Genomic DNA, 56386 nt, shown 5'->3' on the forward strand with positions numbered 1-56386 from the left:
GGCGGTGAGCGCATCCCCCACCATACGCCTGACTGACTGATAACTGATAACTGATAACTGATAACTGTTTTAAGAGCTTCTATTTCCGTAGTATGCAGAATTCTCGACTCAATGCCCTTGAGACACATGAGAAACAGGAGCTAGGAGCATCTCCCTTAGCTTTCAACCACACTCAGCTTTTTGATGACAACTATTTTTTACGACGGTACTAATCTGTCACTGTAGATCAATGTTCCTGATCTTTTTTTGGGAACGTGTATAAATGTATATACTTTACTTCTAAATCGGGAAGATATTTATCCCCTTGTTTTCATTTCCATTTTTAAGCCTGGAGAGAAAATTACTGAGACGAGTTTTTTGTACTTTCTGTAATGTTTAGAACAAGAATCTATGAAGCTCCAGGAATGAGGTAGCCACTAGGCGTTTCTATTTCTGAGATTCTTAATCAGTTGAATGAGCAGGGTAATCAATTATGAAGAAATTAGAGATAAACAACACAGCTTTTTTACTAATTCAAACAGATGCTTTATGCACATGGGTAATTCTTGTTTAGCCGACTGTAGGAACTCAGTTAGTATTACCTAATTTAAAAAAATTGTCTAGTGTCCATTAAGCTAAAACCAAAATAATAAGATAGTGAGCTTCCCACTCCCAAGTAATGAAGCAGCCAGAATTAAGGCGCTACATCAGTATAAGATTCTCGATACCTCTGCGGAAGAAGCATATGATGATCTTACCCGCTTAGCTGCACATATTTGCAGCACGCCAACGGCGCTCATCAGCTTGATTGATACTAACCGACAATGGTTCAAATCAAAAGTCGGTTTAAACGCATCAGAAACCCCTCGGGATGTAGCCTTTTGTGCCTACACAATTCTAGAGCCTCACCTGTTTATCGTTGGGGATGCTTGCCAGGATGCTCGCTTCTGTGACAACCCTCTGGTAACTTCAGAGCCTAAGATTCGGTTTTATGCTGGTATTCCGTTGATTACCCCAGAAAACCTAGCATTAGGCAGCTTATGCGTCATTGATTATGTACCACGAAATTTGAGTGCAGCACAACAAGAAGCTTTACGGATTCTAGGGCGACAGGTAATCACACAATTGGAGTTACGGCGGAATCTGACAGCTTTAGAAGAGACGATGATACAGCGCCAGCAATCAGAAGCAGCGCTTAGAGAAAGTGAAGAACGCTATCGCCGCCTGATAGAGCTTTCTCCAGAATCTATTGCTGTTTATAGTAGAGGGAAATTAGCCTACATAAATACGACTGGTGTTAAACTATTTGGTGCAGCAAATCCAGAAGAACTGATCGGTCAATCAATAGAGAATTTTATCTATTTAAATGAGCAGCAAAACCCAGAGGTGCAACTGGAACTTCTTCAGGTGAAGGCAAATCAACCTGCTGTCAACGAGGGAAAGTTGGTTCGGCTTGACGGTGAGGTTATTGATGTAGAGATCACAGGAATACCCGTCACTTATCTGAGCCAAGGGGCAACGCAAGTAATCATTCGGGACATCACTGAGCGTAAACAAGCAGAGAAGGCTCTGCTACGAGCGAAGGTGGCTGAGGTTGCCAAACTTGAGCTAGAAAAAGAAATTGCCGTTCGTCAGCAGGTAGAAGAGCAATTACTGCACGCTGCCCTTCACGATACCTTGACGGGCTTACCCAACCGAGCATTTTTTATGAACCGTCTCAAGCAGGCACTTGATGAGGCGAAATGTCAGGAGAATCATGAGCTGTTCGCAGTCCTGTTTTTGGACTTGGATCGCTTTAAAGTGATCAATGACAGCCTTGGACATCTGGTGGGCGATGAATTGTTATGTGCGATCGCCAACCAAATTAAAACCTGTCTACGTCACTCAGACACAGCGGCTCGACTTGGAGGAGACGAGTTTACAATTTTGCTAGAGAAGCTTCAGGATGTCAGTGATGTCCTTTACGTTGCTAACAGGATTCAACAGGTTCTCTCATTGCCCTTTATTCTTCAAGGGCAAGAGGTTTTTACGAGCGTAAGTATTGGCATCGCCCTAAGTACAACTGGGTATGAGCGACCAGAAGATTTGCTGCGCGACGCTGACACAGCGATGTACCATGCTAAGTCCTCGGGTAAGGCACGTTGCGAGATATTCAATCCCAAGATGTATACTCAAGCCGTAGCTAGATTGCAGTTGGACACAGATCTGCGCCACGCCCTTGACCGCCAAGAGTTTCGCGTGTATTACCAACCAATTGTGGCACTTAATAGTGGTCGGATAGCTGGGTTTGAGGCTTTAGTGCGCTGGCAGCATCCAGAACGGGGTATTATCAATCCAGCCGAGTTCATACCCATAGCAGAAGAAACAGGACTGATTGTTGCACTTGGCTATTGGGTGCTACACGAGGCTTGCCGCCAACTACAAGCTTGGCAGATGCGATTTGGTGATAACGTACCTGGGAAAATCAGTGTTAATCTCTCTGTCAAGCAGTTTTTGCAACCTAATTTGGTGCTGCAAATTGTAGACATTTTGAGGAAAACAGGTCTGAGTGCCGATCGCTTAATGCTAGAGATTACTGAAAGCGTCATCATGGAAAATGGAAATGAGGCGGCTACTGTACTCTCACAACTACAGGAACTTGGAATTGGGCTATCAATTGATGATTTTGGAACAGGCTATTCCTCATTAGGTCGTCTCCACCAGTTTCCCATTAGTGTGTTGAAGATTGACCGTTCCTTTATCAGTGGCATGGGTGCTTTGTCAGTAGATTCAGAAATTACTGAGGCGATCGTCACTCTAGCACACAAACTTGGTATAAGCGTGACAGCAGAAGGAGTTGAAACAGTAGAGCAACTGGCATTCCTTCAAGAGTTGAAATGTGAATATGCTCAGGGATATTTTTTCTCTCCACCTTTGGATAGTGAAGCTGCAGAATTGTTAATTATGGCTAACCGTCAGTGGTAAATAAGTTACCACTCTTTTGCCGTGAATATATCCTAAATAATTTCAATACTGGATACTCAAAATCTTTAGGATTGGGAATGAAACGCTGATTCCAGAAAATCTGCAACGCTTAAATGAAGTCAGATAGAGCTTGGATTCCCCCACGACTTTTTGCAAAATGACGTGATTCGCGAGCATCTTTACAGTGGTACATCCAGTGCCATAAACAACCATCACGTCTGAAGCGGAAGCAACAACAAATTGATTAATAAAAATTATAATTCTTTAAGTAAAAACTCCATCTGTCGGTAGAGGGTTTCCAAGCGCATAGGAGTATTTGTAGACTGGTCTTGTCACGCCGATCACAGAGACAGAACTATGAGCGACAATAACCTATCAACACGTTTGTACCCCACCCGCATTGACATTCCAGCCGAGGCGCGCAAGCAGATTGCTGGCATTCTCAACCAAACTCTAGCCGCAACATCGGATCTGAAAAGCCAAGCCAAGCAAGCGCACTGGAACGTTAAAGGCACCGACTTCTACCAGTTGCACGAATTGTTTGATGAAATTGCAGGTGAGTTAGAAGAGTACATTGATATGTTTGCTGAGCGCATCACCGCCTTGGGTGGTTATGCTTGTGGCACAGTTCGTATGGCTGCTGCAAATTCATTCCTGCCAGAATATCCTACTGATATTTTAATGGGTATGGAGCATGTCACAGCTTTAGCAGAGCGCTTTGCACCCTATGCTAAGCAGTTGCGGGAAGCTATTGACAAAACGACCGACCTAGGCGATGCTGACACCGCTGACCTTTACACCGAAGTGTCTCGTACCATTGACAAGCGGCTCTGGTTCCTAGAAGCCCATCTGCAAGCAGCTGTCACCCAAAATGGAAATGGTAATGCAGCCAATATTAAAACTGAAGAGCAAGCTGTTGTTAAACAAGCTGCTGTCAGATAAGTCTCTTGTTGCTAATAGCTAATAGCTATTAGTCATGTATTGTAGGCTGGGTTTCGTTCTTCAACCCAGCTTATCTGTCAAAGTCGTTTGCATTTAAATTTTTAGATTCCCGACTTCGCCGAAGTTGTCGGGAATCTGAATGTAATTTAGCAGTATCCTTTTGGTAAGTACGGCACTTTCAAGTGCGTACTTTTCATTTTATATGTACATATTTTAAGATTGAGATAGTTGAAAAGCAGGTGCAATTAGATAAATCTAAAGAAAAAGTTTGTTTAGTGATTTTGTAAACATAGCCGTTGTAACCTGGTATTCAACCATACCTAAATTGAGTATTCATTCACGAAATTTCTTAGCTTTCAAGCAACTCCAAAATTATCATTCCTGCACTATTGCTACCAAAGAGAAAGTTTGTTCTGGCTGCTGTAACCAGAATCGATGACGGGTAGCCAATAAAGGTGTTTAATGTTTTTGCTGCAAGAAACCATCAAAATGGAGGGAAAATCTATGGCTGCTAATACCAAAACTCACCTCATTCATGATAGAAATTCACGCGGTCGTACCAAGATAGGCTGGCTCGATAGTTACCACACATTTTCCTTTGGTGGTTTTCACGATCCAGACCGCATGGGATTTCGCGCTCTACGAGTGATTAACGATGACCGTGTTGTTCCCGGCGCTGGTTTTGGGACACATGGACACCGTGATATGGAAATTTTCACCTATGTATTGGAAGGAGCAATAGAACATAAAGACAGCTTGGGAACTGGTTCAGTCATACGTCCTGGTGAAGCGCAAATCATGAGCGCTGGTACTGGCATCACGCACAGCGAATACAATCATTCTGATACTGAGCCAGTCCACTTTCTGCAAATTTGGATTCTTCCTAACAAACAAGGATTGCAACCAAGGTATGACCAAAAAGCTTTTTCCCTTGAAGAAAGGCGTGGGAAACTGCGTTTAATTGGTGCCAAAGATGGGCGTGATGGTGCTATAACCATTCATCAAGATGTGGATTTATACACATCTGTTTTACAACCAGGTGACGTTATAAATTATCAGGTCCAACCTAATCGTTATGCTTGGTTGCAAATAGCTCAAGGTATCGTAACGTTGAATGGTGAAGAACTTAGAGCAGGTGATGGGGTGCAAATCAGTGGCGAAGAGCAACTTGAAATCACCACCAACATTGGTGGAGAAATCTTGCTTTTTGATTTGGCGTAAGAAACACCTGAAGAAACGAAAATCCTGCATCAATTGCTCATTCTTAATAACTTTCTAGGGACGTAGAAAATCCCAGCTTTGCTTCTAGGTTCAACCTAGAAGCAAAATTAATGTTTAGTAAAGGAAAGACATTTATGGCACCTCTTGCAGAAAAAGTTGCGATAGTCACCGGGGCATCACGGGGAATTGGACGAGCGATCGCCCTCAAATTAGCTAGTAACGGTGCGTCAGTTGTCGTTAACTATGCGGGTAATGCAGACAAGGCACAAGAAGTTGTTACAGAAATCGAAAAGCTTGGAGTACAAGCAATTGCACTCCAAGCCGATGTGAGCAAAGTTGCTGATATTCAGCGACTTTTTGAGCAGACAATTGAACGTTTTGGCAAAATCGATATTTTGGTCAATAATGCTGGTGTTACCTTCTATAAACCAATTACTGAAGTAACAGAAGAAGATTTCGACAAGATTTTTGCCATCAATGTCAAAGGGACTTATTTTGCTTGTCAACAAGCTGCACACCACTTGGCAGACGGCGGACGCATTATCAATTTTTCTTCATCAACGACAGCTATGATGCTACCTACGTATAGTGCTTATGTGGGAACTAAAGGTGCTGTCGAACAAATCACAAGGGTTCTGGCGAAAGAGTTGGGAGGACGGGGTATCACAGTCAACGTCATCTCTCCTGGTCCTACCGATACAGAACTGTTCAGACAAGGCAAAACCGAAGAACAAATAAATCGTTTCGCCCAAATGGCAGCGTTAGGACGACTGGGACAAGTGCAAGATATTGCTGACGTGGTGGCGTTTCTTGCCAGTGACGAAGCGCGTTGGATCACTGGGCAAAACATCCGCGTTAACGGCGGAACAGCTTGAGATAGCAGGGGCAATTAAATCAGTTATCAGTTATCAGTTATCAAACGGGCGCTTTGGGGGATGCGCTCACCGCCCTCCGGGTATGCCTTCGGAGACGCTGAGCGCAAAGCGCACGCTCCGCGAACGCGAACGCCACTTGCTCTACTTGGGGAAACCCCAAGACCGCAGTGGCTCACCACCAACGCATAAAGGTGCTCTTGGTGGGGGACGCGCGACCACTCGTATTTAACTGATAACTGCGGCTGGTACTGTTAATAGGCGCTTGTGAATCTGCCTGTGAGGGGAAGCTATAGTGCTTCAAAAGCCGCTAGTCTATCAATAGAAGCGTTGACAGCGACTTCAGCAACGATGACGACAAATCGAAGACAAATTCGGCTGAAGTTGCAACGGTGGCATTACAAGCGGTGATTGATCAAGTTGAAGATGTCTATTGCGCTAAGGAAGCACAACATACAATTGCTCAACTGAACACGAACCGCAAGCCAAGAGAAAAGCAAGTTGCTCTAATCCTACCCACTTCCGCTAAGTGATAGCATCCTTCCGATGATAGCAGTGCCTCAAACCCTCCGCCTCTCAAATCGCAAACTCAACAGGCTCAATGAAAAGGAGAATAACAGTTATGTCTCAAGCAGGTGTCACTGAATTTTTAGCAGATGCCAAAAAAGACCAAGAATTAAAACAAAAACTCAAAGCCGCAACCGATACCCATGAGTGGGTCAAAATTGCTCAAGACAGTGGTTATAACTTCACTGCCGAAGAATTGCAAACTGAACTCAACAGTCTGCCGGAAGAAGAGGTGGCACAAATCGTTAATCCCGGTGTTGCTCCTCGTCAGCACATTGAGCCGCAATAATCTTTTGCTTTTTGCTGTCAAAGCACTATTGAAATGATGCAAATGGCGATAGTTGCAGCCAGACGGTAAATGCTAATTGGTCATTGGTGATGGAAACACAGCGTAGTCGCCTATAGCAATCCTAAATCATAAACCCTACGGGCTGCCTTCGGCTACATGAACAACAAGATTCCCGACTTCGCCAAAGTTCTCGGGAATCTAAGCCTTTATGGGCGGTTGGGCAAGGAACAGGAACAGAGGCGATCGCGCTTTTCTCCCGCTGAGTCCTGCGGACACGCACTCGCGTTCGCGATCGCCTAACTTCTTTCCTTTTTTGGTGATTGATATTCTCCCCTGTCTGAAGACTAGGGGATTCTTAAAAGGTTGTTCCGAAGCGAGCTTTAGCTACGCTTCTCCATCCTAATTCCTGCTTCTTAGATTCTTGACTAGGCTTTGAATTTTGCAACAAACTGTACAGACATGGCGGAGCAAAAATGAAGTCGAATGACCTCGAATAGAGATTAGGAATAGGGGACTGGGGAAGAATCTTCTTAATCCCCAATCCCCAATGACCAATGACCAACCACCAATCCCTACCCACCAACCCGTTTCTTGGTTATGAATCATTGGTAATGACTCAATGGCATATTCGTTCGCGTAAATCATCAATTTTCAAGGTTTTGAAGCTTTTAGGGAATAGGAAGCCGGAAACTAGAATTTTTGATTCTTCCTCTGTTCCCGATACACGTCCTCCCCTTCCCTAGCCTTCAGATTTCTATATGCCTTGAATTCCGACAAGGGTGGGCTGCTGCTACCCACCCTAGAGCATTGCTTATTTGGTAGTACTTTACACTGCTGCTTGAGCAGATGACTTGCCAATCAGCTTTTCAGCATTTTCTTCGCTTTCGAGGATACCGAATTCAATCAACAACTCTTCTAGCTCCTCCATCTCAATGGGTGTGGGGATTGTGAGATTCTTGTTGTTGATGATCTTGTTAGCCAATGTCCGATATTCGTTACTTTGATTGCTGTCAGGTGCGTACTCGTTCACGGTCATCCGGCGTAATTCTGCGTGCTGCACAATGTTATCACGAGGCACGTAGTGAATCATTTGGGTGTTCAAGCGTTTTGCCAGGGTTTCGATCAGTTCGATTTCCCGGTCAACGTTACGGCTGTTACAAATCAAACCACCTAAGCGCACACCGCCAGTGTGAGCATATTTGAGAACACCGCGAGCAATATTGTTAGCTGCATACATCGCCATCATTTCACCGGAAGTCACGATGTAGATTTCTTGTGCTTTGCCTTCACGGATAGGCATAGCAAAACCACCGCAGACAACGTCACCCAACACGTCGTAGCTCACAAAGTCAACGTCTTGGTAAGCACCGTTTTCTTCCAAGAAGTTGATGGCAGTGATGATACCGCGACCGGCGCAACCGACACCAGGTTCAGGACCGCCAGACTCCACACAACGTACGTCCCGAAAGCCGGTGAGCATGACTTCATGGAGTTCTATATCTTCCACAGCGCCTCGTTCAGCAGCCAATTGGAGAACGCTTGTTTGAGCTTTACTATGTAGCATCAAACGGGTAGAGTCAGCTTTGGGGTCGCATCCTACAATCAAAATGCGCTGACCTATTTCTGCCATAGCAGCAAGGGTGTTTTGAGAGGTGGTAGATTTACCAATACCGCCTTTACCGTAGAAAGCTATCTGTCTGATTTTTTCGTCAGTAGTCATGGTTAGTGTTTTCCTACAATGATTTTGTTGGTGGATCTGAAGGTTTATGTGAGACGTTCACGCTTAGTGGCGTTGGCATATAGCGCCATAGGGAGGCGAACGAACCACCCCAAAAACAGTTAAAATCCAGAACATATGCAAGTGTTGGTAAGTTTGTGTTGAGCATTAGTCATTAGTCCTTTTTCCTGAACAATGACTAATAACCAATGGCTCAATTGCTTCGATTATCTGGTTCTAGAGTCAACAGCGATCGCTCCGGGCTGCGGGCACTCCGGGCGATCGCGCAGTCTGACTTTGATGTCAATTTTGAGGGTTGCCAAAAGAATCCACACTGAGGCAGATATATTTCCACTCTCGTTTGACTTCGACACAACTGACGCCAAAATTGCCAAAAAGCTCAATTTATTGAACCGCAAAGCGGCTGCTAACGCAGATAAAAAGATGAGAATGCGTAAGTCCTATTCGATTTAGATCTCGTCAAACCGCTACGAGTCGTTCGGAGATGTCTGATGAATTCTGGCGTTTTGGCGGATAGTGCAAATGTCACCAGACGCACAGTCATACGGAATTGCGTTCAAAGATATCAGCCAGTTGTTGGGACAAGGGACACAAAGGAGAGAGGGTAAGATGTATGAACGCAACTTGCTATCAGATAGATGATTTCTCCAAACGAAGTGACGCTATCTGTAGCTTGCTTCCCATAGGGTAGAGTAAGCGTGCTTGGAGTTGATGTAGGGAAACTCTATATCTATCGATAACGAAGCTTTGAAAACTTGTATCTGATCATCGCCAGTTTTTACAACAAAACCGTAATCGTAGCTCAAATCTTTAGAATGGTTGCAGCAGGAGTTCTGAATTTACGTAGAGTTTTTGCCACACAACCAACCAAAATAGCAATCCACTCTAAATTGTTGCTACCACGTTCCCAGTTTTGCTGGTATCATAACCGCCGAGAACCTCTAACTGTGAGTGAACCTGCGAATGTCCCAAGGTAGTGAGCAAATACCGCCCTTGATTATAAGCCAGCTAAGTTAGCCAACTGTTGCGGCCTCATAACCAGACGAGTTCTGATTAACTTGAAATTGTTACAAAGGTCACTATCCTGCTTCATCTGGCTTTATCCCTTAATTAAAAGCTGTAGCGAATTGAAGTGGATTGACCAAAGCAAATAAAGTATATTGAAGTTACCTCAATTTTTTCTTGAAGTCTTTTTGTGCTTTTGCTTTTTTTGATTCCTATACAAACCATAACATATATATTGATAATTGATTTACTAATAAATAATAAAGTTTCATTGAAAGCCTATTTTTATTTTTCTTTGTGAGCTTTTGCTCATAGAGTTTCTTACAAAAGCCAATTTTATAGAGATTTGATAGATATGTATATACGCGTGCTAAATAGAAATTCTCCAACAACTGTACTGCTTCGCGCCAACAATCGCGAAGCAGATAAAGGAGAATTTGTCTGACACTGTCAGCAAAGGAAGTGATTAATCACGATACCAGGTTACCTGTAAGCCTTGGTTTTGCGCCAAGTTCATATCTCTGTATGAGTTGTAGCCTGTCATTGTCATCTGTTTTCCCTCAATTTTCAAAGAAAGAAATTTTTGAAAAAAGTTTATTTTTCCAGAACTAGTGATTTGAATTTCAAAGTAAGTTCCATCAGTAGCTCTAGTTACATTTTTGTAACTAACCTTTTTATCGTTTCCGAACTTTATGGTATTTGGATTAATTAACAGAGTTTCTCCTCGACCATTAGACCACGTACCAAGGTAATCTTGGGAATATTTTGCTACTAGAAGTGTACTGGGTTGCGTGTCGTTAATTGTTAAAGGTATAGTCCTGGTGGTATCCTCAGTAGTAGGGATATTTATTAAAGCTAGATCCTGAATATTTTTTTCTAGGTTGCTAGCACTTACTGGAGTTTGGAAAAGAGTATATCCACCAACTGAACTAGCCATTAAAAGTCCTAAAGCAGTCAATCGTTTGTTGAACAATCTATACATTATTTTCTCCTTTGTCTAGTTGTCTTTTAAGAAAAATATGCTATTTTTTAGCTTGACTACTAATTTAAAAAAATAAATTTACTATTTTTCTAAATCAATATAAGGTTCAGCTTGTTTATCAAAAATGCTGATTTTTAAGAATTATCAGTGCGTTCACCCTTAACGGATGACCTGCATTTTCGTAATTAAAGTTTCTAATCGAGATTTACCGCAAGGCTCAGCGCTTTGGCAATCGTTTACCGAAACTCGACTATAAAATAGCCGTACTTTCTTGTTTAAAAAAGTTTTTTCATTCGCACACAAATCAAACGATGCACCGAGACTGTTATACTGTTTTCCTTTGTTATCTACTAAGTTGACATAGCACATGATGTCACCATTTACTATGCTTTTGACTGTGGCAATTGTAGGTCTTTGAACTGCCTTATTCTGTGCTTGTACAGTAGTGGTGCTAGCCAACAACCCAATAGTAGAGGCGGCAAAGATAGACAGAGACAAGCTGATAGTTTTGAATGACATTTTTTTACATTGCATTTTTTTGTATTCCTTTGTTGTCTTGAGTTAAGACTATTTAATTTCAATTTGTGATTCAAACTTCATCATTCGTCTTTGACTAAGTGATTAAGAATGTATTACTTGTTTATTCCTACATCACATTCATCTAAGATTCCTGAAAAGAGGTTGAACTACTTTTGCTATTAACAAGCACTCTAGTTCAAAGCCACTCACTTGAGGATTGCCTATGCTGGAAATAGTCGGGTCTAAACTGATTTGAAAAATTTCAGAAAGTTAGAGCTTACGCACTTTACAAAACAATTTATATCTTCAACTAGCGCGTGACTTCATGACTGCAGCATCTCAGACACAAGATAGGCTTAAATCTACAAAACCTACTTTCTGTCAACTCCTAAGCCCTACTGTCAATGCATATGTGGATACATTTGTACAGTACGTAAGTCCTAAACCTTTTCCTGAGCGCCGAGTACTCTGGAGAAAGTAAAGCAATGGCACGCCTCAGCACTCAGAACTATTTTGGTCAGTAATAGCAAGATTCAAACATTTTTGGCAAGAACTGAAAAGACAATAGGGGAAAATTACTTGTAAGCTTATTTTTAGCATTCCCCTTTCGATAGATTTGACTAGTGGACGGAAAAAGTATATTTAGATGGACTACTAAGTGGATCACAGGTGAGCCTTATGCTACTTAAGCAATTTCTCTATCAACGGCTCCAGTTTTGATTCGGTTGTTTGTTAATTTCTTCACAGGTGCCTGTAAGTCATGAAATCTCCTGAGCCTCAAACTCATTTTGAAGACAATCGTCCAGAAAGCCGATTAGAAGAGCCACCCCGCAGATCGCGAAGGTGGCTTTGGCTATTGTTAGCCCTAGTAGTAGCAGGCGGAGGCTATGGACTTTGGCGTTGGCTTGCTCCTCAAAAAAGCGCACCCACAGCTACTAACGCTCAACCGCCAGCACCAAGAGTCAAGATATCTACAGTACAAGCTGGTATTATTGAGGAGAGTGATCAGTACATTGCTAACTTGGAATCCCGGCGCTCAGTGACTCTTCAGCCGAGAGTTCAGGGTCAAGTAGCCCAAATATTTGTCAGGTCGGGAGATACAGTGGCTGCGGGAAATCCCATTATGCAACTCGACCCTAGAGAGCAACAAGCAGCTGTCAGTAGTGTGAACGCTGCTGCTGAGGTGTCTCAGTCAGAAGTGGAGAATGCCCGTGCTACCCTCAGATCCCTGGAAGCTCAACGGCTATCTAGTCTAGCTAATTTGAAATTGAACCAGCAGGACTACCAAAGATATACCGATTTAGCATCTCAAGGAGCTGTCTCTCGACAGACGAGTGAGCAGTATGCTAACAGGCTGGCAACATCACAAGCTGCTGTCCGTGAAGTAGAAGCCCGGATTAAAGCACAGCAAGCTAGCATTAACCAAGCTGAAAAATCCTTAAAGCAAGCACAAGCTAATACCAGTGAACGACAAGTCCAGCTTCAGTATTACAAAATTACCGCTCCCTTTGCTGGCACAGTTGGGGACATACCAATAAAAGTCGGTGATTTTGTCAATACGTCTACACAATTAGTCACCATCACTCAAAACCAACCTTTAGAAGTTAATATATTCGTGCCCATTGAGCGTGGACCTCAACTGCGTAAGGGAACACCAGTAGAGATCATGGACGCACAAGGTAAGAGCCTAGGTATGAGCCGAGTATTTTTTATTTCTCCTAATTCTAGTAATAATAATCAAGGATCTGTACTTATTAAGTCGCTCTTTGATAACTCAAAAAATCAACTACGAGCAGGTCAGTTTGCTAGTGCAAGAGTGATCTGGAGTCAACGTCCTGGAGTATTAGTGCCAACAACAGCAGTAACCCCAATAGCTGGAGAAACCTTCGTCTATGTAGCTCAAACATCACAATCTCCTAAAGGAGAATCCCAACTCGTAGCTCGGCAAAAACGCGTGAAGGTAGGCAATATCAAAGGTAATAACTACCAAGTTCTAGAAGGATTAGAGCCAGGAGACAGAATTATCGTCTCCGGACTACTCAATCTTAGGGATGGCGTTCCCATTATTCCTGAGTCTTAGTGGTTAGTGGTTAGTAGTTAGCAGTTAGTCGTTAGTAGATGTCAAAAACAACCAACAACTAACAATTAACATCCAACAACTAACAACTAACAATTCCTAATCCCAATTCCTCATTACTCCATGACTTATGTTCGTTGACTTCTTTATCAAGCGACCTGTCTTCACCAGTGTTTGCGCCATCATCATTTTGCTTGTTGGGGCAATTAGCATCCCCACACTACCCACGGCGCAGTATCCAGAAATCAGCCCAATTCAAGTTAACGTCACTGCAAACTACGTTGGTGCCAATGCTGAAGTTGTAGAAAACACTGTTACAACCGTCCTAGAGCGGCAAATTAACGGGGTCGAGGGCTTGAAGTACATGACCTCGAGCAGCAGTAACAATGGCTCCAGTACGATTACGGTCACATTTGACGCATCCCGTAACAAAGATATTGCAGCAGTCGATGTGCAAAATCGGGTGTCGCTGGCTGAACCACAGTTGCCAGAACCAGTACAGCGAACTGGGGTCACTGTAAGTAAGCAATCCTCTAACATCCTATTAGCAATTGGGTTGTACAGCGAAAAAAACGAGTATGACAACGTATTTTTAAGCAACTACGCTGACCTTTATCTAGTAGATGCCCTTAAAAGAATCGGCGGTGTGAGTGAAGCGCGCATTTTTGGTGAACGCCGCTATGCCATGCGTCTGTGGCTCGACCCCAACCGCCTCGCCAGTCGCAACCTCACCGCTCAAGATGTCATTGATGCTCTCAACGAGCAAAACATACAGGTGGGTGCTGGGCAAATCGGTCAGCAGCCATCTCCAAATGAGCAAATGTATCAAATAGACCTGCAAGCCATCAGCAGACTTACGGAACCATCCGAATTTAACGAAATGGTTATTCAAACAGGTCAGGATGGTAGGCTCGTCAAGCTCAAAGACGTGGGGCGGGCGGAACTGGGAGCAGAAAATTATAATTCCTTCCTGCGGTTCAGAGGTAAGGAAGGGGTAGGTATCGGTATATTTGCAACTCCGGGAAGTAATGCTTTGGATGTTGCCAAGGCGGTCAAAGCCGAAATGGTGCAACTCGCACAAGATTTTCCGCCAGGGTTAAAATTTCAGGTAGCGTTTGATACTACATCATTTGTGGAAGCATCCCTAAAAGAAGTGGTTAAGACGCTGTTTGAGGCACTTGTCCTGGTAGTTGTGGTAATTTTTATCTTTTTGCAGGACTGGCGTACCACCCTCATTCCGGTAATTGTCATTCCTTTGACATTAATTGGTACTTTTGCCTTTATTAAAGTTTTCGGTTTTTCAATCAACACCCTGACCTTGTTTGGTCTGACTTTAGCTACTGGGTTGGTAGTGGATGACGCAATCATCGTCGTTGAGAACATTTCTCGCCTGATCGAGGAAGAAGAAATGTCGCCTGGTCAAGCAGCCTCCGAAGCAATGCGCGAACTGTTTGGGGCGGTGATTGCCACTTCTCTAGTACTAATGGCAGTATTTGTGCCTGTTGCCTTCTTCCCAGGTTCTACTGGACAGATATATCGCCAATTTGCGCTGACAATTGCCTTTTCGATGGCAATTTCGACTTTTCTTGCCATTACCTTGACTCCTTCACTCTCAGCTTTACTACTGCGTCGGGGGCAAAAACCAAGCGGTTGGCTGGGTTGGGTGTTTGCACGGTTTAATAATTTTATTGATTGGACTCGCAAACGGTACGAGCGATCGCTTATCTTCTTAAATCGTTTCCGAGCAGTCGTGGTACTGCTGTTTATCCTGTCATTAGGGCTAACTGGCTGGCTTTACACGCAAGTCCCCACAGCATTTATCCCTGAAGAAGACCAAGGCTATTTCATCACCATCATCCAGGGACCAGAAGGTGTTTCCCTCAACTACACCAGCAAAGTTATGCGTCAGGTAGAAGAAGAAATCCTCAAATTGCCTGAAGTTGTGGGAACTTTCGCCATCGGTGGCTTTGGTTTTAGTGGCTCTACTGCCAACAACGGTGTAATTTTTACGACGCTCAAGCCTTGGGAAGAGCGTCATGAGCTAGGTCAGTCAGTACAAGGAATTCTCAAGAATTTGGGAGGAAAGCTATCAACAATTACAGAAGCGAGAGTTTTGCCAGTTAACCCGCCCGCAATTCAAGGTTTAGGCAATTTTGGCGGCTTCCAATTTCAGCTACAAGACAGACGAGGTAACAGTGGCTTGAATACCATGCTGCAAGTCATGGGTCAATTACTGGGGCGGGGAAATCAGACACCAGGATTGCAAGCTGTATTTAGTACTTTTTCAGCAAATACGCCTCAGCTTTTAATTGAAGTTGACCGTAATAAAGCCAAGGCTCTGCAAGTCGATATAGACGATATCTTTAATACCCTACAAAGTTACTTGGGTTCACGGTACGTCAACGACTTTAACTATCTCCAGCGGACTTACCGCGTTTATGTCCAAGCAGACACTCAGTTTCGTTCTAATCCTCAGGATATTGGTCGTTTGTATGTTCGTTCTCAAAACAATCAAGCCAATAATCAAGCCAATAATCAAGCCAATAATCAAATGGTTCCCCTGAGCAATTTGGTGAAAATTATCCCAACCACCGGGGCGCAAACAATTAACCACTACAACTTGTTCCGGTCAATTGAAATTAACGGTTCACCTGCTCCTGGTACTAGCTCAGGACAAGCCCTTCAAGCGATGGAGCAAGTGGCAAAGCAGGTTTTACCAGGTGGTTATGGTTATGAATGGTCGGGAATTTCAGCCGAAGAGCAAGCGTCTGGAGGTCAAGCACCACTGATTTTTGCCTTGGGACTTGTCTTTGTGTTCCTCGTGCTAGCTGCCCAGTACGAAAATTATATTGACCCGTTGATTATTATGCTGTCAGTTCCCTTAGCTATCCTAGGGGCGCTATCGGCGCAGTCGCTGCGAGGTCTAGCTAACGATGTATACTGCCAAGTAGGTCTAGTGATGCTAATTGGTTTGGCAAGTAAGAACGCCATTTTGATTGTGGAATTTGCCAACCAACTACGTGAGCAGGGGCGCTCAATTACCAAAGCAGCGATAGAAGCATCAGAACAGCGCTTGCGACCAATTCTCATGACAACATTTGCTTTTGTTTTGGGTGTTTGGCCATTGCTATTTCCCGAAGGAGCAGGCGCAGCTAGCAGAAAATCTCTCGGTACAGCTATTGTTGGCGGGACTTTAGTCTCTACTTTCTTAAGCTTGTTTGTAGTGCCAATTCTTTATATTGTGATTGCAAAAATTCGCGATCGCCTACAACGACGCCGTAAACCTCCACAGCTACAGCCAGTTGAGGATGGTAGAGTTCCTACTGAGATCCATAAGTAAATTCACTGACTAGGGTGGGTATTGCCCACCCTATTCTTTGTCCGCTATTGAAGAATGGACAGGCGAAGACACTTGTCCCAACAATCTGCCTGCTTAAATATTAGAGAAAACATCATGACACTAGTAGATACTATTACCAGAGTCACTTCTCTCAATTTCTGCGAAATTATCCCTCTGCTTGCAACAGCCACAGAAGCAGAAAATGCACCGATGGTACTGTCAGGGGTACTGGCGAGTTTGGTTGTCATTTACCTTGCCAGCACCATCGGTGCAGAAATTTGTGTCCGTATCAATTTACCTCCTGTATTAGGACAACTGCTAGGTGGTTTAGTGGTAGGTATCTCTGCCTTTCATTTGCTGGTCTTTCCTGAAGGTGGTAATATTAGTGACTCATTGATGATGAATTTTTTAGAAGTCACCACTGGATTGAGTTCAAACGACGCAGCAGCAATTTTTCAAGTAGACAGCGAAGTGATTTCGACCTTGGCAGAAATTGGTGTAGTCATTCTGCTGTTTGAAATTGGTTTAGAATCAGACTTACAAGAACTACTCAAAGTAGGTCCCCAAGCAGCAATAGTAGCAGTGCTAGGAGTCGTCACACCATTTGTTGCGGGTACTTTAGGGTTAATATTCTTGTTCGGTGTCCCTACTATTGCTGCTATTTTCGCAGGTGCAGCCTTAACTGCAACAAGTATCGGCATTACGGCGAAAGTGCTGTCAGAACTCCAATATCTCAATAGTAAAGAAGGTCAGATTATTATTGGCGCAGCAGTGCTAGACGATATTTTAGGTATTATCGTCCTTGCAGTGGTGGCTAGTCTGGCAAAGACCGGAGAGGTAGAACTGACCAATGTGCTGTATCTCATTGTTAGTGCAGTAGTTTTCTTGGTAGGAGCAGTTTTTCTCGGTCGCTTGTTCAATCCTTACTTTGTCAAAATAGTTAGTGAACTCAAAACACGCGGTCAACTTCTCATTCCAGCCCTGATTTTTGCTTTTGTTCTTGCCTATATCGCGACTATTATCAAGTTAGAAGCGATTCTGGGAGCTTTTACCGCTGGCTTAATTTTAGCCGAAACTCAAAAATGCCGAGAGCTAAAAGATCAGGTGATACCAATTGCAGATATACTGGTACCCGTTTTCTTTGTCGTTGTCAGTGCGAAAACGAACATCGGTGTTTTAAATCCATTGATCCCTGAGAATCGCGAAGGGCTGATTATGGCAAGCTTTCTGATTGTAGTCGCAATTTTGGGTAAACTGGTCAGCGGCTTTGCAGTGTTCGGTCAACCAGATACGAATCGGCTAGCAATTGGTGTCGGTATGATTCCACGAGGTGAGGTGGGACTTGTATTTGCTGGTATTGGTTCAGCAAGTGGTATTCTCTCAAGTGCCTTGGATGCTGCCATTATTGTGATGGTGATTGTCACTACCTTTTTAGCACCGCCTTTATTATCGGTTGTGTTTGGATCCAATCAGGTTGCTGCTGAAGCAAAAGTTCGAGAATCAGCCAAGGTTTCTGCTGAGGTTAAAGAGGCGAACTGAGAGGAAGACACAAAAATTTCTGTTTATCTTAATAAATAGAATCATTACAATCGCTTATTGCTGACAACAATGGTTGTGCTTCCAATTCAAGCTGCTGTGCCGCTTAGCGTAACTTTTGTAACTGACAACCTAGAAAAATGGCTAGTAGCGGTAGTACATAACACAAGGTAGGATGCTTCCAGGTTCCGATTTTCCGTAATTCAAAATAATTGCTTATCAAGTCATCAGGAGATTAAGGGATGCCTGCGATCGCCAAAAACAACGATGTGATTACGGTGATCATTATCTTCGCCGTAGAACCGGAACGCCAGCAAGAACTCATTGATACCATCATCGAATTTCTCGAAACCACGGTGAAGCACCAGCCTGGTTTTGTCTCATCCAGCATCCATAAAAGTATAGATGGGGTGCGGGTGATGAACTATGCCCAGTGGAAAACTCAGCAAGACTACCAAGCCTTTATCAACAATTCCGAGGTGCAAGCCCAGGGAGCAAAACTTTCTCAGTTCCAGATCCATGAAGCACACGTCTACGAAGTCGTTGTTTCCCTACCAGATGACGCCGAACTCAAAATTACTAAAGGCGGTAAAATTCACCTTGCCGAATTCCGAGTCAAGCCAGAAAACCAGATGCGCCTAGTGGAATTGGAAAGGGAATATCTACCTCTGGGTTTGCAAAATCCTGGGCTTTTATCTGGTAATTTCCACCGTTCCCTTGATGGTGTCCACAATGTAAATTATGGGCAATGGCGCAGCTTTGAAGATTTTGAGGAACTTCTCAAAGACCCAAAGTACAAGCCTTTGAGTGAGTATTGGCAAGGTTTGGCTGAAAACCAGTTTCATCTTTACGAGGTAGTTTACACGCAGCCTGCGGATTAATGAGCTGAGCAACGGATGATGTGGCAGATGTAGCGCATGAATTATCTGTAAGTTCCACATTCAATCTATGAGTTAGATCCGTTAAATCATCTGTTGCCTACCAATGTGCCACTTTAATGAATTGGTGTTTGCTTTTTGTGACGGAGATTTAACCTATGACTTCCAATATCAATCTTTTCACGCCTGTTCAACTTGGTCCCTACACCCTGCCGAACCGGATGGTGATGGCACCAATGACTCGTTTGCGAGCAATTGACAATGTCCCCAACTCATTGATGGCGACATACTACGCGCAACGCGCAACAGCAGGGCTAATCGTCACTGAATGCACGATGGTTTCACCCTTAAGTTTAGGCTACGTTAACTGTCCGGGTATTTACTCAGAAGAACAAGTTGCTGGATGGCGACAAGTGACCGATGCTGTACATGAGAAAGGGGGAAGAATTTTCTTGCAACTGTGGCACTCTGGGAGGGTTTCCCATCCTTCTTTATTAGATGGGGAGTTACCAGTAGCACCTTCTGCCATTGCCGCTTCTGGCACACTGCATACTCCTATAGGTAAAGTAGCAATGGAAACTCCCCGCGCCTTAGAAACCAACGAAATTCCTGAAATTGTTGAGCAGTTTCGCAAAGGTGCAGAAAATGCTCTTGCTGCGGGATTTGATGGCGTGGAACTGCATGGGGCATTTGGTTACTTAATCGACCAGTTTGTGCAAGATTGCACAAACCAGCGTACTGATAAATACGGTGGTTCGATAGAAAACCGGGCACGATTTATGCTGGAAGTTGTTCAAGCAGTCGCCAGTGTGTGGGGTGCAAATCGTGTTGGTATCAAACTTTCGCCCAGTAACACATATTACGGAATGGGCGACTCGAATCCGCAAGAGACTTTTGGTTATGCAATAAATGCTCTCAACCCCTTTGGATTGGCATATCTCCACCTGATGGAACCGGATAAAGTTGATTTAGCATCCGGTGATGTGATGAACCCGGTAACACCTTACTACCGTAAAATTTACAGGGGAAATTTGATTAGCAATGGCGGCTACGACCATCTCAAGGGTGATAGCATACTGAAAAACAGTGGTGCCGATTTAGTTTCCTTTGGCAAGTTATTTATCGCTAATCCTGACTTACCAAAACGCTTTGAATTGAATGCATCTTTGAACGCGCCAAATCCAAAAACGTTTTACGCGCCAGACGAGAAGGGATACACAGATTACCCTTTTCTTGCAGTTCAACCAACAAAATCATAGGAAGTTGCAAATGATATTTCGGTCATATACTGGATGGTTTGTTTCAGTAGCTGTCACTTTACTTGGTGTTGCGGTAAGTGCCGCGAAAGCAACTGCCCAAACCACATATCCATTTGACGTATTTTATGATACAAATGTTCTTTTGACACCCATCACGCCAGAGGTGTCAGAGGCATCTGTTTCAGGATTTAATGCTGATGCGCCATACGGTCTGACTAACTTTACAAGCATTAATAACTACAGTCAGTTTAACCCAGCTACTGGTGTGTTCACATTTGTTCCTAACGCAGCACAGTTTGGTTTACAAGGCTTACCAGTAGGCGTTGATAGATTTTTTGGCAGCGGCGATGATCAGCTGTTTGGCAGCAGTAACGCCACAGCTGTCATTAACAACGCAACCGGTACATTAGATGGTACTGGCACTATAACTATCACTGGTGGCTCGGGTAGATTCGTTGGTGCTACTGGCATACTGAATTTTTCTGAGACTGAACCACTTGATCAAGATCCAACTGCTCCCCTAAGAGGTAAAGCTTTCTTAACTGGTTCGTTCCAAACTCCTCAAAAAGTTCCAGAACCGAAAATGAACTTGGTGCTCATTGGCCTAGAAGTAACAGCTGCTGGTTTCCTACTGCGTCAACGCCGCCTTCGTTCTGCTGCTTAATCATAACGTTCAGTTAGGCATGGTTGTTTGCCGACTCATGCCTACAATTCAATCCATAAGTCATTAAATAAAAAAATAAATTTCATGCAACCAGCAAGCATCGATAACCAGCAAAAACCTCCAAAAAAACTATATTTAGACACAAATTTTCAAATTATTTGTGCAGTTTCTTTAATGGCAGTTTTGGGAGTAGCTAGCGTGTCTCCAACTTTTCCCAGGCTAGCTCATGAATTAGGCGTTAACCCGAAAAATATTGGTTTATTGATCACATTTTTTACGTTTCCGTCTCTGGTTTTAGGTCCTGTTATTGGTGTTCTAGCTGATAGATTGGGCAGAAAGAAAATTATCATTCCTTCACTGTTTTTATTTGGGATTGCTGGCACTGCTTGCGCCTTTGCCCGTGACTTTAATTTTTTGCTGTTGTTGCGTTTTCTGCAAGGAATTGGTGCTGCTTCTTTGCTGTCTCTTAGTATCACTTTAATCGGCGATTTGTACACGGGAGATAAACGTACTACCGCAATGGGTTACAATGCCAGTATCACCAGTATTGGCACAGCAAGTTATCCTCTAATTGGCGGCGCACTGGCAACGCTCGGCTGGTATTACCCTTTTATGTTACCTATCATCGCAATTCCTATCGGCTTGCTGGTATTATTTGGATTAAAAAATCCTGAGCCTCAAGGCGAACGTAATCTCAAAGAGTATTTGCTCAATGCTAGACAAGTTCTGAAAAATCGTCAGCTTTTGGGACTTTATATTGCGAGTGCTGCTAACTTCTTTCTCCTTTACGGAGCTCATGTCACTTATTTACCACACTTAATTAAAGATACATTCAAAGCACCACCATACACAATAGGGCTGTTACTTTCTAGCGTGTCTATAGCAATTATGCTATCAGCATCTCAGTTGGGAAGACTATCTAGAAAATTTCAGACTACAACTTTAATTAGAGCATCTTTTATTTTGTATGCTTTAGCTCTGTTCACTGTTCCCTTAATACAAAATATTTGGTTACTATTAATTCCAACTACAATTTTTGGTTTTGGTCTAGGAATTGGTTTTCCTAGTATCCAAACTCTTTTAACAGAGATATCACCCAAGCAATATCTCGCTACGATTCTATCTGTCAACGGAACATTTTACGGTTTAGGGCAAACGATTGGTCCGCTATTTATGGGTATAGTCTTTGGTTTTGCAGGAATCAATGGCGTGTTTTATGCAGGTGTGGTGTTTGCAATTCTGACGCTTGTGGTGTTTAGATACTGTACTTGCTTGTGATTGAGGATGCAACTGTATGGACGAATGGGACTTGATTGACGTTTTCGCAAGATGAGAACATTTTCCGCAAGAATGTAAAACCTACATTCCGCACTTCAAGTCCCCCTTCTGCCTTTACTTGATACTGACTGAGAAAAACTGACATTTTAGTCAAAATTATATTCTTAAAAATTGACATTGTTAGATATATAAGCTAAGTTCATCATATAAAGGGTTCCAGCATTGGAGGTCGAACCATGCCTGATGGGGATATATTTCACGGGCTTTCAGGACTTTATCAGAAGCCATACCGAATACTGTGCGAAGGAAAGCTTGAGCGCAACGAATGTGCCTGGATGACGATGCAACCCTTTCTGAAGGATCTCAAGAAAAAAGGTGATGCTGCTATTCTGATAGCCAAGGCTATGGGGGAACTTCTAGCCCGAGGAATTAAAGATTCTGACAAGAATCAATCTATAGATTGGGCTGATTTAAGTAAAAAACTTGATAGATTAGCACAACAAGCCAACATACCAAATCGAACTAAGTCACTTGCCCTTGAGGCTGGAAAGATTATTCTCAATCGTTTGCGTAATGGTGAGCAATTTGACACCAGCACTATTCCAGAAGTAGTGATAGAAGGATATATGCAGAAAGTGTATGTATCAGAATTTGAGGCACGAATTCCACCCATTTCTAATGACCACGCCCAAGTTGACAATTTAACTTTTACAGAGCGTAGGGAGGCACTAAGGAAAGATATCTTTGACCAGATTAACAAATGGGCAAAAAAGGCCAATGTAGATGAGGGTGTAGGCAACCTGAGACGAAATCGGCGATCGCAAGTCAAAGAGATTGACCTTGAGGAGGATTTGGTAATATGAACTACAGACCTTCGCTTCAGCAAAAACTTAACGAAAGTGATTACAGCGATTATACTTTGCACTTTCAACCTGTGTTGAATAGCAATGGATCTGTATTGTTTATTGATCACTCTCAAGATAAAAAGCTAACTATTGGTATTAATGTAGACGATACAGAATTCAAATATCGTGTTCAGGCAGAGTTTCCGGCTATTGTTGCCGATCTCATTGATCTTGCTGTTGCCATCTATACTTCAGACCGTCTTGCGCCTCAAAGTCTTACAGAGAAGCAGCGCCGCTTTCATGTGAGACTCCCAGTACGTCATCCAGAATTACTAAGTGCCGAACCATTTCTCACAAAACTAGATGACCTACTTAAATGGACAACTGATAGCGAATGGGTTTTCGACTTCCAAAAACGGATTGCACCGCAACGCCTTGTTGAACAACACCAATCTCTTCAGATATTACCCCAAGGATGTGAAGTGACGTTGTGGAGTGGTGGACTGGATGCGCTTGCAGGTTTGTACACTCGCCTTATGATGTATCCAGAAAAACAGTTCATCTTGTTTGGATCTGGCAGTAACAATAGTGTATATGCACGCCAGAAAAAAGTATATAAAGAAATTGAATCTATCTTCCCTGGTCGTTGCAATCTTTTCCGCGTCCCAATCCGATTTGATGATAGTAGTGAGCAGCAAAAAAACAAGCTTTCTCGTGTGCGGGGTGTTGTCTTCACTCTTCTAGGTTCTGCTTGTGCGTACCTTATGGGGCAACAGATTCTTTATCTGTATGAAAATGGAATGGGTGCAATCAACCTTCCATATCGTGAATCGGCTGTGGGGTTGGATCACTCTCGTTCTGTTCATCCTCTGACTTTGCTGATGGTAAGTGATGTTGTTTCTGAGCTTTTAGGAAAGGAGTTCCAGGTAAAAAACCCCTTTCTGTTTTGGACTAAAGCCGAAATGTGCAAAGCATTGGCTAAAACTGGAAGAGAGGACTTGCCACCGTTAACTATGTCTTGTGACAGTCCACATCGCCAAAAGCCAGTTCAATGTGGTTACTGCTCTTCTTGTCTTTTAAGGCGACAATCACTTGCAGCTACTAACATAAAAGATAGAACTCGCTATGTAGTGTTGCATGGAAAGCCTCCAGTTAAAGATCCGAGTTTATGCTTCCTGAATATGCAGGCACAGGTTCGCACCCTCGACTCTTTGTTTGCTGTCTCAGATGAACCCTGGAAAACTCTGACTAAAAAGTTTCCAATACTTGATGACGTAGTTGATCGAACGGCTACGGCAGAAAATTTATTACCTGCTGATATGCGAAGTCGTTTAATTCAACTTTATCAAAATTATGTTTCTGAATGGAATGCGGTGGAATCACAGATTGTAAACGGATTATTAAATAAAGGCAGCTATCAGAAAGCATTTAGTAAATACGTAGTCTCATCTCAACAAGGTTGAGGCAAAACATCATGGCTACCAACATCCTGGATAACATCGACCTGCGGACATTAGGTGAACTCCTACAACAAGCCCGTAAAAAATGCGGTATGACTCAAGCTGATGCAGCCAAGGTTATTGATGCTGCACGTACTACTATGATTGCTATAGAAAAAGGAGAACGCCGTCTCAAAGCCAATGAACTGATTAAACTTGCTCGTGCTTATGGGCGCTCTGTGAGTGAATTTGTGCGTTCGCGCCCAGCTGTGCAACCTTTTGAAGTGCAGTTCCGAGCAGTTTATCAACGCAGTCAGGAACAACAGGCAGAAATTGAACCATTCATTCTTCATTTGGAGGAATTATGTCAGAATTACCTAGAACTTGAGAAGATTATGGACGCACCACTACCGCAAAACTATCCTTTTGAGTATCAAGTAACCGATATGCCGATCAAATCGGCTGCGGAGAGTATAGCAGTTGCAGAGCGTCAACGGCTGGGTTTAGGTGATGCTCCTATTCCTCAGCTGCGGGACATCTTAGAACAAGATGTGGGGTTACGTATCTTCTATTTGCACATGCCACAAAAATACTCAGAAGTGTATAGCTATAACGAGCAAGTCGGTGGTTGTATGGCCATCAATGCTAATCATCCAGAGGAGCGAAGACGCTGGTCAATGGCGCATGGATACCTTCATTTTTTGGCACATCGGCAAAAACCTGAGTTCCACTTTGATGGTCAATATCAGCGATTTCCTGAAAGTGAGCAATTAGCGGAAACTTTCCCCAAATATTTCCTCATGCCTACCAGTGGATTGCTAAAGCGGTTTAATGATATGTACCGTACACACGGCAAATTCACCCCGACTAATTTATTTACACTAGCCCATTACTATGGAGTGTCCGTAGAAGCACTAGTTTATCGGTTAGAGGAAATGGGACTTTTACCTTCAGGAACTTGGGATAAATTGCGAGATCGAGGTTTAAAAGTCAGAAAGGTACAGGAGGAACTTGGCTTAGAACAAATCCCCCAAAGGATTGATCTAATGCCACTTCATTATCAGCATCTCGCAATTGAGGCATTAGATCAAGGTTTGATTACTGAAGGGCGTTTTGCTGAATTTCTCCATGTTGATCGCTTAGAAGCCCGTCGCATTGCTGAGGCATTAAGAGAGTATTCAAGCGGAATGACGGAGGAAGATACGGATTTTGATTTGCGTCAAATTCAAACTGCTGGGAAGTGAGGTCAATTCATGCAAATTACTCACTCTCATATTCTTCTTGATGCTTGTTGTGTTATCAACTTTTGTGCGTCGGGTCAATTTCTGGCAATTTTGAAATCTCTTCCTGCTGAAATTGTCGTTACTACAGTTGTACAAGAACGCGAATTAGAAACACTCCAACGACTTCAGGAAGAAGAAAATCATGCTGTGTTAGAGTTTGAAGAAGCTATTAAACAAGGTTTACTAAAAGTTGTGGATTTTGAGTCAGAAGAGGAGGAGGAATCTTTTGTAAATTACGCTGTTGATCTTGATGATGGCGAATCTGCAACTTGTGCGATCGCTGTTCACCGAAAATGGGCGATCGCTACTGATGACGACAAGGCGATCAAGTTTCTTCAAAAGAAATTTCCCCATCTTCAGATTTTATCAACTCCAGAAATAATTAAACACTGGTCAGAAAAACAAAGCATTGATTCTTTAGTATTAAGTAACGTCCTCAATGCAATTAGGATTAAAGGACGTTATGTACCACCAAAAAATGATCCTCTGCAAACTTGGTGGCAAAAATCCTCTAAATAAGCATAACTAATTTGCATTGAGCCGAGCTCCACGCTCAAATGGAAATAGAGTTTAGAAAAGCTTGCTATATCAATACCTTCGCCAATTTACGAGGCTTGATATAGAAAAAACCTAAGATTTTACAGGCTTCTTTTTACCTGATGGCAAAAAACTGAGTCAATAAAATCCTGTATAGTTTTTGTGGAAGTAATTTTGACTGTCCTGTACGTCTGCTTCAGGATTCTAGGTTTTGCCTAATAATTAAGCACAAGCTTGTCTTGAGCTGTTTCGGCAAAAATTATACTACGTCTTGTTTTGGCAAAGGTATTATTATATTGGTTAGCATTGGTAATCTTAATTGAAACATCAATGTATTGCATTTTGAAGTGCGGAATGTGGGGTAAAACACAATACCTCAGGATATTTGCCAATCTTTTAGACAATTCTCTAGTTACAGAGATGATCAATAATGAACCGCAGATGAACGGAGATGGACGCAGATGAAAAAAATGATGTAAGCATGAGCAAAGCTCGTCGTCTTGCAAGTGGCTGACTGAGAAATCAAGCTCTAGAGCAAGTCAATATCGTCAGCAAAAGCCTGAGTCATTAGAAAAAGCTCGTTTGTGCTTCTATATAAAATCATGGCTAACCTCAAATGGTGGAAACAACTGCACTGGCCTGAATACGGAGCAGAACTGCTCGGAACCGCAATTCTTGTTTTTGTGGGGCTGAGCGCTGTTGTATTCAATTTTGCTCAAGGCTTGCCCATGCAACAACTCATACCTGATAAGAGCATACGCTTGCTGCTTACGGGATTGATGTTTTCTGGAACTGGTTCGCTCGTTGCAATTTCGCCGCTGGGAAAACTGAGTGGCGCTCACGTTAATCCTGCTGTTTCTTTGGGGTTTTGGCTACAAGGCAAAATGCACCATCATGATATATGCGGCTACATTATTGCCCAATTTCTCGGCGCAATGAGTGGTGCAGTGTTGTTAGTATTTGTTTGGGGAAAATATGCTGCCAATGTGAATAATGGGATGGCTTTACCTGGGACAGGTTATCCATTGTGGTATGTATTTTTGGCGGAAGTGACCATGACGGCAATACTTGTGCTGGCTATTTTTATTTTTGTCAGCAGTCGTCGCTTGATGCGTTGGACACCACTGATGACGTGGCTGTTGGTAGCAACAATGGTTTGGCTGGAATCGCCGATTTCTGGCACGAGTTTAAATCCAGCACGTAGCATTGGTCCTGCTTTAGTTTCGTGGTTCTGGCAACACCAATGGCTCTACTGCATTGCACCACCGTTTGGTGCAATCCTGGCGGTGGGAGTTTTTCGCTTGGTGAGTTTCGGGGATAGCGAAATTTTGACCGCAAAACTTTTTCACGTGTCCCACTACCGTTGTATATTTAAAAACGTCAAAGTTCCCCATCGAACCGCAAGCTAACTGCATGATTGCATCTCTTTCATAGCGAGAACTTAAACGAAAACTCTGCGTCCCTTTGCGCTTACTTAGCGGTCCTCTGCGTTTAAAAACATTACGAATTAATGAAATGCCGTACTAAGGAGATCAGCAATTATGAGCAATTATGAGTTCCACGACCAACTCAGCTTGGAAGCAAAAGCCGAACAACTAGGGAAACAGGCAATGGCACTGGGTTTGATACCTAGTTTTGTTGTCCATTATTTCCCTGATAACTGGATATTCTACATTCCTAACGACAAGCAGTCTGAACCTCTGACACCAGAAGAAGCATACCTGTATTTGAAAAAATTGATTGAACAGTAGACTCGTCAAGGCTAAGTACATGATTCCATAAGTTCACGCGCGAAAACTTGAACGAAGACTCTGTACTCTGTGTACCTTTGCGTTTACCGAGCGCGCCCCTCTGCGTTTAAAAACGTTACGAATTAATCAAATGCTGTACTAAGAATAAATATGACTATACAATCTCAACAACCAAAAGTCTCCTTGCTACTTGCTGATGTGGATGGCACTCTAGTCACCCGCGAGAAAGTGTTGACAGATCGCGCCCGTGATGCTGTTCGCAAGCTTAACGAAGCAGGCATTGGCTTTGCCATCACCAGCGGTCGCCCACCTTTAGGGATGAAGATGGTCGTCGAAGCCCTCCACCTAACCACACCAATTGCTGCCTTTAATGGTGGAGTCTTCCTCAATCCGGACTTTTCCATCATCGACCAGAATGTCCTGAGCGGGGCGATCGCCAAGCAAGTCATTGAAATCATCACCGCACATAAACTCGATGTCTGGATTTATCGCGGCAATGACTGGTTTGTGCATGAACGGCATGGTTCCCACGTTGATCGCGAAGAGAAGACAGTCAAGTTTCCGCCGACTGTCGTTCCCAGCTTTGATGACCTCCTAGACAACGTCGCAAAAATCGTCGGAGTCAGCGATGACTTAGAAGCTGTCGCCAAGTGCGAAAAAGACGTGCAACAACAGTTTAGTGAACAAGTTTTGTGCAAAGCTGGTGCCAGTTCCTCTGGTGCTGAGTACGTCTCCGCAGCTCGTAGCCAACCCTACTACTTGGATGTCACCCATCCCCGCGCCAATAAAGGGACAGTGGTTGACCGGCTTTCAGAACTACTTGGGATTAAGAGTTCGGAGATTGCCACAATTGGCGATATGCCCAACGATGTGCCGATGTTTCAGCGCAGCGGCTTGAGTATTGCGATGGGTAACGCCAGCGCTGATGTGCAGCACTCCGCCAACTACGTCACAACTTCTAACGAAGACGAGGGCTTTGCTCAAGCAGTTGAGCGCTTCATTTTAAGCATTGAAAATCAAAACACAAGTCGAAAATGAAACCACTGACAAATAAAGTTGCCATTGTGACTGGAGCATCCCGGAGCATTGGACGGGCGATAGCCGAACGATTAGCTCAAGATGGCGCAACAGTTGCTATCAACTACAGAAGTGGCGCTGATGAAGCTAAAGAGGTGATTGAAAGTATCAAATCTCAAGGTGGACAAGCGATCGCTATTCAAGCAGATGTCAGCCAAGTTTCAGATATTCGTCGCTTGTTTCAAACAGTTATAGACCAATCCGGGCAGTTGGATATTTTGGTCAACAATGCCGGAATTGCACGGAGAGGATTAGTAGCAGAAGTGACAGAAGAAGATTATGAGGCAGTTTTTGGCATCAATGTCCGGGGTGTCCTCTTCTGTCTCCAAGAAGCTGCTCGGCAAATGTTGGATAACGGACGCATAGTCAATGTCTCTTCCTCAACAAGCGTGTTCCCCAGTCCAGGTCTTGCTGTGTACGCTGCTAGTAAAGCCGCAGAGAAGTTATTTACAGAAGTCCTAGCGAAAGAATTGGGAGGACGTGGGATTACAGTTAACAGCGTTCTTCCAGGACCAACGAGTCCGGGAATGTTTGACTCAGTATCGGCAGAAAATAAGCAAGCGGCGGCAATGAGTTCTCCGTTTGGTCGTTTGGGACGAGCTGAGGATATTGCTGATGTCGTTGCTTTCCTAGTGAGCGAGCAAGCACGCTGGATCACCGGACAGCACATTTTGGCAAATGGCGGAGCAACAATTTAACCTTTTGACAACAATTTGACAACAAGGAGAATGAGACATGAAACTTGAAGGCAAAGTTGCGTTGGTGACAGGTAGTAGTCAGGGAATCGGACAGGCGATCGCCATTCGTCTTGCCGAAGAAGGTGCGAATATCGTCATTGACTATCGCTCTCACCCTGAAGGTGCTGAAGAAACCAAAGCGAAAGTCGAAGCCAGCGGACGCAAAGGCTTAGTTATCAAAGCAGATTTAGGTGTCGTCAGCGATATTCGTCAGATGGTTGACGGAGGTATCCAACATTTCGGCAAAATAGATATCTTGGTAAATAACGCTGGGTTGGAAAAGAATGCCTCGTTCTGGGATGTGACAGAAGAGGACTACGACAATGTACTTAACGTTAACCTCAAAGGTGTATTTTTTGCAACTCAGGCTGTTGTCCAGCACTTCCGGGAAACTCAGCGCCCTGGAAAAATTATCAACATTAGTTCAGTGCATGAAGAATTGCCGTTCCCGCACTTTACCTCTTACTGTGCCAGCAAGGGTGGTGTAAAGATGTTGATGCGAAACTTGGCGGTGGAACTCGGACCCTTGGGGATCACGATCAATAACGTTGCACCGGGAGCAATTGAAACACCGATTAATAAGAGTTTGTTGGAAAACAAAGAAAAGCTGAATGCTGTGCTACAGAATATACCCCTCGGACGCCTGGGTCAACCAAAGGATGTTGCTTCCTTAGTCGCCTTTTTAGCTTCATCTGATGCTGATTACATCACAGGCTCAACCTTTTTTGTCGATGGCGGATTGCTGTGGAATTATCAAGAGCAGTAAATCAAACGTTAAACGTCTGCACAAATATAGTCCTTCTCATTTACATGAAGGGGATTGGGGATTGGGGATTGGGGATTGGGTTCTCACTCTGATTAATTATGGTGCGGGTTTCAACCCACCACGAAATTTTGATTCCCAGTACCCAATACCGTCGTAGCCATTCATGAGGGCAGTGCGGTGGTGAGCCAACGCGAATGACGGCTTTCCCGACAGCAGGCGACTGGCGAAAGGGTTCCCCGGCATAAAGCAACTGCCCGTCCCCCACCAACCGAGTATGTATAGTACAGGTATTCTGGGCGCGACTAGATAAAGTACAAATTTATCTGTGTCCATCTGTGTCCATCTGTGGTTCATTATTTCTTTGATGTATCTTACCCAATTGCAAACAGCTATAAAGAAAAACCATGAAATCACTAGAAGGAAAAATTGCGATCATCACTGGTGGTTCTGGTGGCATTGGTTCAACCATTTGTGAACGACTTGCTCAAGATGGCGCTAAGGTGGTTGTCCACTACGGCGGTCATCAGGATGCGGCTGACCATGTCGTTACCACAATTAAAGATAAGGGCGGCGAAGCCGTTCCTATCCAAGCAAACCTTAGCAAAGTCGAAGACGTTGTCAGCCTGTTTGACCAGACGCAGCAACATTTCGGAACGCCTGACATAGTTGTCAACAATGCTGGAACAGGTGTTGGTGGACCAATTGCTGAGACGGAAGAAGACGCCTTTGATAAGGTCTTTGGGTTGAACAGGAAAGGAACTTTTTTCTCCATGAGGGAAGCCGCCCGTCGTCTTAATAAAAACGGGCGCATTGTCAATATATCTAGTGGCTTAGTTGTACGCCCAAAGGCAGGCTTCAGCCTCTATGTTGGTAGCAAGGCGGCTGTGGAGTTGATGGGCAAAGTTCTGGCGATGGAACTTGGAGAGCGCGGCATCACAGTCAACACAGTTTCGCCAGGACCAACAGAAACAGAGATGTTTGCCCACTCTGGTGACGATCCAACAGCCGCAGCTGCACAGTCGCCCTTTAACCGTCTTGGGAAACCAGAGGATATTGCAGATGTCATCGCCTTTGTTGTTAGCGACCAATGCCGATGGATTACGGGGCATACCTTCCAAGCAGGAGGAGGATATGTATGACGCCATTTAGCGGAAAATACGCCCTTGTCACTGGCGGGAATAAAGGCATTGGTTTTGCCATTTGTCAAGGGCTGCTAGCAGCTGGGTTTGATGTGATTCTTGCAGCGCGATCGCTTGATAAAGCCAAAGCAGCAGCAGAAAAATTGCATACCAACTCAAAAGTGCATGTCGTCGAACTTGATGTCGCAGATGACCAAAGCATCGACCAAGCTGTAAAGCATTTAAGTCAGGAAATTCCTCAACTGGATGTCCTGGTAAATAACGCAGGCATTTATCCTGATGAAGGCGTGAACATTCTGACTATTTCGCGCGAATTGCTGAATCGGACAATGAACACCAACACATTTGGACCGATTCGTACAAGCCAAGCATTCCTACCCCTACTGGAAAAAGCACCCCAAGCCCGTATCATTAATGTTTCTAGTGGTTACGGACAGTTGGATGGGCTTTCTTTTGATGTTCCCAGTTATTGCTTGTCTAAACTTAGCCTCAACGGGGCAACCATTATGCTAGCGCAAGCTTTACAAGCAAAAGGCATTGCAGTCAACGCTATAGATCCAGGCTGGGTCAAAACAGATATGGGCGGTACTTCCGCACCCCGTTCCCCGCAACAGGGCGCTGACACTGTGATCTGGCTTGCAACCGAAGCTTCACCAAACTTAAGTGGGAAGTTGTTCCGCGATCGCCGAGAAATTTCTTACTAAAGCATTAATTTGAATTTCATTTCTACATAGGAGTCAAAAATGGCACATAAATTAGATGGAAAAGTTGCGCTAATTACTGGCGCTTCATCGGGCATTGGTCAGGCAACCGCCCTAGCCCTAGCAGCGGAGGGAGCAAAGGTGGCATTGGCAGCAAGACGCGCTGATCGACTGCAGAAGTTGGAAAAACAGATTACAGATGGTGGTGGAAAGGCGCTTTCCCTCGTTACAGATATTGCCGATGAAGCCCAAGTGGCTGAAATGGTTCACAAGACTAACAGCAATTTCGGCAGTGTGGATATCTTGGTCAATAACGCTGGTGTGATGCTTGTTGGTCCAGTTGAAGGTGCAGATACTTCAGATTGGCGACGTATGATTAATATCAACTTACTGGGTTTGATGTATGCTACCCATGCTGCCCTACCTTTAATGAAAGCTCAAGGCGGAGGACATATTGTGAATATTTCCTCTGTAGCTGGTCGCGTTGCTGTACCTAATTATGCAGTATATAATGCCACTAAATTTGGAGTTTGTGCTTTCAGTGAAGCTTTACGGAAGGAGGTTTATAAAGACAAAATCCGTGTCACTGTGATTGAGCCAGGTGGGGTGGCAACAGAATTAGCTGACCAAATTACCAACCCAGAGTTTAAGCAGCTGACAGACCAGTTTTATGAGTCATTAACGGTACTCGAAAGTGAGGATATTGCTGCTGCGATTGCCTATGCCGTAACTCAGCCGCCTCGTGTTAATGTCAATGAAATTTTAATCCGTCCAACTGAGCAAGAATTGTAGCTTTTTGTCCAATTTCCATTAGGAGACTCTAAGACATGAAAATTGGCACGATTGGTACAGGAAATATGGCAAGGTCTTTGGGGATCTTGTGGGCAGAACAGGGTCACGAAGTTTTTTTCGGTTCCCGCGACTCCTATAAGGGTAAATCTGTAGCCGAATTTGCGGGACACCGAGCCAAAGGCGGAACCAATGATGAAGCAGTTGCATTTGCCGATGTCATCTTCTATTCAGTCCGTGAAATGCCTTCTAGCGTGCTGTCCTCAACCGAGGTTCTATCAGGCAAGGTTTTGATTGACTGTAATAACCGGGAGATTCCTGAAGGTTTTGCTTTTGAACCTATTTTCGATGAATCACTCGCCGAAAAACTGGCAGCAAATGTGCCGAATGCTCATGTGGTTAAAGCATTTAACACAATGGCGCAAGAAGTTTTTGAATTAAGCCCCGAACCACTCAAGGAATATAACGTTTCGTGTTTCATTTGTGCTGATAACGAGCAGGCTAAGAAAACAGTCATGACGCTTGCTGAAGAAATAGGTTTTTCTCCTATTGACTGCGGATCGTTACGTAGCGCTCGCATGGTTGAAGGTTTAGGGGACTTTATCCGTTTTATGATTGGTGGAATGAAACTTGGCTCATATACGACTATTTCTGTCAATAAGGTTTTAGAAGCTAAAAAACAGCGTCTTGGTGGTCGAAACGCAGGGTATCGGTAATTCTTTTTAAATCTCAAATGTGTGAGGTGGGCGCTTACTGCCCACCCTACTAGTTGTGCGAAAGTCGCATGAGACTTAAAACTTAGGAGAAAAACTGATGTATTTTGCCAGCAACAGCAAGTGGTATTAGGTAAGGTGTGCGCTGCCTCTACGTTACCCTGAAGTAAAACTATGACCTGGAGTGAAACCATGACTGCTGAAGAAGCAAGATTACAACAAGATCGCGATCGCATTGCCTACTGGAAACGCTGGGGTTCGTACCTCAGCGAACGGCAATGGGGAACAGTCCGCGAAGATTACAGCCCTGACGGTAGTGCTTGGGACTACTTCCCGCACGACCACGCCCGTTCCCGCGCTTATCGTTGGGGTGAAGATGGAATCGCTGGTATTTCTGATAACCATCAAAGATTATGTTTTGCGATCGCTTTGTGGAATGGTCAAGACCCAATTCTCAAAGAACGAATTTTTGGCTTAACAGGAAATGAAGGCAATCACGGGGAAGATGTCAAAGAATACTATTTCTATCTCGACAACACCCCGACCCACTCTTACATGAAATGTCTTTATAAATACCCACAAGCTGCTTTCCCATATACTCAACTTGTACAAGAAAACCGCTCCAGAGGTCGTAAAGAATTCGAGTTTGAATTGCTCGATACAGGTGTTTTTGCTGAAGACCGCTACTTTGATGTATTCGTTGAATACGCCAAAAATACACCGGAAGATATTCTCATTCAAATTAGTGTAGTCAACCGAGGACCAGAGGAAAAAACACTATATCTGTTACCAACGCTATGGTTTCGCAATACTTGGTCTTGGTATCCCAATCAAGAAAAGCCTTTTGTCAAAGTGTTAAAATCTGATGCTCACCTCAGTGTGATAGAAGCTTTTGAATCAACTTTAGGAAACAGATGGCTGTACTGTAACGAAGCGACACAATTGCTGTTTACAGAAAACGAGACAAATTGTGAAAGATTATTTGGTGTTAATAATGCTTGTGCCTACGCCAAAGACGGGATTAACGATTATCTGATTCAGGGTCGTAAAGATGCAGTTAATCCTAATCAAATTGGTACGAAGATGTCAGCACATTATATCTTGACGATCGCACCAGGGGAAACCAAAACTGTGCGGTTGCGACTTTCTAATGATCCAGAACTGGCAGAACCATTTGGGGCTAATTTTGATACGATTTTGGGCGATCGCCTTCGAGAAGCCGATGAATTTTATGAGCGCATTTCTCCGTTTCCTGCAACCGAGGACGAACGCAATGTGCAGCGACAAGCATTTGCAGGGCTATTGTGGAGTAAACAATTTTACTACTACGTGGTAGAAGATTGGTTAAAAGGCGATCCCTCAGGTCCACCGCCGCCAGAGTCGCGTCAAAAGGGCAGAAACTCCGAATGGCTACACGTTTTTAATGATGATGTGATCTCAATGCCCGATAAATGGGAGTACCCTTGGTTTGCTGCTTGGGATTTGGCGTTTCATTTGATACCCTTAGCCATGATTGACCCAGACTTTGCCAAGCGGCAACTTAGCCGCCTGACGCGAGAATGGTATATGCACCCCAACGGTCAACTTCCCGCTTATGAATGGGCGTTGAGTGATGTCAACCCTCCAGTTCAGGCTTGGGCAGCTTGGCGCATCTACGAAATGGAGCAAAAGATGTACGGACGTGCTGATAAGCAATTTTTAGAGCGCGTGTTTCAAAAGTTACTCGTCAACTTTACTTGGTGGGTAAATCGCAAAGATATCGAGGGCAAGAATATCTTTCAGGGCGGTTTTTTGGGGTTAGATAACATCGGCGTGTTTGATCGCAGTTCTGAACTTCCCACAGGTGGCTACTTAGAACAAGCTGATGGTACCAGTTGGATGGGTATGTTCTCCGTGGATATGCTGACAATCGCCTTAGAACTGGCAAAAGATGAGCCAGTTTATGAAGACATTGCCAGCAAATTTTTTGAGCATTTTCTCCGCATTGCGAGTGCGATGGATGGCATTGGCAACAATGATATAGCACTGTGGGATGAAGCCGATGGCTTTTACTACGATGCGCTGCATTTTCCTGATGGTCATCATTGCCCGATGAAAGTGCGATCAGTCGTGGGGTTGGTTCCCTTGTTTGCCGTAGGAACGCTAGAACCAGAAATTTTAGAAAAACTGCCTTCCTTCAAACGAAGAACAGAATGGTTTATCAAAAACCGACCTGACTTGACTTCAGGTATCGCCTGTATGCAAAGCTTAGGGGCAGGTCACCGCAAATTGCTGGCAATCACCAATACAGATAAGTTGCACCGCATTCTGGAAAAAATGTTAGATGAAGCAGAATTTTTGAGTCCTTATGGCATCCGCTCTGTTTCCAAATATCACCAGGAGCATCCTTATATCCTAACGGTAAATGGTCATGAGTACCGAGTGGATTACGAACCAGCCGAATCCTGCACTGATTTGTTTGGTGGTAACTCTAACTGGCGTGGTCCGATTTGGTTTCCGATGAATTATTTGATTATTGAATCACTCCAAAGGTTCCATCACTACATGGGCGACTCATTCAAGGTGGAATGTCCAACAGGTTCTGGTAATCAGATGACCTTAAACGAAGTGGCAATTGAATTGTCTAACAGGCTAGGTCAGATTTTTGTGAGAAATTCCTCTGGACACAGACCTGTTTATGGTGGTACCGAGGTATTTCAAACTAATCCGCATTGGCGTGACTTAATTCTTTTCCACGAATACTTTCATGGAGACAACGGCGCGGGTTTAGGTGCTAGTCATCAAACTGGTTGGACGGGTCTCGTCGCAGAAATGATTCAGCGATGCACAGAACATGGCAAAGAATTATGAAATCAGCGATTAAAGGTGCAAAAATGTGCCTGTCTCTTGATATTGTTGGTTACAGTCATCCCACTTATATCTAAGACGCTTGTCCTAAGGAGAAATTCGAGCATCTGTTGTGTTTAGTTGTGTTTAATTGATAGCAAACCGTAAACAGGCATTCGGCGCAAGCCGTCTTCAAGAGAAGGACGCGAAGAAAAAAGGGAAAAAGTTAATGAAAGTTGGAAAATCATATACAAGATTACTTGTCAAGGACTGGAAGGCTTGTTTCTTGTTTTACAAAGATGTCATCGAATTTGACGTTACTGTAGAAAATGAAGAAGACGGATATGCTGAGTTTCAAGCCGGAGATATGAGACTAAGTCTATTCCGGCGGCAAGAAATGGCACAATTGATTCACAACTCAGAAAAGCCTGCTCATGCTGAATGTCAAGATACTGTGGCGTTGATTTTTACTGTGCATGATTTAGAGGAGGAATATCAGCGATTAAGACATAAAGGGGTGCAATTTACTGCAGCACCTATGAATAATCCCTACTTTGGAATCAAAACAGCTTATCTTCGAGATCCAGACGGAACTCTAATTGGTTTATACGAGTTTCTTGTGTGATATAAAAAAAACCAGCAATTAAACAAGGGACACGGCTAAAACCTAATTAAAGTTGCTCAACTAAAAACCGTACGTTTTAAAGGAAACTTTGATATTCGCTACCGCAAAGAATTGGTAATTAGTGTTTCTCGAAACGACATCAAAGCAGTACATCGTAAAGATGGCTATGACTACAAGTTTGCGCAAGTTTAGATCAGAAAAATGAAGGAGGTCACCGAAGCGCTATGGCTAAACCTGTAATCATTACGGTTGACGATGACCCAGAAGTTTTGCAAGCTGTGGCGCGGGATCTACGGCAAGAATATGGCGATCGCTTCCGAATTATCCGCGCCGAATCTGGTGCGAGTGCCTTGGAAGCGTTGGAACAACTCAAACTCCGCAATCAGCCAGTGTCGCTGTTCCTTGTCGATCAACGGATGCCACAAATGTCCGGCGTGGAGTTTTTGGAACAAGCCATGTCTATGTTCCCAGAGGCAAAACGTGCTTTACTCACCGCTTATGCAGATACCGATGCCGCCATCCGCGCCATCAACAATACAAAAATTGATTACTATTTGATGAAGCCGTGGGACCCGCCAGAAGAACGCTTGTATCCTATACTGGACGATTTACTCGAAGACTGGCAAGCAAACTTCCACCCACCGTTTGAAGGGATTCGCGTCATCGGTAACCGCTGGTCACCGCACTCACACCAAGTTAAAGATTTCCTAGCGCGAAATCAAGTGCCTTACCAGTGGATGGATATTGAATTATCAGAAGAAGGACAAAAACTCACGGAATATGCTAGCGGTGATAAAGTAAACCTGCCAGTCGTCCTCTTTGCTGATGGTTCTCATCTTATACAGCCAACCAACTTGCAAATTGCTGAGAAAATTGGGCTGCAAACTCAAGCAGGAAAACCGTTTTATGATTTGATTATCGTTGGTGGCGGTCCTGGTGGTTTAGCAGCTGCGGTGTATGGCGCATCAGAAGGGCTACGCACGGTGATGATAGAACGTGAAGCCCCAGGCGGACAAGCTGGGACAAGCTCGCGTATCGAAAATTACCTTGGTTTTCCCACAGGCTTGAGTGGTGGCGATTTGGCACGGCGTGCTGTGACTCAAGCAAGACGGTTTGGCGTTGAAATTCTCACCCCACAAGAAGTTACGGGTATCCGCTTAGAAGACCAGTATCGAATTGTGCAACTGGGAGACGGTGGCGAAATCAGTTGCCACGCCATGATCTTAGCGCTGGGTGTGTCGTGGCGGCGGTTAGATGTGCCTGGACTTGACCGTTTGACTGGTGCAGGAGTCTACTATGGTGCCGCACAGGCTGAAGCGATGAGTTGCCAAGGAGAAGAAGTTTATATCATTGGTGGGGCAAACTCAGCCGGACAAGCTGCAATGTACTTTTCGAGATACGCCCACACAGTGACGATGTTAGTGCGTGGCGACTCCCTAACTAAGAGTATGTCTCAGTATCTGATTGAGCAAATTGCAGAAACACCAAATATCATTGTCAAGACACATAGTAGTGTGATAGAGGCAAAAGGAGAAACAAGTTTAGAAGCACTTACTATTCACAATTCTTTGACAGGTGAAACGCAAACCGTTCCTGGAACATCACTATTCATTTTTATTGGTGCCGTTCCCCGCACTGAATGGTTAGATGGTGTCATTGCACGAGACGATCGCGGCTATATCATAACAGGTCCAGATTTGCAAAAAGATGGGCAACGCATCAAGGGATGGACGCTAGAACGCGATCCCTATTTGTTAGAAACGAACGTCCCTGGCGTTTTCGCTGTGGGTGATGTGCGTCATGGTTCCGTGAAGCGAGTTGCTTCTGGCGTTGGTGAAGGTTCAATTTGCGTTCAGTTCGTTCATCGATACCTTAGCAACGTGTTGTGATCCTTGAAATGAGTTCACAAGTTGTCTGCCAGATACAGCAATTCTGGCGTTGCATTTACCACATCGTAGGGGTACAGCACTGCTGTGCCCCTACAACCGCCGTGTATTGCAATGAACTGAAAACCTTAATACTGGGAATCTCTTGGATTTGATGTCAACATTGATTTACAACTCAAAGGTGACAGCCATGCAAGAAATAACTCTCGCTGAAGCATCTAAAAATCTGCCTGAATTAATTGAAGCCGCCATCAGTGGCGAAGAAATTGTGATTACAAAAGACAATCAACCTGTTGTCAAATTAACTCCTATATCGCCAGTGAAGCGTCGCCGTGCTGGGAGTGCTAAAGGCTTGATTACAATATCCGATGATTTCGACGAACCGTTAGAAGATTTCAAGGACTATATGTAATGAGGCTGTTGATAGACACTCATATCTTTCTTTGGTACATTCTGGACATTCAGAAACTTAGTCCTACAGTACGAGCATTAATTGACGATGAAGATAACAAAATTCTGCTTAGTACTGCTAGTGTGTGGGAGATGGCAATTAAACAAAGCACAGGCAAGCTCAATTTTCATCTGCCATTTAGGATATTCATAGAGCAGCAACTCAGCCAAAATAACTTCTCTTTGCTAAACATCAACCTCGACCACCTTGCTGTTGTTGCTACTCTACCTTTTCACCATCGTGACCCATTTGACAGACTTTTAATTGCACAGTCTATCGTAGAAAAAATACCTATTTTAAGTGTTGATTCAGCTTTTGATGCCTATCCTATCGAAGGGCTATGGTAGGTAACAATTATTTATTTAATATAAGGAGTTGCCATGCTGCACGACTCAAATCAAACGATGCTGTTTCCTAAATTGCCAGACGAAGCTTTGGAGGAGATGAAGCAGTTTGGTACTGAAATAGAACTTAATGCAGGTGATGTGTTGTTTAGTGAAGGTGACTCAAAATATCACTTTTTTGTTGTCTTAGAAGGCGAAATTGAAGTCACTAAGCAAGTTGGCGTTGAAACAAAAGTGCTGGCTGTTCATCGTCGTGGTGAGTTTATGGGCGAACTTTCGATGCTGACAGGTACGGGTGCGATCGCCTCAGGGCGTGCGATCGCACCCAGTCGCGTTTTGCAAATCGACGTTGAAACATTTAGACATATCCTCACTGAATGTTCGCCTATTGCTGAGGTGATTCTCAGCGCAATGGCAGGACGCACCAAAGATGTGGAAGTGCAACTGCGGCAGCAAGAGAAGATGGCAGCCTTAGGTAAAATGTCAGCAGGTTTGGCACACGAACTGAATAATCCAGGGGCGGCGGCGCGACGGGCGGCTTCGCAGTTGCGCGAGAATTTTCAAAACTTGCAAACTCAAGCTTTAGCGCTCAATTTACTATCCAAAGAGCAACTAAAATTCATTACAGAGATTCAACATCAAGCAACATTACACGCCTGTCGCTTGTCCAAACTCGACCCCATTACCCAAAGCGATCAAGAAGACGAAGTGACAGACTGGTTAGAAGACCATGATATCAGTAATAGTTGGAAACTTGCCCCCACATTAGTTAACGCTGGACTAGACACTTCAAAGCTTGATACTCTTGCTGACAACATCCCCGTTGACTGTCTAAGTCATGTCCTCACATGGCTTGACGCAACACTTTCATCCTTTGCGCTGATCCACGAAATTGAGCAAAGTACCGTCCGTATTTCTGAGTTGGTAAAAGCAATTAAAGGTTATTCCTACATGGATCAAGCCCCTCTGCAAGAAATAGATGTGCATGAGGGAATTGAAAATACTTTGCTCATTCTTCATCATCGTCTCAAAAAAGGAGTCATCGTTAACCGAGAGTATGACCGCACTTTGCCAAAAATTTGTGCTTATGCCAGTGAACTTAATCAAGTGTGGACAAATTTAATTGACAATGGCATAGATGCAATGAATGGCAAAGGTGATTTGACGATTCGTACTTATAGAGAAAATAATTGTCTGGTTGTGGAAATTGGCGATACTGGGCTAGGTATTCCACCAGCAATTCAATCCCGCGTTTTTGAACCATTTTTCACAACTAAAGGAGTAGGGAAAGGCACGGGCTTAGGTTTAGAAATTGCCTATCGCATTATTGTTAACAAACATCACGGTGATATTCAGTTTGAATCTCAACCTGGTGAGACACGCTTTCGAGTGCATTTGCCTATTCAAGTTGTGAGTCCTTCATGTCAAGAAGCTTGTGAGTAGAATTTTCACGCCTGATTGGATGCAAGCTATGACTGAGATTTTCCAAACACAGCGTTTGATTATTCGTGAGTGGATACCTGAAGCTGATGCTGCACAAGCCTTTGAAATCTACGGCGACTCAGAGGTGGTGCGCTTTCTGAGTGGCATTCCCGAGGAGAGTGTGGAAAACGTCCGGGTGAGACTGCAACGAGTGACTGAACGCTATAGCCAACTTAATAATGGTTCTGGCTTGTGGGCAATTGTTGAAAAGCAAACTGGAGAAATTCTAGGAACCGTCTTGCTGAAACAACTACCTGACAATGAGGGCAAACCAACCCAAGATTATGAGGTGGGTTGGCACTTAAAAAAAGCGGTTTGGGGCAAGGGTTATGCGACAGAAGCCGGACGAGGTGCTATTGAGTATGGGTTCAATACCACATTTTGTGGTTTTATACACAATACTAACATCCTATTTGTTCACTAATATAATTTATTACCTATAGCAGGTGTACGCATTTAGGATGCTATTATACGCATAAATTGGTAGAAGTTAATTGTTGATTATTAAGTATTGACCCAGTAATAAAGTCAAAATATTATGACATTGTGTCAAACTTACTTATAAATAAAGTTAAAAAAGATACTTTAAAGAATAAAAGTATATCTGCTTGATCGTTGTTTTTAGCAATGAATAGCCTTAGGCACTTACCAGTCATCAAATCAAAGCCCTTTCTTACCACAAATAACCTCTTATGCCGATAGAGCAACCATAAAGGCTGGAGATTTTATTTTTTGGATCTCCCTTATTTATAGATACGATCGGGATTCATGGATCTATAAATTATCTATTAACTGGCTTTTATAATGCCAGTAGTGCTGCAATAAACGCAAAAATTATGCCAAGAAATTCAAAATATTTGAATAATACATAGTATAAAAAATTACTATGTATTATTTATTATTTTTTGAAGAAAGAAATATAGATAATTACTGTTATATTTTTGTTATTCAACGTTTGATAATCATTAAATAAAGCTTGGAAAAAATCGAAGTATTCAGGGAGGATGATTTTACCATCAATTGAAAAAATTTATAAAAATAGGGTTTGAAATGCGCTTACCCTGCCCTCAATGCAACTTGAATAACATAGCTGTTTAATTAAAGATTACAGGTAACTGGTCACTACAGCTATAGGAAATAGAATATATCTATCAATACTTCTCGGTTAAGACCAAAATCGAGGTAAATTACTTTTGTCCCCCAATAGGCGATTGCGCGGAGCGCAGTGTCCTTTCGGCAATCGTTAAATCAGTGTATCTCAAGAATTCTGCTTTATATCTCCAGTAATCGAATCAGCTGAAGTATTTAGGGCTATAGAAACTGCTATACCCTCGGATGCCATTGAACAAGCAATTGGCGAGACAAACAGCCAACAAGAGCGTCAAAGAAAACTCCCATCCCACTTGGTGGTAAGTCTTGTAATCCCTATGAGTTTGTGGTCATCAGTAACGATTACGAACAGTCCTCAAAAATAGGAGTGAATGGTTTGAGCAGGAAGTGGATTGAGCTAGCTCACTATTGGCAAGTGCCAAGCAGTTCATCGATAAGTGAAGCTAGACAGCGTATTGGGTGTCGAGTCATGAGTCAGTTATTTGAGATTGTAGTGCGTCCTTTGGCTACACCTCAAACACTAGGAGCTTTTTTGGGTGAATTGCGAGTTATGGCAGTAGATGGGACAGTTTTGGATGTGCCAGATAGTGAAGCTAATGCCAGAGCCTTTGGTTATCCTGGGACACGTCCTGGCACTAAAGCTGCTTTCCCCAAAGTCCGGTTAGTACTGCTGGTTGAAGCTGGCACTCATTTAATAGTGGATGCAATAATCCCAGAGTTGTCAAAAAATCTCGCTCAAAGTTCTTATTCAAAAAACCACTTCATAAAGGAACTGGAACTCAACGTGAGCATATTAACTTCTCCATTCTCAACACTGCTTAGAGCTTAACCAAGAAGTATTGATATATCTATACCTAAGAAACGTTTTTTGAAACCCTCGCATAACTACCTGAATTTGGTAAATAGCAAATGATATTTGTACGAATTTTGTATCTCTTAACTTGGATTACTTTTTTCTTCTTAGCGACAAGACGTGGACTACTAGACAAAGTTAGTCCTTATCCTCTTGCCACTTTATTAGGTGCATTTTCCTGGAATGTGGTATACGCCCTATCTTATGATCCTTCCATTAATCTTCTTGACTGGATTACATTTTGGTTTTTTTGTATTGGAGATGGCATTATCATGGTGCTATTATTCAAATATTATCAAGACAAAAATAAAAAGCCTTTTTATATTTGGTTCTTTACGACTTTCTCTTACCTTATCTGGTTAGAGTATTTACTACGTAAAGTATTAATAATATATTCAAATCTTTCTCATGAAAAGATTTTTGGTTACACGATATGCATTTATTACGTTATTTATGAATTAGCTTTCACTTACCAAACTCTGATTAAGAAGGATATAAGAGGTCAGTCCATATACACTGCTTTGATGCGCGTTTTAGGTGTAGCGTTATACACAGTCTTAGCAATCTATGCATACAAATTGGATATATCTATTTATGGGGTTTTTGCCTTCTTCTGTTTCTGTGCTCAAATTATGCACATAGCTTCAATTTATAGCAGATGCAAAGAAGAAGGAATTCATCCTTGGTCGAGAATATAAATTAAGATAACTGCGGAGTAATAACTAAAATGAGAAGTTCATTCGATATAGCTATCATTGCTGTAGGTTGCCGTTTTCCAGGTAATGTCAACTCGGTAAAAGATTTTTGGGAACTCTTGATTAAAAAAGTTGATGCGATCGCAGATATTCCCGCAAATCGATGGAGTAAGGAAGATTTTTATGACCGTGATTTTCAAAAAAGAGGAAAGATAAACTCTTTACAAGGAGGATTTATCAAAGATATTGATATGTTTGATGCCAGTTTTTTTGGTATCTCTCCTCGTGAAGCAGAAACTATGGACCCCCAACAACGTATCCTTTTAGAAGTCACTTATGAAGCAATAGAAGATGGAGGGCTAAAATTAGAGGACTTAAATGGAAGCAAAGCTGGTGTTTTCATTGGAATTTCCACTCATGATTATGGTGATATTCAACAAGCTTATAGTGAGCGCGTAAATATAGGTTCAAATACCAATACCGGAGCTGCTTTCAGCATAGCTTCTAATCGTATCTCATATGTACTAAATCTAAAAGGACCAAGCCTTTCGGTAGATACTGCTTGTTCTTCTTCGCTAATGGCTGTCCATCTTGCCTGTCAAAGTCTACTTAACCAAGAAGCCGACATAGCCTTTGCTGGCGGAGTTAATTTAATGATCAAACCCGAGATGCATATAGGGTTTAGTAAAGGTGGGTTCTTGTCCTCTGACAGTCGTTGCAAATCTTTTGATTCTAGAGCGAATGGCTATGTAAGGAGTGAAGGAACAGGAATCATTATTCTTAAGCCATTATCTCAAGCACTTGAAGATGGAGATAAAATTTATGCAGTGATCAAGGGGAGTTCAACAAATCAAGATGGTCATACACCAAATATGACTATGCCAAGTATGGACTCGCAAATTTCAATGCTACGAGAGGCATATAAGATTTCTGGTGTTTCTCCTAATCGTGTCCATTATATTGAAGCCCATGGAACGGGAACTGCTGTTGGAGATCCAATCGAAGCAAAAGCGATTGGGGAAGTTGTAGGAGAGGGAAGACATTTAGAGAATGTGTGCTACATCGGTTCAGTTAAATCTAATATAGGTCATTTAGAGGCTGCTTCAGGAATAGCTGGAATTATCAAGCTGGCTTTAGTGTTAAAGAATGGAATCATTCCTGCAAATCTTCATTTCCAAAACCCTAATCCAGAAATTCCGTTTAAGAATTTAAAATTGCAAGTGCCAACTGATTGCATATATCTGAATGAGCCTGTTTTGTATGGGGGTGTTAACTCTTTTGGATTTGGAGGAAGCAATGTACACATTGTTCTTCAGAGTCCTCCTGAACTTCAAGTACCCGTTTCTCAAAAAACGTCTTTTGATGGCAATAACGAGCAGTTATTTATTTGGACAACAAAAGATGGTGATGCTCTCAGAGAGTTAGCTCTCTCCTATGAAAAGTTTATTTCCGAGCGTGATATCAGCTTAAACGATCTCTCATTTTCTCTGCTTAAAAAGCGTTCTTTCTACAATAATAGGCTAGCTGTAGTTGCCAAAGATAAAGAACAGTTACATCAAGCCTTGCAAGATTTTATTAGCGGAACATCTTCACAAAGAGTAATTTTTGGGAGGATTTCTTCTCAAGAAAGCAGAATAGCTTTTGTTTATTCAGGTATGGGAACTCAATGGTGGTTAATGGGAAGAGGACTTTTTAATAACGAGCCTTTATTTAGAGAAGAACTCATCAAGATTGATAGTCTTCTCCAAAAATTAGGGTGGTTATCAAACGACCCAGATCATCACAAAAGCTTTTTAGAATATGGTCCTCTACTAAATGAGTTATTAGCAAATGAGGAACACTCCAGAATTAATTGGACTGAGATTGCTCAACCAGCTATTACTGCTGTTCAAATTGCACTTACAAACTACTGGAAAGCATTGGGAGTTAGCCCTGATGCTATTGTTGGACATAGCGTTGGTGAAGTGGCAGCAGCTTATGCTGCTGGAATAGTAGATTTAGAACAAGCTATGTCCATTGTTATTGCCAGAAGCCAGTCTTTAGCTACAGCTCGTGGACTTGGTAAAATGCTTGCTGTAGGACAATCAGAAGCGCAAGTTTTAGAGTATATAAATTCTTTTGAAGGCGTTGATATTGCTGCCGTCAATGGGCCCTCTTCAGTGACTTTATCTGGAGATGAAATTTCCTTACAAGCTATCGCAGATCAACTACAACAGAAGGATATTTTTCACAGATTTCTAATTGTAGAAGTTCCTTTTCATAGTCACTATTTAGATCCTTTAAAGGACATATTCTATCAAGCTTTGGGTCTTGTTCTATCTTCTGAAGAACATACTCCTCTTTTTTCAACTGTAACCGGGGCTCAGATAAGAGGAAAAGAATTAAATGAAGATTACTGGTTTAGAAACTTACGGCAACCAGTTTTATTTTATCAGGCTATTAAAGCTTTACTTTCTACTGGCATAACAACCTTTATTGAAATTGGTCCTCATCCTGCCCTATCGTCAAGCATAAATGAAATCATGCAGGAGTTGAATATTAAAGGACTTGTTTTACCTTCTCTTCGGCGAAATAAAGAAGATAAAATGGTTCTGCTTACTTCATTAGCTCAGTTAGTTATAGATGGATTTAATAATGTTAACCTAAGTTTGCTTGTACCTCCAGAGAGCAGCTTTGTAAGTCTTCCATTTTATCCTTGGCAAAAATTAAGGTTTTGGCAAGAAAGTATTTCATCAAGAGAAGTTCGTATAGGAAAGCAAGTTCATCCTTTCCTCGAAAGTTGCACCATATCACCAAAAGAAGAAGAAAATCGACTATGGAAAGTAAATCTTGACCCAAGGGTACATACTTATATTTCAGAACATCGTGTTCAAGGACCAATTGTCTTTCCAGGAGCTGGTCATATGGAGCTAGCATTAGCTGCTGCAAAATTTTCTTTTCCCGATCGCTCTTTTTATCTGGAAGAGCTTGAGTTTCAAAATCCTTTGTTTTTACCAGATGAAGGGAATGCTCCTCAAATTTTATTAGAAATAATTTCTTATGAAGGAAACTTCTCGATTTATTCAAAAAATGAAGGAGATCAGGGAGACTGGACTTTACACTCTAAGGGAAAAATTAACTATCTAGATGATAATACTGACGCCCATAAAGATAGTACACTAACGCTTGCTTCGCTGCGCAAGAAACTTACTTCGCATTTTTCTATGCAAACAATTTATACCTACCTTGATAACAGAGGATTGGTTCTTGGAACAACGTTCCGATGTGTTGAGGATGTATATACAAATGGCACAGAAAATTTAGCGAAAATTACAGTTGCTGAAAATGTTGGAGATGATTTTGACTGTTACTTCGTCCATCCCACTCTCCTTGACAATGCATTCCAAGTTATTTTAGCAGGTCTGTACACCATCAAAAAGGAAGAAATGGGGATATACATACCCTATAAAGTTCAGCGAGTCGAGTTCTACAAAAAAGCTGAACCTCAAGTTTATGTTTACAATACCCTGCGCTACTTATCAGAAAATTCCATCTTAATGGATATTATTATATTTAATAAGGATGATGAGGTCATCGCAAAACTAATAGGATTGGAAGCACGTTTTCTTAAAGGAAGCCGTCAAGAAACAAAAGAAAATCACAGCAGATTTTTCTACAATTATGAGTGGCTATCGCTAGATTACAAGATATCTAATATTTCTTTACAGGAAAATAATTTTCAGAGAATATTCCTCACCGGAAATCCCAATAACTTAATTAGAAAATCACTAGAGACTGTCTTAAGACAAAGAGGGTTTTCTACTACATTTATTGACCTGAATAACGAGGCAGATATGCAGTTATTCTTGTCTTCAATGAGTTCTACAGATACATCTGTATCTATTGTTTACATACCGCGAAAAAGGCAGAATAATATTAAAGAATTAAACTTAGAGGAGCAAGTAGAAGCATGTCAATCATTCACTCAAGCTGTAATAACTCTAAATAAGCTCAAATTGAAATCTCCTTTCTGGCTTCTTACACAAGGCGTTTACGGCGACTCCGTAGATTTAGAACAAGCAGCTCTCATTGGTCTGGCTCGTACAACAATGAACGAGTATCCACTTATGCCAATAAAAATAGTTGATTTCAGCGGTGAATCAACTCTCGAAGAGATTGAAACATTTACAGAAATTGTTACTAGCTCACAAATCCCTGAAGAGATTTCCATTAGAGGAACTACAGTCTTTAAGAATACTCTCACACGCGTCGATCAAGCCAACCTCATCCAATCGATTAATCAATCAGTTCCAGCTTCAGGTTCATGCTATGGAGTTACTTCTACAAACTACAAAGTCATTGATAATCTAATTCTCCAGGAATTTCATGAAAAAGAAGAATTAGAGAATAGTGAGATCAAAATCGATGTAAAAGCTGCTGGATTAAATTTTCGCGATGTGATGCTAGCATCTGGTCTTTTATCAGATGAAGCCATTCAAGGAGGGTTGTATGGCAAAAATTTTGGTCTTGAGTGTGCAGGAATAGTTACTGCAATTGATCCAAATATTAAAGAGTTTAAGATAGGAGATGAGGTTGTAGCGTTTGCTCAAAATTCGTTATCAGGTAAAGTCATTACCAATGAAAATTATTGTGTGCAAAAGCCCCACAATATTTCTTTTGAAGAGGCTGTTAGTATTCCTATGGCTTACTTAACAGCTTATGTATCTCTTTACTATCATGCACGAATCGAAGAAGGAGAAAAAGTTTTAATCCATGCTGGCGCTGGTGGTGTTGGCATTGCTGCAATACGCCTTGCATTGCTTGCTAATGCAGAAGTCTTTGCAACGGTTGGAACTCAGGAGAAGGAGGAATTTCTTAGGTTATTAGGAGTAAAATATATTTACAATTCTCGATCTCTTGACTATTGTAAAGATATTTTAGAGATCACAAATGGTCAAGGAGTTGATGTTGTATTAAATTCTCTTTCAGGACAAGCAATCGTACAAAATATTAAATGCTTACGCCCTTTTGGGAGATTTATTGAGATAGGAAAAACAGATATATACAAAGATACACGGTTGAATTTAAAGTCTTTTGGTAAAAATTTGACTTATACCGTGCTCGATATAGATCGAATGCTTGTGCAAAAACCAAAGCTTTGTAACAAGTTGTTTAAAGAAATCATCGGGATGGTTCAAGAAGGCTTGCTTCCTCCTCATCCATTGCATATATTTCCAATTACAGAAGTTAAGCAAGCTTTCAGTTTCATGTCTCGTGCACACCATATTGGTAAAGTGGTTCTTTCTATGAAAGAAACGAGCATAAACATATCTCCTCCTTCCTCATTAACTTTACCAAGGAATGCAACGTATATAATCGCAGGAGGAAATAGTGGTTTTGGGCTATTAGTGTCTTCATGGATGGTTAAATGTGGTGCTCGTAATTTAGTTCTTCTAAGTAGGTCTGGTATTCAAACTGAAGAAGCTTTAACTACAGTTCAGAAAATGCGCGAGCAAGGAGCAAACATCCAAATTATTAATGCAGATATCACTTTGCCCAATGAAACTCAAAAAGTGATTGATGATATAAACAACAACATGCCACCTCTAAAAGGTATTATTCATGCAGCAGGTGTATTGGATGATAAGCCGCTTTCTCATATTGATGAAGTCTCTTTTTCAAAAGTTTTAAGTCCAAAATTCATTGGAACCCTTAATCTTCATCTTGCAACTAAGTCATTAAATCTTGATTTCTTTATATGTTTTTCATCTGTAGCTTCTGTTTTTGGTAGTGTAGGACAAGGCAACTATGCAGCAGCAAATAGCTTTTTAGATAGTTTCTCCTATTATAGGAATAGGCTGGGATTGTTTACTTCAACAATTAATTGGGGACCTCTTGCTGAAACAGGAATGGCTGTTCGCAATGAAAAAACAAAGGGTATCCTTGAAAGCCAAGGATGGACATTACTTCCTTCAAGGAAAGTTTTGAAAGTTCTTGAGGAAGCTATTCTTTTCAAAATTCCGCGTCTGATTGTAGCCGATTTAAATTGGAATAAAGCAGTTAGCTTTTTCCCAGCTTGGCAATCTTCTGGTCGGTTTGCTGAAGTTATTACAAAAAAAGAAAAGACTGAAATTTCTCGAGAAAATATGAGTTTTCTTGAAATTCTAACAGATTTACCAGAAGAACAGCAATTAGAATTTCTTCAAAGTGAGCTAAAGAGCTATATATCAAAAATTTTAGGTATGGATAGAGGAAAAATAGATGAGACAATACCTATCACAAATTTTGGTTTAGATTCTTTAATGTCAATGCAGTTAGTTAACTGGATTGCTACTAACTTAAATACAGATTACCCTATGATGAAAGTGATGCAAGGTCCGACTATCATAGAATTAACAAGGCAGCTTTTAGAGAGTATAAAAAATAATAAAAATAATCAAGTCTTGGGTACAGTTATTGCTTCTCAAAACTATGACGCCTGGATTAGGCGACCTAAAGTTAAAGAAAATGCTCAATTAAGGTTGGTTTGTTTCAACTATGGTGGAGGAGGCGCAACTGTTTTTCTGCCATGGGAAAAATATTTGCCTGACGACATTGAACTATGTGCTATTCAACTACCAGGTAGAGAAGAAAGAGCACATGAAAAACCTATAGATGATGAAGATATTTTACTAGAGAATTTGACAAATGTTTTAATGTCTATAAGTGATAAGCCTCTTGCTTTCTATGGGCATTGCATAGGAGCGAATCTAGCTTATTTATTAGTCAGTTTAGAAAGAAAATTGCAACCTCAACATCTTTTTTTAGCTGCTTGTTTACCGCCTCATCTTCCAAATTTTTCTCAGCGTAAAATATTTGGGGGTTTTAGTGACAGAAAATATCGATGGGAGGATATTGAAGATAATATAGCTTTTGCTTATATGCGAGAAATAGGATATACTGAGGAGCTTCTACAAAACCAAATAGCCATGACTCATCTGCTTCCGTCTATAAAAGCAGAGTTTGCCTTACAGTTAAATCATCACTATTCCCCATTTCCTCCTTTAAATTGCCCAATAACTGCATTTGGCGGTGATAAAGACCCCTTATGTACATTAGAACAACTACGAGAATGGGATCGGTATACTAATGATTGTTTTAACATCGAAGAGCTTTCTGGAGGTCATCTTTTCCTTAATGAAGATACTGAAAGACTTTTACAGCACATACTCTTTTATTTGGCGCGGATTTAGCGAAGACACTGTTGGCAAAATATTGCTTAATATTTAACAAATGGAAAAGCCCATTTTTGGATTGAAAATGGGATTGAAGTGTCTCCTGGACTGGACAACGAGTAGAAGTTCCGAAATTTCACCGGGAAAGGCAGAGGGCAGGAGGCAGAAGGCAGAAGGAATGAAGGAATGTCTCCTGCCCTCTGCCCACGACTCTTGGGAGTAAGGGTATGAAGCCCCTCCCAAATGCAACGATATTGGGAGCCTCCAATTGTCCGGGGTCACAATCCCCAACTAAAAAGGTCCATAAATGCCCTCTGCCCTCAGCATAGATGCCTTCTTGAAATCACTCATCAGCTTGTTAGCCTTAACTGAACCGTATTGGTCTATATCTTTGTCTACACCTGTGTCCATACCACAGTCAGAAGTAGCCGCACCAGCAAAAGAACCAGTGTCGGTTTGCAGACAAAGTGAAAATTTGTCCCGGACTAATTGAAAATATGTTTGTGTAACCCTGATTCTTTCGTAGCACCAGGCGATACGCCTCTGGCGATTGCGCAAAGCGCAGACGCCACTTACAGAATCCTTGCTCCCAAGCCTTGTACTATATTGATTTGAAGCGTTTTATCCTCATTTGGGGGAAAATTTCAATTAGTCCGCGAATAAGGTCGGGAAATTTTCATCTAGTCCGCGACTAATTTTCAATTAGTCTGCGACAGGGAGGGACAAAAACCTGATTCTTCCGTTGAGATTTTTTCAAATCTTCAACTTGCACCTTGAAAGGGTTGGTCGTAGTGATCAGCCCTTTCAAGGTGTTGTGTGATGGGCTGGTTTGTAGTTTGGTTAACTCACATCTTGCACCAAGAAAGATTTATGTAATTTTAACACACAGTACTAACCCTAAAATCCTTATTTTCACGATAAAAATCAAGAAAAAAGCTGTAGCTTTATTGCGCTACTTTTGACTAAAGCCAGGGTTATACGGATAGGTGCAAGATCTGAGTTAAGAGAGGTGAAAAACTGAGGGTGGAGAATAGAAATGTTATTAGGGCAGGTATTTGAGCGTTTTGTAAAAGAGAGTCCTGTATCCGTGATGGTTCGTGGGCTTTTAGAGAAAGCTCTATGTCCCCAAATCCTGGATGAACTATTTGAACGTAGTGCAAAAACCCAGTATACTCGCGAGTTATTATTCTCCACAGTCGTCAATTTAATGAGTCTTGTTGTCGGCGGAATCCACCCATCAGTACATGCAGCCCACGCCCGCATCCTCTGAAGAAGTAGGTGTTTCGGTTACCTCGGCCTACAACAAAATTAATGGCATCGAACCGAGTATCTGTGGGGAACTAGTACAGCAGGGCGTAAGTAAACGAACCATTATTGTGGGAGACTAAGAAAGTAGAGTCAAAGCTGTTTAGGCTTAAAACAAGGGAAAGAGAGTGTGGCACAATGAGCTCCAAAAGTATTAAATTTGAGCGATTGTGAGCGGAACGAACTGCAACAGTCGATAAACCGACACAATACGCGGTTTATTTAAGCCGTGCTGTACTAGTCATTTATACTGTAGTAAAGCCTGAAAATCGCGCTTCAATTCGGGTGACTCAACGGCTTGGCATGATACCAATGGGTCGCACTCACAAATATTACGGTGTCGAACTGGAGTTATTTAAAAAGGAGTTTATATGAGAACAATACCAATCCAATTACCGGAAACATCTAATTACCGGAAACTGTATTTTCTGCCCTCGGCAAAAATCCCGAAGAATTTGAAGAAATGCGAATTGCGGCAGCAGTAAAATGGTATGAATTAGGCGAAATTTCTCAAGGGAAAGCGGCAGAAATTGCTGGACTTACTCGGGCAGAGTTTATTAATGCTTTGTCTCGTTACCAAGTAGATTTTATGCAATATACTACTGAGGAATTAGCCGAGGAAATAGGGAATGTCGATTAATTGCATCATCATTAACTCCTCACCTCTTATTGTTCTCTTTAAAAGTCAGCAAGTAGAATTACTACACTTTAACTATTAAATCAGTGAACAGTACCAGCCGCAGTGACGCCTGCAGGCTGGTGGGGGATTTAAACCCGCCACCAACGCTCTCTGGTGCTCTTGGTGTGGTGTTTCCCCCAACGATAAAACTGATACTGCGGGTACTTGGTAACTGATAACTGGTAACTGTTAATTTAATACTCACAAATTCAAGGTGTAACTATGCTTAATATCGAAACTTTACGCCAAGTTCCACTATTCGCAAATTTACCTATAGAACGGTTGCAATGGCTACTTGAACAAGGTGTCGAGGTATGGCGAGAACCCGGAGAAATTCATCGCCATGAAGGTGAACCTGCTGAGCATGTTTTTATACTACTTGAAGGTCAAGTTCGGATTACACAAAAAGTCGGCAATCAAGAGATTTTGCTGGCGATGTACGAACCAAAAACGCTGTTTGGTGAATTGCCTGTGTTAATGGGTCAGACACATTTCTGGGCTACTGGTCGTGCTGTGACTCGTAGCCATATTTTGGAATTGCCAAACCAGGTGTTTTGGGAATTGCTTTCGAGTTGTACTTGCGTGATGACAGAAATTCTCCGCACAATGGCAGAACGGTTGCAAGCGGTACAAACGATATCACAACACAGAGAAAAACTAGTAGCATTAGGCACTTTGGCAGCAGGATTGGCACACGAGTTGAATAACCCGGCTTCTGCATGTCGTAGAGCCGTGGGACAATTACGCCAAACGAGGCAAGTGTTGCAGCCTTTAACAGTAAAACTGAATCAAAAAGAAATGACCTGCGACCAAAAAGCATTTGTTGCCAAATTGCAGCAAGATGCGATCGCCACTGCTAGAACAGCAACCAGACTCGATCCATTAACGCAAAGCGATCGCGAGGATGAGGTGATGCAATGGCTAGAAGCACACAACGTTGGCAATAGTTGGAAACTTGCTCCCACGCTAGTTACAGCAGGGCTTGATATTCAATGGCTGGAAAATGTTAAGAAAAATGTAGGTGAATTATTGCTGAGTAACGTCCTAACTTGGACAGAGATAACGTTACAAGAATGGGGTTTATTAGATGAACTTGAGCATTCTACGACGCGAATTTCTACCTTAGTTGATGCAGTCAAAGATTATTCCTACATGGATCGGGCACCCCTACAGGAAATAGACGTACATGAAGGTATAGAAAGTACTCTCACAATTTTAAATCACAAGTTAAAGCACAGTAATGTAGTGCTCACGCGGGAGTATGACTGTGAAGTGCCGCTAATTAGTGCTTATGGCAGAGAACTCAATCAAGTTTGGACGAATTTGATTGATAATGCGATCGATGCTGTCAACGGGCAAGGTGGTCAAATCTGGATTCGCACTAATTGTGAAAGTGACTTTTTGCTCGTGGAGATTGCTGACAATGGTCCGGGAATTCCCCCAGAAGTTCAGTCTCACATTTTCGAGCCATTTTTTACAACTAAAGGAGTCGGTCAGGGGACTGGGTTAGGTTTGCACATTGTCTACCAGATTGTTGTGGGACAGCATCAAGGTGATATTCGGCTGTTGTCTCAGCCAGGGGACACCAGATTTCAGGTACGGTTGCCGATGAATTTGTCGTAATTTGCTGATTTTACCTAAAGTTTATCAAGCGTTATACGCGCGTTGCATTCATACGTATAACCCTTCGGGTATCTCCTGCGGAGAGGCTGCGCCAACGCCAGTTGCTGTGAGTTCGGGAAACCCTCCTGCAGCACTGGTCTCACCTCACCCCGCCCTTACGGGCACCCCTCTCCTTACGCGGCGGAGTTGCGCCAGCCCGTGCCTACATTCCCGAACTACTTACCGACGTGGTGGCGGGTAAACTGGACTCTTCCCCCGTCTTGGATCTCACCGTTGACCTCAATGGCGTTCCCTCTGGCTACGCAGCGATGGACAGCAGGGAAGCGATTAAGGTGATGGTGCAGCCCTAATATGAACTACGCACATCCGCCGGAGGCGCAGATGTGCGTTTCTGACGCTTCGTTTGAGCAGATTGACAGCGATGAAACAAGTGACAACACGGATATCAGATAAAGAATTTGAACATCTACAAGAATTTTGTCGAATAACAGAAAGAACCCAATCAGACGTTCTTCGTGAACTAATACGGAGATTGTCAATTAAGGGGGCATTGAACCCCCTTAATTGACCAGCTATCCTTCCCCACCCCGCCTTACGGCGCTCGGGTGGGGAAGGATAGCTGTTTTGTTCAATTTTGGATGGGTGCTGAGTTGCCTTAAATGTCACAATTAAGGCAGACATTAGGATAATCCTATGAGCACAAACTGTACGCATCTCAATCAGATCCACGACGTTACACCCAGCGCCAAGGGCTGCGAAGAATGTCTCAAAATGGGCGATAGGTGGGTGCATTTGCGCCAGTGCCTCATTTGCGGTCACGTTGGTTGCTGTGATTCGTCAAAAAACAAACACGCTACTAAGCATTTCCACGGTACAGGGCATCCGGTTGTGAAGTCCTTGGAACCAGGTGAGGACTGGAAGTGGTGCTACATCGATAAGACTTTCGTGTAGAAGCATGATTGAATTGGTTAACCTGAGTTCGGTATCCAATTAAGCCATTACAACTTCTTGGAATTTAGCTCTTACTGTAGCGGCTTTAGGAAGTTTTGCGATCGCCGTTCGCGGAGCGTGCGCTTTGCGCTCAGGCGGGGCTTTGCCCATCGCTTGGCATCGCTTTGCGCTATTTCAAAACGCTATAAGTCTTGCGGGTAGCCTAAGCCAACGCGTAGGGTGCGCTTTGTGTTTAGGCGGTACAGAGTGCGATCGCACAGAGTGCCTGCTGAGTCCCTCGCGGTGCGGCACGGCTGAGTGCTCCGCACACGCTGCGCGAACGCCGTTAGCGCAAGCTCCTCCGGAGGAGGCACGGACACGCTACGCGTATGCCTGTACCGTGCGGCACGGACACGCTACGCTCCGATGATTTCAAAAGCTTTGACCGGAAAACGAGACGCAAGCCCCTGGCTTTAGACATGGGGATAAGTCGCCAG

The 56386-nt window shown here is 42.8% G+C and carries 49 protein-coding genes and 1 pseudogene; 44 read left to right on the forward strand and 6 right to left on the reverse strand.

Annotated elements, in window-relative coordinates:
* The first annotated feature begins 636 nt into the window (after window positions 1–636).
* The 8 genes from AACT52_RS31715 (at window position 637) to AACT52_RS31750 (ending at window position 7577) form a co-directional block, all read left to right on the forward strand.
* Window positions 637–2943 carry a sensor domain-containing phosphodiesterase gene (locus tag AACT52_RS31715; RefSeq protein WP_143172927.1) on the forward strand — a complete coding sequence of 769 codons (2307 nt, stop codon included), beginning with the start codon at window positions 637–639 and terminating at the stop codon, window positions 2941–2943.
* A 357-nt stretch (window positions 2944–3300) separates the two neighbouring features.
* Window positions 3301–3885, forward strand: a complete 585-nt coding sequence (dps, locus tag AACT52_RS31720; RefSeq protein WP_073634614.1) for a DNA starvation/stationary phase protection protein Dps — start codon at window positions 3301–3303, stop codon at window positions 3883–3885.
* Window positions 3886–4389: 504 nt separating this feature from the next.
* Window positions 4390–5106 carry a pirin family protein gene (locus tag AACT52_RS31725; RefSeq protein ID WP_073634653.1) on the forward strand — a complete coding sequence of 239 codons (717 nt, stop codon included), beginning with the start codon at window positions 4390–4392 and terminating at the stop codon, window positions 5104–5106.
* Window positions 5107–5240: 134 nt separating this feature from the next.
* Window positions 5241–5981 carry an SDR family oxidoreductase gene (locus tag AACT52_RS31730; protein WP_073634615.1) on the forward strand — a complete coding sequence of 247 codons (741 nt, stop codon included), beginning with the start codon at window positions 5241–5243 and terminating at the stop codon, window positions 5979–5981.
* 389 nt (window positions 5982–6370) lie between these two features.
* The gene (locus AACT52_RS31735) at window positions 6371–6511 is read left to right on the forward strand and encodes a hypothetical protein (RefSeq protein WP_158054831.1); all 141 of its coding nucleotides are present in this window, start codon (window positions 6371–6373) and stop codon (window positions 6509–6511) included.
* An 89-nt stretch (window positions 6512–6600) separates the two neighbouring features.
* Window positions 6601–6834, forward strand: a complete 234-nt coding sequence (locus AACT52_RS31740) for a Nif11-like leader peptide family natural product precursor (protein WP_073634616.1) — start codon at window positions 6601–6603, stop codon at window positions 6832–6834.
* A gap of 156 nt (window positions 6835–6990) precedes the next feature.
* Window positions 6991–7134, forward strand: coding sequence for a hypothetical protein (locus AACT52_RS31745; RefSeq protein WP_158054833.1), 144 nt, complete (start codon window positions 6991–6993; stop codon window positions 7132–7134).
* A gap of 254 nt (window positions 7135–7388) precedes the next feature.
* Window positions 7389–7577, forward strand: a complete 189-nt coding sequence (locus AACT52_RS31750; RefSeq protein WP_143172928.1) for a hypothetical protein — start codon at window positions 7389–7391, stop codon at window positions 7575–7577.
* 83 nt (window positions 7578–7660) lie between these two features.
* Here AACT52_RS31750 and nifH read toward each other — a convergent pair whose 3' ends face one another.
* Window positions 7661–8554: a nitrogenase iron protein gene (gene nifH, locus AACT52_RS31755; RefSeq protein ID WP_073634617.1), complete on the reverse strand. Its 894-nt coding sequence runs from the start codon at window positions 8552–8554 to the stop codon at window positions 7661–7663.
* A gap of 13 nt (window positions 8555–8567) precedes the next feature.
* Window positions 8568–8720, reverse strand: a complete 153-nt coding sequence (locus AACT52_RS31760; protein WP_158054835.1) for a hypothetical protein — start codon at window positions 8718–8720, stop codon at window positions 8568–8570.
* A 26-nt stretch (window positions 8721–8746) separates the two neighbouring features.
* Between AACT52_RS31760 and AACT52_RS31765 the strand changes: the two genes are divergently transcribed.
* Window positions 8747–9025, forward strand: a complete 279-nt coding sequence (locus AACT52_RS31765; protein WP_073634618.1) for a hypothetical protein — start codon at window positions 8747–8749, stop codon at window positions 9023–9025.
* Between the two features lie 1018 nt (window positions 9026–10043).
* Here AACT52_RS31765 and AACT52_RS31770 read toward each other — a convergent pair.
* Together AACT52_RS31770 and AACT52_RS31775 are read right to left on the reverse strand one after the other, a co-directional pair.
* Window positions 10044–10559 (reverse strand): hypothetical protein, encoded by a 516-nt coding sequence (locus AACT52_RS31770; protein WP_073634619.1) that lies wholly within the window; start codon window positions 10557–10559, stop codon window positions 10044–10046.
* Between the two features lie 159 nt (window positions 10560–10718).
* The gene (locus AACT52_RS31775) at window positions 10719–11078 is read right to left on the reverse strand and encodes a hypothetical protein (protein WP_143172929.1); all 360 of its coding nucleotides are present in this window, start codon (window positions 11076–11078) and stop codon (window positions 10719–10721) included.
* A 760-nt stretch (window positions 11079–11838) separates the two neighbouring features.
* Between AACT52_RS31775 and AACT52_RS31780 the strand changes: the two genes are divergently transcribed.
* From AACT52_RS31780 to AACT52_RS31855, 16 genes are all read left to right on the forward strand, one after another.
* A complete protein-coding gene (locus AACT52_RS31780; RefSeq protein ID WP_073634621.1) occupies window positions 11839–13158 on the forward strand; it encodes an efflux RND transporter periplasmic adaptor subunit in 1320 nt (439 codons plus the stop codon).
* A gap of 127 nt (window positions 13159–13285) precedes the next feature.
* Entirely contained in the window at window positions 13286–16495 is a 3210-nt protein-coding gene (locus tag AACT52_RS31785) for an efflux RND transporter permease subunit (RefSeq protein ID WP_073634622.1), read from the forward strand.
* Between the two features lie 114 nt (window positions 16496–16609).
* Entirely contained in the window at window positions 16610–18034 is a 1425-nt protein-coding gene (locus tag AACT52_RS31790; protein WP_073634623.1) for a cation:proton antiporter, read from the forward strand.
* Between the two features lie 239 nt (window positions 18035–18273).
* Window positions 18274–18912: an antibiotic biosynthesis monooxygenase family protein gene (locus tag AACT52_RS31795; protein WP_073634624.1), complete on the forward strand. Its 639-nt coding sequence runs from the start codon at window positions 18274–18276 to the stop codon at window positions 18910–18912.
* A gap of 155 nt (window positions 18913–19067) precedes the next feature.
* The gene (locus AACT52_RS31800) at window positions 19068–20168 is read left to right on the forward strand and encodes an alkene reductase (protein WP_073634625.1); all 1101 of its coding nucleotides are present in this window, start codon (window positions 19068–19070) and stop codon (window positions 20166–20168) included.
* 10 nt (window positions 20169–20178) lie between these two features.
* Complete coding sequence (locus AACT52_RS31805) at window positions 20179–20832, forward strand: hypothetical protein (protein WP_073634626.1); 654 nt, start codon at window positions 20179–20181, stop codon at window positions 20830–20832.
* Window positions 20833–20916: 84 nt separating this feature from the next.
* Window positions 20917–22110, forward strand: a complete 1194-nt coding sequence (locus AACT52_RS31810) for an MFS transporter (protein WP_073634627.1) — start codon at window positions 20917–20919, stop codon at window positions 22108–22110.
* 236 nt (window positions 22111–22346) lie between these two features.
* Entirely contained in the window at window positions 22347–22973 is a 627-nt protein-coding gene (locus AACT52_RS31815) for a hypothetical protein (RefSeq protein WP_073634628.1), read from the forward strand.
* The gene (locus tag AACT52_RS31820; protein ID WP_073634629.1) at window positions 22970–24418 is read left to right on the forward strand and encodes a 7-cyano-7-deazaguanine synthase; all 1449 of its coding nucleotides are present in this window, start codon (window positions 22970–22972) and stop codon (window positions 24416–24418) included. Before AACT52_RS31815 ends, AACT52_RS31820 begins: the two co-directional genes overlap by 4 nt.
* Window positions 24419–24429: 11 nt before the next feature.
* Complete coding sequence (locus AACT52_RS31825) at window positions 24430–25638, forward strand: XRE family transcriptional regulator (RefSeq protein ID WP_073634630.1); 1209 nt, start codon at window positions 24430–24432, stop codon at window positions 25636–25638.
* A 9-nt stretch (window positions 25639–25647) separates the two neighbouring features.
* On the forward strand, window positions 25648–26196 hold the full coding sequence (locus AACT52_RS31830) for a hypothetical protein (protein ID WP_073634631.1): 549 nt from the start codon (window positions 25648–25650) through the stop codon (window positions 26194–26196).
* A 620-nt stretch (window positions 26197–26816) separates the two neighbouring features.
* Complete coding sequence (locus AACT52_RS31835; protein ID WP_073634632.1) at window positions 26817–27623, forward strand: MIP/aquaporin family protein; 807 nt, start codon at window positions 26817–26819, stop codon at window positions 27621–27623.
* 132 nt (window positions 27624–27755) lie between these two features.
* Complete coding sequence (locus tag AACT52_RS31840) at window positions 27756–27965, forward strand: hypothetical protein (RefSeq protein ID WP_073634633.1); 210 nt, start codon at window positions 27756–27758, stop codon at window positions 27963–27965.
* A 150-nt stretch (window positions 27966–28115) separates the two neighbouring features.
* Window positions 28116–29003 carry a Cof-type HAD-IIB family hydrolase gene (locus AACT52_RS31845; RefSeq protein ID WP_073634634.1) on the forward strand — a complete coding sequence of 296 codons (888 nt, stop codon included), beginning with the start codon at window positions 28116–28118 and terminating at the stop codon, window positions 29001–29003.
* Window positions 29000–29740, forward strand: coding sequence for a glucose 1-dehydrogenase (locus AACT52_RS31850; RefSeq protein WP_073634635.1), 741 nt, complete (start codon window positions 29000–29002; stop codon window positions 29738–29740). Before AACT52_RS31845 ends, AACT52_RS31850 begins: the two co-directional genes overlap by 4 nt.
* Before the next feature lie 37 nt (window positions 29741–29777).
* A complete protein-coding gene (locus tag AACT52_RS31855; RefSeq protein ID WP_073634636.1) occupies window positions 29778–30545 on the forward strand; it encodes a glucose 1-dehydrogenase in 768 nt (255 codons plus the stop codon).
* Between the two features lie 96 nt (window positions 30546–30641).
* Here AACT52_RS31855 and AACT52_RS31860 read toward each other — a convergent pair whose 3' ends face one another.
* Complete coding sequence (locus AACT52_RS31860; protein ID WP_073634637.1) at window positions 30642–30899, reverse strand: hypothetical protein; 258 nt, start codon at window positions 30897–30899, stop codon at window positions 30642–30644.
* A 50-nt stretch (window positions 30900–30949) separates the two neighbouring features.
* Here AACT52_RS31860 and AACT52_RS31865 point away from each other — a divergent pair, with 50 nt between their 5' ends.
* From AACT52_RS31865 to AACT52_RS31950, 17 genes and pseudogenes are all read left to right on the forward strand, one after another.
* Window positions 30950–31684, forward strand: a complete 735-nt coding sequence (locus tag AACT52_RS31865) for an SDR family oxidoreductase (protein WP_073634638.1) — start codon at window positions 30950–30952, stop codon at window positions 31682–31684.
* Entirely contained in the window at window positions 31681–32388 is a 708-nt protein-coding gene (locus AACT52_RS31870; protein ID WP_073634639.1) for an SDR family oxidoreductase, read from the forward strand. Before AACT52_RS31865 ends, AACT52_RS31870 begins: the two co-directional genes overlap by 4 nt.
* 39 nt (window positions 32389–32427) lie before the next feature.
* A complete protein-coding gene (locus AACT52_RS31875) occupies window positions 32428–33177 on the forward strand; it encodes an SDR family oxidoreductase (protein ID WP_073634640.1) in 750 nt (249 codons plus the stop codon).
* Window positions 33178–33212: 35 nt separating this feature from the next.
* Entirely contained in the window at window positions 33213–33890 is a 678-nt protein-coding gene (locus AACT52_RS31880) for an NADPH-dependent F420 reductase (RefSeq protein ID WP_073634641.1), read from the forward strand.
* Between the two features lie 189 nt (window positions 33891–34079).
* Window positions 34080–36737 carry an MGH1-like glycoside hydrolase domain-containing protein gene (locus AACT52_RS31885; protein ID WP_073634642.1) on the forward strand — a complete coding sequence of 886 codons (2658 nt, stop codon included), beginning with the start codon at window positions 34080–34082 and terminating at the stop codon, window positions 36735–36737.
* Window positions 36738–36942: 205 nt separating this feature from the next.
* Entirely contained in the window at window positions 36943–37338 is a 396-nt protein-coding gene (locus tag AACT52_RS31890) for a VOC family protein (RefSeq protein WP_073634654.1), read from the forward strand.
* Between the two features lie 224 nt (window positions 37339–37562).
* Window positions 37563–39227, forward strand: coding sequence for an FAD-dependent oxidoreductase (locus AACT52_RS31895; protein WP_073634643.1), 1665 nt, complete (start codon window positions 37563–37565; stop codon window positions 39225–39227).
* Between the two features lie 187 nt (window positions 39228–39414).
* Entirely contained in the window at window positions 39415–39636 is a 222-nt protein-coding gene (locus AACT52_RS31900; protein WP_073634655.1) for a type II toxin-antitoxin system Phd/YefM family antitoxin, read from the forward strand.
* Window positions 39636–40022, forward strand: a complete 387-nt coding sequence (locus tag AACT52_RS31905; protein ID WP_073634644.1) for a type II toxin-antitoxin system VapC family toxin — start codon at window positions 39636–39638, stop codon at window positions 40020–40022. The genes AACT52_RS31900 and AACT52_RS31905 overlap by 1 nt, the downstream gene beginning before the upstream one ends.
* A 33-nt stretch (window positions 40023–40055) precedes the next feature.
* Entirely contained in the window at window positions 40056–41462 is a 1407-nt protein-coding gene (locus AACT52_RS31910; protein WP_073634645.1) for an ATP-binding protein, read from the forward strand.
* A 28-nt stretch (window positions 41463–41490) separates the two neighbouring features.
* Window positions 41491–41925 carry a GNAT family N-acetyltransferase gene (locus tag AACT52_RS31915; RefSeq protein ID WP_083630658.1) on the forward strand — a complete coding sequence of 145 codons (435 nt, stop codon included), beginning with the start codon at window positions 41491–41493 and terminating at the stop codon, window positions 41923–41925.
* Between the two features lie 916 nt (window positions 41926–42841).
* A pseudogene (locus AACT52_RS31925) lies at window positions 42842–43323 on the forward strand (transposase domain-containing protein); the annotation flags it as partial.
* A 197-nt stretch (window positions 43324–43520) separates the two neighbouring features.
* The gene (locus tag AACT52_RS31930; RefSeq protein WP_073634647.1) at window positions 43521–44162 is read left to right on the forward strand and encodes a hypothetical protein; all 642 of its coding nucleotides are present in this window, start codon (window positions 43521–43523) and stop codon (window positions 44160–44162) included.
* 29 nt (window positions 44163–44191) lie between these two features.
* Complete coding sequence (locus AACT52_RS31935) at window positions 44192–51370, forward strand: type I polyketide synthase (RefSeq protein WP_073634648.1); 7179 nt, start codon at window positions 44192–44194, stop codon at window positions 51368–51370.
* A gap of 289 nt (window positions 51371–51659) precedes the next feature.
* A complete protein-coding gene (locus tag AACT52_RS31940; RefSeq protein WP_158054839.1) occupies window positions 51660–51845 on the forward strand; it encodes a hypothetical protein in 186 nt (61 codons plus the stop codon).
* A gap of 543 nt (window positions 51846–52388) precedes the next feature.
* On the forward strand, window positions 52389–52622 hold the full coding sequence (locus AACT52_RS31945) for a hypothetical protein (protein ID WP_073634649.1): 234 nt from the start codon (window positions 52389–52391) through the stop codon (window positions 52620–52622).
* 498 nt (window positions 52623–53120) lie between these two features.
* Window positions 53121–53297 carry a UPF0175 family protein gene (locus AACT52_RS31950; RefSeq protein WP_443216679.1) on the forward strand — a complete coding sequence of 59 codons (177 nt, stop codon included), beginning with the start codon at window positions 53121–53123 and terminating at the stop codon, window positions 53295–53297.
* A gap of 61 nt (window positions 53298–53358) precedes the next feature.
* Here the strand turns inward: AACT52_RS31950 and AACT52_RS31955 are convergent, their stop codons facing one another.
* Entirely contained in the window at window positions 53359–53541 is a 183-nt protein-coding gene (locus tag AACT52_RS31955; RefSeq protein ID WP_158054841.1) for a hypothetical protein, read from the reverse strand.
* Window positions 53542–53558: 17 nt separating this feature from the next.
* On the opposite strand from AACT52_RS31955, the gene AACT52_RS31960 reads away from it, so the two are divergent.
* Window positions 53559–54959, forward strand: coding sequence for a sensor histidine kinase (locus tag AACT52_RS31960; protein WP_073634650.1), 1401 nt, complete (start codon window positions 53559–53561; stop codon window positions 54957–54959).
* 693 nt (window positions 54960–55652) lie between these two features.
* The gene (locus AACT52_RS31965; protein WP_073634651.1) at window positions 55653–55910 is read left to right on the forward strand and encodes a ubiquitin carboxyl-terminal hydrolase 14; all 258 of its coding nucleotides are present in this window, start codon (window positions 55653–55655) and stop codon (window positions 55908–55910) included.
* Window positions 55911–56386 lie beyond the last annotated feature (476 nt).

Origin of the sequence: Scytonema sp. HK-05, assembly GCF_963872035.1 — a bacterium.
In the GTDB taxonomy this organism is placed as follows: Bacteria; Cyanobacteriota; Cyanobacteriia; order Cyanobacteriales; family Nostocaceae; genus Kalymmatonema.

Coding starts and splice junctions, on each gene's coding strand:
- dps (WP_073634614.1), top strand. CDS start 3,301: ATGAGCGACAATAACCTATCAACACGTTTGTACCCCACCCGCATTGAC.
- AACT52_RS31725 (WP_073634653.1), top strand. CDS start 4,390: ATGGCTGCTAATACCAAAACTCACCTCATTCATGATAGAAATTCACGC.
- AACT52_RS31730 (WP_073634615.1), top strand. CDS start 5,241: ATGGCACCTCTTGCAGAAAAAGTTGCGATAGTCACCGGGGCATCACGG.
- AACT52_RS31740 (WP_073634616.1), top strand. CDS start 6,601: ATGTCTCAAGCAGGTGTCACTGAATTTTTAGCAGATGCCAAAAAAGAC.
- AACT52_RS31745 (WP_158054833.1), top strand. CDS start 6,991: ATGAACAACAAGATTCCCGACTTCGCCAAAGTTCTCGGGAATCTAAGC.
- AACT52_RS31750 (WP_143172928.1), top strand. CDS start 7,389: ATGACCAACCACCAATCCCTACCCACCAACCCGTTTCTTGGTTATGAA.
- nifH (WP_073634617.1), bottom strand. CDS start 8,554: ATGACTACTGACGAAAAAATCAGACAGATAGCTTTCTACGGTAAAGGC.
- AACT52_RS31760 (WP_158054835.1), bottom strand. CDS start 8,720: ATGCTCAACACAAACTTACCAACACTTGCATATGTTCTGGATTTTAAC.
- AACT52_RS31765 (WP_073634618.1), top strand. CDS start 8,747: ATGACTAATAACCAATGGCTCAATTGCTTCGATTATCTGGTTCTAGAG.
- AACT52_RS31770 (WP_073634619.1), bottom strand. CDS start 10,559: ATGTATAGATTGTTCAACAAACGATTGACTGCTTTAGGACTTTTAATG.
- AACT52_RS31775 (WP_143172929.1), bottom strand. CDS start 11,078: ATGTCATTCAAAACTATCAGCTTGTCTCTGTCTATCTTTGCCGCCTCT.
- AACT52_RS31780 (WP_073634621.1), top strand. CDS start 11,839: ATGAAATCTCCTGAGCCTCAAACTCATTTTGAAGACAATCGTCCAGAA.
- AACT52_RS31785 (WP_073634622.1), top strand. CDS start 13,286: ATGTTCGTTGACTTCTTTATCAAGCGACCTGTCTTCACCAGTGTTTGC.
- AACT52_RS31790 (WP_073634623.1), top strand. CDS start 16,610: ATGACACTAGTAGATACTATTACCAGAGTCACTTCTCTCAATTTCTGC.
- AACT52_RS31795 (WP_073634624.1), top strand. CDS start 18,274: ATGCCTGCGATCGCCAAAAACAACGATGTGATTACGGTGATCATTATC.
- AACT52_RS31800 (WP_073634625.1), top strand. CDS start 19,068: ATGACTTCCAATATCAATCTTTTCACGCCTGTTCAACTTGGTCCCTAC.
- AACT52_RS31805 (WP_073634626.1), top strand. CDS start 20,179: ATGATATTTCGGTCATATACTGGATGGTTTGTTTCAGTAGCTGTCACT.
- AACT52_RS31810 (WP_073634627.1), top strand. CDS start 20,917: ATGCAACCAGCAAGCATCGATAACCAGCAAAAACCTCCAAAAAAACTA.
- AACT52_RS31815 (WP_073634628.1), top strand. CDS start 22,347: ATGCCTGATGGGGATATATTTCACGGGCTTTCAGGACTTTATCAGAAG.
- AACT52_RS31820 (WP_073634629.1), top strand. CDS start 22,970: ATGAACTACAGACCTTCGCTTCAGCAAAAACTTAACGAAAGTGATTAC.
- AACT52_RS31825 (WP_073634630.1), top strand. CDS start 24,430: ATGGCTACCAACATCCTGGATAACATCGACCTGCGGACATTAGGTGAA.
- AACT52_RS31830 (WP_073634631.1), top strand. CDS start 25,648: ATGCAAATTACTCACTCTCATATTCTTCTTGATGCTTGTTGTGTTATC.
- AACT52_RS31835 (WP_073634632.1), top strand. CDS start 26,817: ATGGCTAACCTCAAATGGTGGAAACAACTGCACTGGCCTGAATACGGA.
- AACT52_RS31840 (WP_073634633.1), top strand. CDS start 27,756: ATGAGCAATTATGAGTTCCACGACCAACTCAGCTTGGAAGCAAAAGCC.
- AACT52_RS31845 (WP_073634634.1), top strand. CDS start 28,116: ATGACTATACAATCTCAACAACCAAAAGTCTCCTTGCTACTTGCTGAT.
- AACT52_RS31850 (WP_073634635.1), top strand. CDS start 29,000: ATGAAACCACTGACAAATAAAGTTGCCATTGTGACTGGAGCATCCCGG.
- AACT52_RS31855 (WP_073634636.1), top strand. CDS start 29,778: ATGAAACTTGAAGGCAAAGTTGCGTTGGTGACAGGTAGTAGTCAGGGA.
- AACT52_RS31860 (WP_073634637.1), bottom strand. CDS start 30,899: ATGAACCACAGATGGACACAGATGGACACAGATAAATTTGTACTTTAT.
- AACT52_RS31865 (WP_073634638.1), top strand. CDS start 30,950: ATGAAATCACTAGAAGGAAAAATTGCGATCATCACTGGTGGTTCTGGT.
- AACT52_RS31870 (WP_073634639.1), top strand. CDS start 31,681: ATGACGCCATTTAGCGGAAAATACGCCCTTGTCACTGGCGGGAATAAA.
- AACT52_RS31875 (WP_073634640.1), top strand. CDS start 32,428: ATGGCACATAAATTAGATGGAAAAGTTGCGCTAATTACTGGCGCTTCA.
- AACT52_RS31880 (WP_073634641.1), top strand. CDS start 33,213: ATGAAAATTGGCACGATTGGTACAGGAAATATGGCAAGGTCTTTGGGG.
- AACT52_RS31885 (WP_073634642.1), top strand. CDS start 34,080: ATGACTGCTGAAGAAGCAAGATTACAACAAGATCGCGATCGCATTGCC.
- AACT52_RS31890 (WP_073634654.1), top strand. CDS start 36,943: ATGAAAGTTGGAAAATCATATACAAGATTACTTGTCAAGGACTGGAAG.
- AACT52_RS31895 (WP_073634643.1), top strand. CDS start 37,563: ATGGCTAAACCTGTAATCATTACGGTTGACGATGACCCAGAAGTTTTG.
- AACT52_RS31900 (WP_073634655.1), top strand. CDS start 39,415: ATGCAAGAAATAACTCTCGCTGAAGCATCTAAAAATCTGCCTGAATTA.
- AACT52_RS31905 (WP_073634644.1), top strand. CDS start 39,636: ATGAGGCTGTTGATAGACACTCATATCTTTCTTTGGTACATTCTGGAC.
- AACT52_RS31910 (WP_073634645.1), top strand. CDS start 40,056: ATGCTGCACGACTCAAATCAAACGATGCTGTTTCCTAAATTGCCAGAC.
- AACT52_RS31915 (WP_083630658.1), top strand. CDS start 41,491: ATGACTGAGATTTTCCAAACACAGCGTTTGATTATTCGTGAGTGGATA.
- AACT52_RS31930 (WP_073634647.1), top strand. CDS start 43,521: ATGATATTTGTACGAATTTTGTATCTCTTAACTTGGATTACTTTTTTC.
- AACT52_RS31935 (WP_073634648.1), top strand. CDS start 44,192: ATGAGAAGTTCATTCGATATAGCTATCATTGCTGTAGGTTGCCGTTTT.
- AACT52_RS31940 (WP_158054839.1), top strand. CDS start 51,660: ATGCCCTCTGCCCTCAGCATAGATGCCTTCTTGAAATCACTCATCAGC.
- AACT52_RS31945 (WP_073634649.1), top strand. CDS start 52,389: ATGTTATTAGGGCAGGTATTTGAGCGTTTTGTAAAAGAGAGTCCTGTA.
- AACT52_RS31950 (WP_443216679.1), top strand. CDS start 53,121: ATGCGAATTGCGGCAGCAGTAAAATGGTATGAATTAGGCGAAATTTCT.
- AACT52_RS31960 (WP_073634650.1), top strand. CDS start 53,559: ATGCTTAATATCGAAACTTTACGCCAAGTTCCACTATTCGCAAATTTA.
- AACT52_RS31965 (WP_073634651.1), top strand. CDS start 55,653: ATGAGCACAAACTGTACGCATCTCAATCAGATCCACGACGTTACACCC.